Origin of the sequence: Paenibacillus marchantiophytorum, from assembly GCF_014640555.1 — a bacterium.
Lineage (GTDB): Bacteria > Bacillota > Bacilli > Paenibacillales > NBRC-103111 > Paenibacillus_E > Paenibacillus_E marchantiophytorum.
Map to the genome: position 1 here is coordinate 1 of NZ_BMHE01000019.1, position 57,671 is coordinate 57,671.

The 57,671-nt window shown below is 47.2% G+C and carries 53 protein-coding genes (1 of these 53 running past the window's edge); 17 read left to right on the top strand and 36 right to left on the bottom strand.

What is annotated here, in order from left to right; genetic code table 11:
* From IEY34_RS18245 to IEY34_RS18290, 10 genes are all read right to left on the bottom strand, one after another.
* A partial coding sequence (locus IEY34_RS18245; RefSeq protein ID WP_505816936.1) for an alpha-helical endospore appendage domain-containing protein occupies positions 1 to 867 on the bottom strand: 867 nt, incomplete at its 3' end.
* 119 nt (positions 868 to 986) lie between these two features.
* Complete coding sequence (locus IEY34_RS18250) at positions 987 to 2,393, bottom strand: exosporium glycoprotein BclB-related protein (protein ID WP_189013763.1); 1,407 nt, start codon at positions 2,391 to 2,393, stop codon at positions 987 to 989.
* Positions 2,394 to 2,519: 126 nt separating this feature from the next.
* Complete coding sequence (locus tag IEY34_RS18255; RefSeq protein WP_189013765.1) at positions 2,520 to 3,023, bottom strand: hypothetical protein; 504 nt, start codon at positions 3,021 to 3,023, stop codon at positions 2,520 to 2,522.
* The gene (locus tag IEY34_RS18260) at positions 3,004 to 3,381 is read right to left on the bottom strand and encodes an alpha-helical endospore appendage domain-containing protein (RefSeq protein ID WP_189013767.1); all 378 of its coding nucleotides are present in this window, start codon (positions 3,379 to 3,381) and stop codon (positions 3,004 to 3,006) included. The genes IEY34_RS18255 and IEY34_RS18260 overlap by 20 nt, the downstream gene beginning before the upstream one ends.
* Before the next feature lie 32 nt (positions 3,382 to 3,413).
* Positions 3,414 to 3,737, bottom strand: a complete 324-nt coding sequence (locus IEY34_RS18265) for an alpha-helical endospore appendage domain-containing protein (protein ID WP_189013768.1) — start codon at positions 3,735 to 3,737, stop codon at positions 3,414 to 3,416.
* 159 nt (positions 3,738 to 3,896) lie between these two features.
* Complete coding sequence (locus IEY34_RS18270) at positions 3,897 to 4,211, bottom strand: alpha-helical endospore appendage domain-containing protein (protein WP_189013770.1); 315 nt, start codon at positions 4,209 to 4,211, stop codon at positions 3,897 to 3,899.
* Positions 4,212 to 4,289: 78 nt separating this feature from the next.
* Positions 4,290 to 6,191 carry a glycosyltransferase gene (locus IEY34_RS18275; protein ID WP_189013772.1) on the bottom strand — a complete coding sequence of 634 codons (1,902 nt, stop codon included), beginning with the start codon at positions 6,189 to 6,191 and terminating at the stop codon, positions 4,290 to 4,292.
* Positions 6,188 to 7,273, bottom strand: a complete 1,086-nt coding sequence (locus IEY34_RS18280) for a glycosyltransferase family 2 protein (protein ID WP_189013774.1) — start codon at positions 7,271 to 7,273, stop codon at positions 6,188 to 6,190. Before IEY34_RS18280 ends, IEY34_RS18275 begins: the two co-directional genes overlap by 4 nt.
* Before the next feature lie 4 nt (positions 7,274 to 7,277).
* Positions 7,278 to 8,003, bottom strand: a complete 726-nt coding sequence (locus IEY34_RS18285) for a glycosyltransferase (protein ID WP_229757711.1) — start codon at positions 8,001 to 8,003, stop codon at positions 7,278 to 7,280.
* Positions 7,966 to 8,817, bottom strand: coding sequence for a class I SAM-dependent methyltransferase (locus IEY34_RS18290; protein ID WP_189013776.1), 852 nt, complete (start codon positions 8,815 to 8,817; stop codon positions 7,966 to 7,968). The genes IEY34_RS18285 and IEY34_RS18290 overlap by 38 nt, the downstream gene beginning before the upstream one ends.
* A gap of 103 nt (positions 8,818 to 8,920) precedes the next feature.
* On the opposite strand from IEY34_RS18290, the gene IEY34_RS18295 reads away from it, so the two are divergent.
* Positions 8,921 to 10,045, top strand: coding sequence for a glycosyltransferase (locus IEY34_RS18295; protein WP_229757712.1), 1,125 nt, complete (start codon positions 8,921 to 8,923; stop codon positions 10,043 to 10,045).
* A gap of 11 nt (positions 10,046 to 10,056) precedes the next feature.
* Here the strand turns inward: IEY34_RS18295 and IEY34_RS18300 are convergent, their stop codons facing one another.
* A complete protein-coding gene (locus IEY34_RS18300; RefSeq protein WP_189013778.1) occupies positions 10,057 to 10,554 on the bottom strand; it encodes a metallophosphoesterase family protein in 498 nt (165 codons plus the stop codon).
* Between the two features lie 114 nt (positions 10,555 to 10,668).
* On the opposite strand from IEY34_RS18300, the gene IEY34_RS18305 reads away from it, so the two are divergent.
* Both IEY34_RS18305 and IEY34_RS18310 read left to right on the top strand, forming a co-directional pair.
* Positions 10,669 to 11,970, top strand: coding sequence for an AAA family ATPase (locus tag IEY34_RS18305; protein WP_189013983.1), 1,302 nt, complete (start codon positions 10,669 to 10,671; stop codon positions 11,968 to 11,970).
* 12 nt (positions 11,971 to 11,982) lie between these two features.
* Positions 11,983 to 13,710 carry a vWA domain-containing protein gene (locus tag IEY34_RS18310; protein WP_189013780.1) on the top strand — a complete coding sequence of 576 codons (1,728 nt, stop codon included), beginning with the start codon at positions 11,983 to 11,985 and terminating at the stop codon, positions 13,708 to 13,710.
* 381 nt (positions 13,711 to 14,091) lie between these two features.
* On the opposite strand, the gene IEY34_RS18315 is transcribed toward IEY34_RS18310, so the two are convergent.
* The 3 genes from IEY34_RS18315 to IEY34_RS18325 all read right to left on the bottom strand — a co-directional run bounded on the left by IEY34_RS18315 (position 14,092) and on the right by IEY34_RS18325 (position 15,906).
* Complete coding sequence (locus IEY34_RS18315) at positions 14,092 to 14,763, bottom strand: PIG-L deacetylase family protein (RefSeq protein ID WP_189013782.1); 672 nt, start codon at positions 14,761 to 14,763, stop codon at positions 14,092 to 14,094.
* A gap of 42 nt (positions 14,764 to 14,805) precedes the next feature.
* Complete coding sequence (locus IEY34_RS18320; RefSeq protein ID WP_189013784.1) at positions 14,806 to 15,174, bottom strand: hypothetical protein; 369 nt, start codon at positions 15,172 to 15,174, stop codon at positions 14,806 to 14,808.
* Positions 15,175 to 15,426: 252 nt separating this feature from the next.
* On the bottom strand, positions 15,427 to 15,906 hold the full coding sequence (locus IEY34_RS18325; RefSeq protein ID WP_189013786.1) for a glutathione peroxidase: 480 nt from the start codon (positions 15,904 to 15,906) through the stop codon (positions 15,427 to 15,429).
* Positions 15,907 to 16,090: 184 nt separating this feature from the next.
* Between IEY34_RS18325 and IEY34_RS18330 the strand changes: the two genes are divergently transcribed.
* Positions 16,091 to 18,253, top strand: coding sequence for a HelD family protein (locus IEY34_RS18330; RefSeq protein WP_189013788.1), 2,163 nt, complete (start codon positions 16,091 to 16,093; stop codon positions 18,251 to 18,253).
* A 303-nt stretch (positions 18,254 to 18,556) separates the two neighbouring features.
* A complete protein-coding gene (locus tag IEY34_RS18335; RefSeq protein ID WP_189013789.1) occupies positions 18,557 to 21,889 on the top strand; it encodes a CARDB domain-containing protein in 3,333 nt (1,110 codons plus the stop codon).
* 59 nt (positions 21,890 to 21,948) lie between these two features.
* On the opposite strand, the gene IEY34_RS18340 is transcribed toward IEY34_RS18335, so the two are convergent.
* Both IEY34_RS18340 and IEY34_RS18345 read right to left on the bottom strand, forming a co-directional pair.
* Positions 21,949 to 22,791 carry a DegV family protein gene (locus IEY34_RS18340; RefSeq protein ID WP_189013791.1) on the bottom strand — a complete coding sequence of 281 codons (843 nt, stop codon included), beginning with the start codon at positions 22,789 to 22,791 and terminating at the stop codon, positions 21,949 to 21,951.
* A gap of 18 nt (positions 22,792 to 22,809) precedes the next feature.
* Positions 22,810 to 23,658: a DegV family protein gene (locus IEY34_RS18345; RefSeq protein ID WP_189013793.1), complete on the bottom strand. Its 849-nt coding sequence runs from the start codon at positions 23,656 to 23,658 to the stop codon at positions 22,810 to 22,812.
* Between the two features lie 134 nt (positions 23,659 to 23,792).
* On the opposite strand from IEY34_RS18345, the gene trhA reads away from it, so the two are divergent.
* The gene (gene trhA / locus IEY34_RS18350) at positions 23,793 to 24,425 is read left to right on the top strand and encodes a PAQR family membrane homeostasis protein TrhA (RefSeq protein ID WP_189013802.1); all 633 of its coding nucleotides are present in this window, start codon (positions 23,793 to 23,795) and stop codon (positions 24,423 to 24,425) included.
* Here the strand turns inward: trhA and IEY34_RS18355 are convergent, their stop codons facing one another.
* Complete coding sequence (locus IEY34_RS18355; RefSeq protein WP_189013804.1) at positions 24,426 to 25,082, bottom strand: GDSL-type esterase/lipase family protein; 657 nt, start codon at positions 25,080 to 25,082, stop codon at positions 24,426 to 24,428.
* Positions 25,083 to 25,175: 93 nt separating this feature from the next.
* Positions 25,176 to 25,460 (bottom strand): hypothetical protein, encoded by a 285-nt coding sequence (locus IEY34_RS18360; RefSeq protein ID WP_189013806.1) that lies wholly within the window; start codon positions 25,458 to 25,460, stop codon positions 25,176 to 25,178.
* 153 nt (positions 25,461 to 25,613) lie between these two features.
* On the opposite strand from IEY34_RS18360, the gene IEY34_RS18365 reads away from it, so the two are divergent.
* Positions 25,614 to 26,780: a M20 family metallopeptidase gene (locus tag IEY34_RS18365; protein WP_189013808.1), complete on the top strand. Its 1,167-nt coding sequence runs from the start codon at positions 25,614 to 25,616 to the stop codon at positions 26,778 to 26,780.
* Between the two features lie 62 nt (positions 26,781 to 26,842).
* Here IEY34_RS18365 and IEY34_RS18370 read toward each other — a convergent pair whose 3' ends face one another.
* Together IEY34_RS18370 and ytxJ are read right to left on the bottom strand one after the other, a co-directional pair.
* Positions 26,843 to 27,724, bottom strand: coding sequence for a DMT family transporter (locus IEY34_RS18370; RefSeq protein WP_189013810.1), 882 nt, complete (start codon positions 27,722 to 27,724; stop codon positions 26,843 to 26,845).
* A gap of 184 nt (positions 27,725 to 27,908) precedes the next feature.
* Positions 27,909 to 28,250 carry a bacillithiol system redox-active protein YtxJ gene (gene ytxJ, locus IEY34_RS18375; RefSeq protein ID WP_189013811.1) on the bottom strand — a complete coding sequence of 114 codons (342 nt, stop codon included), beginning with the start codon at positions 28,248 to 28,250 and terminating at the stop codon, positions 27,909 to 27,911.
* Between the two features lie 152 nt (positions 28,251 to 28,402).
* Here ytxJ and IEY34_RS18380 point away from each other — a divergent pair, with 152 nt between their 5' ends.
* Complete coding sequence (locus IEY34_RS18380; protein WP_189013814.1) at positions 28,403 to 29,272, top strand: metallophosphoesterase; 870 nt, start codon at positions 28,403 to 28,405, stop codon at positions 29,270 to 29,272.
* Between the two features lie 32 nt (positions 29,273 to 29,304).
* On the opposite strand, the gene IEY34_RS18385 is transcribed toward IEY34_RS18380, so the two are convergent.
* From IEY34_RS18385 to IEY34_RS18415, 7 genes are all read right to left on the bottom strand, one after another.
* Positions 29,305 to 30,903: a PucR family transcriptional regulator gene (locus tag IEY34_RS18385; protein ID WP_189013816.1), complete on the bottom strand. Its 1,599-nt coding sequence runs from the start codon at positions 30,901 to 30,903 to the stop codon at positions 29,305 to 29,307.
* An 851-nt stretch (positions 30,904 to 31,754) separates the two neighbouring features.
* Positions 31,755 to 32,171 (bottom strand): PaaI family thioesterase, encoded by a 417-nt coding sequence (locus tag IEY34_RS18390; RefSeq protein ID WP_229757714.1) that lies wholly within the window; start codon positions 32,169 to 32,171, stop codon positions 31,755 to 31,757.
* A 62-nt stretch (positions 32,172 to 32,233) separates the two neighbouring features.
* Positions 32,234 to 33,904, bottom strand: coding sequence for a long-chain-fatty-acid--CoA ligase (locus IEY34_RS18395; protein WP_189013817.1), 1,671 nt, complete (start codon positions 33,902 to 33,904; stop codon positions 32,234 to 32,236).
* 37 nt (positions 33,905 to 33,941) lie between these two features.
* Positions 33,942 to 35,714 carry an acyl-CoA dehydrogenase FadE gene (locus IEY34_RS18400; RefSeq protein ID WP_189013819.1) on the bottom strand — a complete coding sequence of 591 codons (1,773 nt, stop codon included), beginning with the start codon at positions 35,712 to 35,714 and terminating at the stop codon, positions 33,942 to 33,944.
* A gap of 132 nt (positions 35,715 to 35,846) precedes the next feature.
* Positions 35,847 to 37,031 carry an acetyl-CoA C-acyltransferase gene (locus IEY34_RS18405; protein ID WP_189013821.1) on the bottom strand — a complete coding sequence of 395 codons (1,185 nt, stop codon included), beginning with the start codon at positions 37,029 to 37,031 and terminating at the stop codon, positions 35,847 to 35,849.
* 35 nt (positions 37,032 to 37,066) lie between these two features.
* Entirely contained in the window at positions 37,067 to 39,460 is a 2,394-nt protein-coding gene (locus IEY34_RS18410; RefSeq protein WP_189013823.1) for a 3-hydroxyacyl-CoA dehydrogenase/enoyl-CoA hydratase family protein, read from the bottom strand.
* Between the two features lie 14 nt (positions 39,461 to 39,474).
* The gene (locus tag IEY34_RS18415) at positions 39,475 to 41,520 is read right to left on the bottom strand and encodes a (Fe-S)-binding protein (protein WP_189013825.1); all 2,046 of its coding nucleotides are present in this window, start codon (positions 41,518 to 41,520) and stop codon (positions 39,475 to 39,477) included.
* Positions 41,521 to 42,094: 574 nt separating this feature from the next.
* On the opposite strand from IEY34_RS18415, the gene fadR reads away from it, so the two are divergent.
* The 4 genes from fadR (at position 42,095) to IEY34_RS18435 (ending at position 45,047) form a co-directional block, all read left to right on the top strand.
* Positions 42,095 to 42,691, top strand: a complete 597-nt coding sequence (fadR, locus tag IEY34_RS18420; RefSeq protein ID WP_308423031.1) for a fatty acid metabolism transcriptional regulator FadR — start codon at positions 42,095 to 42,097, stop codon at positions 42,689 to 42,691.
* Positions 42,692 to 42,730: 39 nt separating this feature from the next.
* Entirely contained in the window at positions 42,731 to 43,495 is a 765-nt protein-coding gene (locus IEY34_RS18425; RefSeq protein ID WP_189013829.1) for an electron transfer flavoprotein subunit beta/FixA family protein, read from the top strand.
* Positions 43,496 to 43,513: 18 nt separating this feature from the next.
* Complete coding sequence (locus IEY34_RS18430) at positions 43,514 to 44,497, top strand: electron transfer flavoprotein subunit alpha/FixB family protein (protein ID WP_189013831.1); 984 nt, start codon at positions 43,514 to 43,516, stop codon at positions 44,495 to 44,497.
* Positions 44,498 to 44,630: 133 nt separating this feature from the next.
* Positions 44,631 to 45,047, top strand: a complete 417-nt coding sequence (locus IEY34_RS18435; RefSeq protein WP_189013833.1) for an ester cyclase — start codon at positions 44,631 to 44,633, stop codon at positions 45,045 to 45,047.
* A 334-nt stretch (positions 45,048 to 45,381) separates the two neighbouring features.
* Here the strand turns inward: IEY34_RS18435 and IEY34_RS18440 are convergent, their stop codons facing one another.
* Positions 45,382 to 45,567, bottom strand: a complete 186-nt coding sequence (locus IEY34_RS18440; RefSeq protein ID WP_189013835.1) for a DUF4177 domain-containing protein — start codon at positions 45,565 to 45,567, stop codon at positions 45,382 to 45,384.
* Between the two features lie 225 nt (positions 45,568 to 45,792).
* A complete protein-coding gene (locus tag IEY34_RS18445; RefSeq protein WP_229757715.1) occupies positions 45,793 to 46,824 on the bottom strand; it encodes a YheC/YheD family endospore coat-associated protein in 1,032 nt (343 codons plus the stop codon).
* Positions 46,825 to 47,105: 281 nt separating this feature from the next.
* Between IEY34_RS18445 and IEY34_RS18450 the strand changes: the two genes are divergently transcribed.
* Positions 47,106 to 48,137 carry a hypothetical protein gene (locus tag IEY34_RS18450; RefSeq protein WP_229757716.1) on the top strand — a complete coding sequence of 344 codons (1,032 nt, stop codon included), beginning with the start codon at positions 47,106 to 47,108 and terminating at the stop codon, positions 48,135 to 48,137.
* A 109-nt stretch (positions 48,138 to 48,246) separates the two neighbouring features.
* Here IEY34_RS18450 and IEY34_RS18455 read toward each other — a convergent pair whose 3' ends face one another.
* From IEY34_RS18455 to IEY34_RS18475, 5 genes are all read right to left on the bottom strand, one after another.
* The gene (locus IEY34_RS18455; protein WP_189013841.1) at positions 48,247 to 49,212 is read right to left on the bottom strand and encodes an alpha/beta fold hydrolase; all 966 of its coding nucleotides are present in this window, start codon (positions 49,210 to 49,212) and stop codon (positions 48,247 to 48,249) included.
* A gap of 147 nt (positions 49,213 to 49,359) precedes the next feature.
* On the bottom strand, positions 49,360 to 49,569 hold the full coding sequence (locus IEY34_RS18460; RefSeq protein ID WP_189013843.1) for a YezD family protein: 210 nt from the start codon (positions 49,567 to 49,569) through the stop codon (positions 49,360 to 49,362).
* Between the two features lie 19 nt (positions 49,570 to 49,588).
* Positions 49,589 to 50,419, bottom strand: coding sequence for an alpha/beta hydrolase family protein (locus IEY34_RS18465; RefSeq protein ID WP_189013845.1), 831 nt, complete (start codon positions 50,417 to 50,419; stop codon positions 49,589 to 49,591).
* A gap of 211 nt (positions 50,420 to 50,630) precedes the next feature.
* Complete coding sequence (locus IEY34_RS18470) at positions 50,631 to 51,029, bottom strand: DUF4395 domain-containing protein (protein ID WP_189013847.1); 399 nt, start codon at positions 51,027 to 51,029, stop codon at positions 50,631 to 50,633.
* A gap of 70 nt (positions 51,030 to 51,099) precedes the next feature.
* The gene (locus tag IEY34_RS18475; protein ID WP_189013849.1) at positions 51,100 to 51,873 is read right to left on the bottom strand and encodes an ATP-binding cassette domain-containing protein; all 774 of its coding nucleotides are present in this window, start codon (positions 51,871 to 51,873) and stop codon (positions 51,100 to 51,102) included.
* 363 nt (positions 51,874 to 52,236) lie between these two features.
* Here IEY34_RS18475 and cysT point away from each other — a divergent pair, with 363 nt between their 5' ends.
* From cysT to IEY34_RS18495, 4 genes are read left to right on the top strand one after another with little or no spacing between them, the layout of a single operon-like run.
* A complete protein-coding gene (gene cysT / locus IEY34_RS18480) occupies positions 52,237 to 53,043 on the top strand; it encodes a sulfate ABC transporter permease subunit CysT (protein WP_229757717.1) in 807 nt (268 codons plus the stop codon).
* Complete coding sequence (locus IEY34_RS18485) at positions 53,040 to 53,846, top strand: sulfate ABC transporter permease subunit (RefSeq protein WP_189013852.1); 807 nt, start codon at positions 53,040 to 53,042, stop codon at positions 53,844 to 53,846. The genes cysT and IEY34_RS18485 overlap by 4 nt, the downstream gene beginning before the upstream one ends.
* 14 nt (positions 53,847 to 53,860) lie before the next feature.
* Positions 53,861 to 54,946 (top strand): ABC transporter ATP-binding protein, encoded by a 1,086-nt coding sequence (locus IEY34_RS18490; RefSeq protein ID WP_189013854.1) that lies wholly within the window; start codon positions 53,861 to 53,863, stop codon positions 54,944 to 54,946.
* Positions 54,947 to 54,980: 34 nt separating this feature from the next.
* Entirely contained in the window at positions 54,981 to 56,075 is a 1,095-nt protein-coding gene (locus tag IEY34_RS18495) for a sulfate ABC transporter substrate-binding protein (protein WP_189013856.1), read from the top strand.
* A gap of 90 nt (positions 56,076 to 56,165) precedes the next feature.
* Here the strand turns inward: IEY34_RS18495 and IEY34_RS18500 are convergent, their stop codons facing one another.
* Both IEY34_RS18500 and purT read right to left on the bottom strand, forming a co-directional pair.
* Positions 56,166 to 56,648 carry an acyl-CoA thioesterase gene (locus IEY34_RS18500; protein WP_189013858.1) on the bottom strand — a complete coding sequence of 161 codons (483 nt, stop codon included), beginning with the start codon at positions 56,646 to 56,648 and terminating at the stop codon, positions 56,166 to 56,168.
* Positions 56,649 to 56,680: 32 nt separating this feature from the next.
* Positions 56,681 to 57,671, bottom strand: partial view of a formate-dependent phosphoribosylglycinamide formyltransferase gene (gene purT / locus IEY34_RS18505; RefSeq protein WP_189013987.1) — the 3' portion only. It continues 188 nt past the right edge of the window; only the last 991 of its 1,179 coding nucleotides appear in the window; the start codon falls outside the window, past its right edge; the stop codon is at positions 56,681 to 56,683.

Below are 57,671 nucleotides of genomic sequence, written 5' to 3' on the forward strand. Positions count from 1 at the left end.
CGTTACTCCCGTAGTTCCAGTCGCACCCGTTACTCCCGTGGCTCCCGTAGCCCCCGTCGCTCCCGCAACTCCCGTTGTTCCCGTAGTTCCCGTAGTTCCCATTGCTCCCGCTACTCCCGTGGCTCCCGTGACTCCCGTGACGCCCGTTGCCCCCGCAACGCCCGTTGCCCCCGTAGCCCCCGTCACTCCCGTGGCTCCCGTCGCACCCGTTACTCCCGTTGCCCCCGTAGCTCCCGTAGCCCCCGTCACTCCCGTGGCTCCCGTTGCCCCCGTCACTCCCGTGACTCCAGTTGCTCCCGTGACTCCCGTGACTCCAGTTGCTCCCGTCGCACCCGTGACTCCCGTTGCTCCCGTTGCTCCCGTCGCACTCGTGACTCCAGTTGCTCCCGTCGCTCCCGTCGCTCCCGTTACTCCTGGATCGCCCGTTACTCCCGTTACTCCCGTCGCACCCGTTACTCCCGTGGCTCCCGCTACTCCCGTTGCCCCCGTCACTCCCGTGACTCCTGTCGGACCAGAAGGTCCACCAAATGGTCCAGTCGGACCTGTAGGACCCGTTGGGCCAATTAAAGTAGGTGCCGACAAAACTGTTTCCAGTTTGGATTGCAAGAGATATTCTTCTTTACTAACAGCTGTAATCGTATCTCGTATGCTGTCATTTACTAATAAAAGATCACTTATCGTAGCAATCGGTGGTGATGTTACTCCCGGCAATGTTCCTAGTACGTATTGTAACTTCTCACCTTCAGCATTCAGAATATGACTTAAACCCAACTCTTCTAATGCAATAGATGTAAGTAATAAATTTATGGCCTCATCTCTAGTTACTGAGATTATCGGGGTGATATTAGGGATATCTGGTTGGGACATACAAAATAACCTCCAATTCACCATGAATTTGATTGACTACTGTTCCGATTAAAAATACGAAGAGAGCTGACTTTTTTTCAAGTCAACCCCCTTAATATTGGCAAGATTATGACGTTATCCTAAACCATTGCAACTCCAGCACTTGCATAGCCAGCAACCGTGTTAATGAGGGATAGACCAGTCGCGGTTGCAGAGAATACGAGGATAAGCCTTGTTTGTGCAGTTACTGGAATCGCCAATCCAGTTGCAATCCCATTACTAACCGTTCCAAGCGCAAGAATACCCGTCATTGGAGGTGCCAATGTAACAGTAGCTCCTGGTACAGCTGTAAACAAATTATTTGGCGTAGATGAACTAAATAATTGAGCTGTGATCGAAAGCGTCGAGCCCACTAAGGAAAGTCCAACTGTCGTACTAAAAAAGGCGCTAAGTGAGGTAATTGTGCCTGCACGAGGCATTGAAAATGCAAAGTTTAATAAGGTTCCTGCCGCACCGGTTAAATCAATAACGCCACCGACAATTGAAATGCCTGTTGCTGAACTCCCGAAACCAACCATACTGGTAGTTCCAACTAAACCGCCAACAATTGTCGTCAAAGCAACTGGCAGTCCAGATGCATAAGGAATTATGGGTCCAGATCCATCTAAGCCTGTTGTTCCTGTCGCTCCAGCTACCCCTGTTGCTCCTGTCGCTCCGGCAACCCCTGTTGCTCCTGTTGCTCCTGTAGCTCCAGCTACCCCTGTTGCCCCTGTAGCTCCAACTACTCCTGTTGCTCCTGTAGCTCCAGCTACCCCTGTTGCCCCTGTCGCTCCAACTACTCCTGTTGCTCCTGTTGCTCCTGTCGCTCCAACTACCCCTGTTGCCCCTGTCGCTCCAGCTACCCCTGCTGTTCCCGTTGCTCCGGTTGCTCCAGCAACCCCTGCTGTTCCCGCTGTTCCTGTTGCTCCGGTTGCTCCAGCAACTCCTGCTGTTCCCGCTGTTCCCGTTGCTCCGGTTGCTCCAGCAACCCCTGCTGTTCCCGCTGTTCCTGTTGCTCCCGTTGCTCCAGCAACCCCTGCTGTTCCCGCTGTTCCTGTTGCTCCAGTTGCTCCAGCAACCCCTGCTGTTCCCGCTGTTCCCGTTGCTCCGGTTGCTCCCGTTGCTCCTGGATCACCTGTCGCTCCCGTTGGCCCAAGTGCAGGCCCGCCAGTTGCACCAGTTGGTCCAACCGGTCCTTGCGGACCTACAGAAATAGGCAAAGTAAGGATACTATCCAATTTGGATTGAAGTAAAAACTCCTTTTTAGCTACCGTGTTAATCGTACTTTTTACACTATCGTTTATTAATAATAAATCACTGATCGTTGCCGGGGGGCCAGATAAACCAGGAAGTGTGCCTAAGACATATTGAATCTTTTCCCCTTCAGCATTGAGAATATGGCTTAAACCTAGTTCCTCCATCGCGATCGAAGATAGCAGCAAATTAATTGCTTGGTCTCGCGTAACCGAGATATTAGGTGATATATTTGGTATATTCGCTTGTGACATTACATCAGCCTCCATTCGATAGTTATAAAGTATTCGAGAAGGTTGTTTTGGTGAAAGTTTCCAGGCCTATTTTACAATCAACAAAAAGACCTTCAGGTTAGAAAATCTAACCAAAAGGTCTCTCTATTATGTCCGTTTATCTCGATTGGTTAACAATAAAGGCGGAGCAGCCTTGACGTTTGCTCTGCCTTTTTTCTTGCTTACGCTGGCATTTAAATTCGTATTCAATTCCTCAGCTGCTAATCGATTGTCGATAAACTGTAAATCATTAAGTACATTCACTTGAAATTGACGGAATGCTTCATCCAATGAGGCCCGAGCTATTAATGTAATCCGTTTGCTTATTATATCGCTATACATTTTAATTTCATTAAAATAAACGAATTCGACAATACCCTTTTTATCTATAAGCTGTGAGAGCTTCAGATACTTACGTTGATGAAATCGATGGACTTCTGACATTGAGCTGAACAATTCGCAAATACTCTGGGAGAGCAGGAATCGTTCCCTTTCATCAGCCTGAGGATACCTAAGCAATAAACCGTTAATTAACTGTAGAATCACAAGGATCATCTCGGAAACGGAAGCCGCCTGATCTAGCATGGCAAGCTCAATAGTCGAAGTTTTCATACTCCCAGTTATCCAGTTCTGAATTATTTTCTGAATCTGATTCCTCTGATAGCGGACGTTCGGTTTGAAACATTTGAATAGTTGACATGGCGCTTATTTTTTTAAGCATGAGCCACTGCGTCATAATCATGGAGTCAAGGAATCGAATCACGCCTTGATTGTACTTTACGATTTCTAGTGTAGTTGGATTCGAAGGGAAACTCTGATCAGTGCCAAGAAAGGCCGTAGTTTTGCTGGATTCCGCTCTTAGGAGTTTAGCAATAGATTCCTCTTCTGTAGCTATCGCATGTACGAATTGCTTCATCGTTGTTAAATAGGTTAGTTTTTGCTTAGATAGATGCAGATCATAGCTGCTCACCTCTAATTCTCCTTTCATACGAATCCATTTGTCTATTCTTCACAGTCTTCCATCATGCAATCGTCATGTTCCTCTTTTTCTTCCAAACGAATGATATCGGATAATTTAAAACTAAGCAGCATTTGATTACTAATCACATTGCGCATCATTCGATCTATACTGGAATTGATTTGCAAGGCTTCATGAAAGGTCAAACATTGATCTTTAAGTACATGTTGAAGCTTTTCCGCTTCGGCATTGATGATGTGAGAAAGACCGATTTCCTCCAAAGCAATAGAGGTCAGCAATAAGTTGATGACTTCTTTTCGTTTGAGAATAATCTCCGGCTTAATATCAGGTATGTTCGGCATGGACATATCTTTCAACTCCAGTGCTAATAAAATGGGAAATTCTCATGCAATTATCCGTACGCCGTTTAAATATGTATATGAAATTTGTAGTAAAACATGTTGCAAAACCTCTTTTTGGAAAATAAAAAAAGCCCGTCAGGGCTTTAATCATATTTTCAACTAATTTTAGCCAAGTGTATTAGGGAAATGCTCCATAATGGAATCCATCTTGAATTGTAAAAGCATTTCTTTCTTAATGACATCCTGCAATGTTTTTCTCACACTTTCATTTATTAACAATAAATTTGAGATTGTAGGCGCTACTGGCGGAGCTAATGGTGTTAACGTTCCCAAAACATATTGAATTTTCTCGGCTTCCGCATTGACAATATGTGCGAGAGCGAGCTCTTCCAAAGCAATAGATGCCAATAATAAATTAACAGCTCCACCAATTGTAATTGAAATGATGGGGGTAATATTGGGGATATTCGCTTGTGACAACTTCATTCCTCCTTACGCCAGATGATACTTGGAAGTATATGCAGGATGGCCTGTTTTTTCGAACTACTATTTTGAAAACTAGAACTTTCCGGTTTGTTCTAAATATCTTTTATTGTGGAGGATAGAAGGATGTGTGGGGTTATATGAAAAAGCAATATCATGATGGAATTTCGCTTTGTCCAGATTTCCGACACGGTCATAGCATAGGCACAGCTGTACGTGAGGCAGCCAGGTCCAAGAAGAATGATCAAAAATCCCCATCACTTCGGTTGGTTTCGTGGATTTCGTCGCTTGCTCATACCAATAAATCGCTTGATGATAATCAAGTTCATTTAGGTAAACCGCTCCAATTCGGCAGCAGCAATCCGCGCGTGGCAGGTCATATTCAAATGTTCCAAATAACGCGAGCAACTGCTCCTCTCTCTGGCCCAAATGACTGTAACACTCACCTAAATGTAAGGAAGCAGCTATTTTATCTTCTTGCCAACCTTCTCCCTCTAAAAAGAGTTCGTAGTACGTAATGGCTTCCTCAAAGCATCTATGTTCCCGCAATTCATTGGCGAAATAATAGTGATCGCGTGGCGTAAAGAGGTGGCCATCTTCTATTCGCTTCCTATAAATTCGCAAATTGCGGTCCGTATGCGCTTTGTCTTTGCGATGGGTGATAGCAACTTCACTATGATAAACGGAACCGCTAGCAGCCAAATATTCATGAACAGCACCGATCCACTGAAATTGGCATGCTCGACGCACCAATCGATTACGCCTCAAGCTGTGTGTCACATTGTGATTCTCATCGAAGTTTAAATGATACGCCATCGTGACACGATCAACCGCCGGTTCCAGACCGCCAATTAACGATAGAAAGAGCCCGCGATCTTTCTCAGTGAGTGTGTCATCTGCATCGAGCCACAAAACATACTGCTGCGTTGCTTTGGAGAAAGCAAAATTTCGAGCTGCAGCAAAATCGTCAACCCACGGAAAATCATAGACATGATCTGTGTATGAGGCGGCTATTTCTTTGGTGCGATCCGTTGACCCTGTATCCACAATGATAATTTCGTCGGGAATACCTCTTACGCTATGCAGACAAATGGGAAGGGCTTGCTGTTCATTTTTTACGATGATGCATAAGCTGATTGTGATTTTCCGGTCACTGGCCTTCAATTCCTGATAGCTTTGCCGAAATGCATCAACGCCGGCCAGATCTGCCGCACGATAGATATGATAAGCAGGGTAATGGGTGTCCACATGAAGCGTGAACCCTAATGCGCGTGCCCGGATACAGAAATGTCTGTCTTCTCCCCAGAAGGACAAATTGGGTATTTCAGCGAAACGAACGCCCGCTTGTAAGGCTTTGCTGCTAATTAGGGTACAAGCTCCCAGTCCTCCTACTTCGTAGATGCCCGGCACGCGCAATTGATGTAGAAACTCCCACATGCGGATAGCCGATTCTTGATCTGTTAATGCCTCTTTTCTTTCTTTGCGGTACAACGTATATTGGTCGCTTATCCACACCTGAGGCATCTCACAAGTATCCGGCTGCCACTTCGTCCAGTAAATATTTGCGATGATATCTTTATCCGCAAGCAAGATTTGCTCTAAGGTATGTGGATGCAAAACCAAATCAGAATCGATTAGAAACAAATAATCAAACTGATGTTCCAAGGCGTATTCGATGATCGTATCTTTCATTCGCGCTACTTTCCATATCGCATCTTCTTGCCAATAATGCGTGATTTCATCTTTCGCATACACATGGGCGTGGTCCGCTTCATGCTGGATCTCTGTACCGCCTTGCTCGATTTGAAATTGACATAGCAATTGGCTCGCAAGGTCATCCACATTATCATCAATGAACAAATAGCTTACCTCAACGGTCATTTTCTCCATGTCGGCGAGAGAACGTAAAAAAGGCGAAAGAATGTCCGCCGTTTGTCGGACAGGACTGCTGATCAATACTCGTTTAAGCGAACTCATATCAATCGCTCCTCTCGCCTGATCGTGGCAAAATAAGCTTGATTGTGCACAATACTCGGATGAGCAGGATTGTATACAGCCGCAATTTCATTGTGGAGTTGTGCCTTTGAGGTATCTCCCAGTCGGTCGTAGCACAAACAGAGCTGCAAATGCGGCAGCCATGTCCATGCCGAGTAATCAACAACGCCAGCGTATCCCTTGGGTTCTCCTAATGTTGTGGCTGAATGAAACCAATGCACCGCCAAATCCAGGCGCTGCTCTTCCAGGAACAAAGCACCTAACCGACAACACATTTCCGCTCTTGGTTTACCATACAGAAGCGTCCTTAGCAACGATCGAATTTGCAGCTTACGATTCTCCAATTTGGCGTAGCAGTCCCCCATTTTCAAACAAGCAGCGAAACAATCCTCACTCCACCCAAGCTTCGTAGCAAGAAAACGTTCATAATAGTCAATTGCTTCTTCCTTACAGTCATGATCTTTCAGTTCATTGGCGAAATAATATAAATCGCGTGGAGTGAAAGATTCATTAGCCGCCGCGCGCTGCCGATATATTCTCAGATTGCGGTCTGTATAAGGTTTATCTTTTTTATGCGTAATGGCGATGTCGGAATGAATGATGTTCCCGCTCACCAGCAAAACCTCATGCACAGGGCCTTCCCAACGAAAGCCGCAGGCACGCCGAACTAACCGGTTGCGCCTGAGACTGGTCGTCACCTGATTGTCAGCGTTAAACCCTAGATAATAGTGCATCATGACGCTGTCAACCGAACTTTCCAAGGTTCGCTTTAGTTCCACAAACTTCAAACGGTCCTCTTCCACGACCTCATCGTCCGCATCCAGCCAAAGAATATAATCCATGTTCGCTTTCGAGAAAGCGAAATTCCGGGCTTCTCCGAAATTATCATTCCATGCCAAATCAAAGATTAATGCACCGAATGCGGCGGCTGTCTCCTTGGTCCGATCTGTGGAACCGGTATCGACAATGATGATTTCATCAACAATATCTCGAATGGATTGCAAACAACGGGCAAGAGATTGCTCTTCATTCTTGACGATCATACAGAGGCTTATCGTTATCAACGGGCTATTCCTCCCATTTCACAAGTTGGGGATCGACATCGAGAATCGATTCATATTGTTCTTTCCATCCATACTGCGCGTTTGGATCAAGTTTCATATATCGTTCATACTTTGCTTTTCGGTCTTCCGGCTTCGCCCAACCGTAATGTTTGACTCTCGCCGCATGACATAGGTAAGTGAACATTTGGATCGTTGCTGGGAATCGTCCGCAATGCTGAGGCGTTTCCCGCCATAAATAACCGAAGTTCGGCTTATATCGCAGTAGGAAGGGCCGATACGTATGATGAGCACTCCAATAGGCATCTTCCCGGTAGCTGGTCTCATTCCACATATCGTACAGGCGAAAATAAATCGCATCCTGCTCACAATGATCGATTAAAGGCCTTACTTGATTAGCAAATTGATCGTCCATGATCTCATCTGCATCCAAGTTGAGAATCCATTCCGGATTGCTCTGAATCGTGGCCTCCCATTGCTGTTTGCGCAGCTGAACCTCATTAGAGAAGCGGGATTCGGTATTTTGTATCACATGCAGCGGAATCCCGGAGAGCAGTTCCTGACATATCGCTACCGTGTCGTCTGTACTGCCATCATCAATAATAACCGCCTCATCAATCCAGTCCCGATGTTTGCTCAGAGCATGGACGAGATAGCGTTGGCTTTCGTTTTTTACAATCATCGACAAGGTCAATTTACTCATGGCGATGCCCTGCAACGCCAAAAATTTCATGGCCATGCCACCCAGACTGAAGACTAATCATCATTTTAATTTTATTCATTTCCTTCATATTGGCGAGATGACTTTGAATCAGTGGATTTAGCTGCAAATCTCGTTCAAGCCGAGAAGGCTCTTCTCGGGAGAATAAAGAAACGAGCTCATAATCACACTGGCTCAGAAGCAGCTCCAGATGCTCTTTTCCATAGTGAAATAAATGATCAACTTCCATCAACAGCGGGGAAGAAGTCCCCAGCATCGCATTGGTTAGCGAATGCTGGTTAGGCACGCTAAATAGCACTTTTCCCTCAGGATTAAGCCTTTCTTTCACTTGTTTCAGAAAGCTTTTGGGGTCCGAGATGTGTTCAAGCACATGCCAGAAAACAATCGCGTCGAACGTTTCTCCCTGTTCAAGAAGGGATTCCGTCCAGAGCTCATTCCGCAGATTTAAATCATAACGTTCTTTGGCATATTCGCAGGCGACCGCAGATGGCTCGATGCCCGTCACCTGCCAGCCCGCATCGCGAGCCAACCATAGAAATTCACCAGTTCCTGAACCAATTTCGAGCAGTTTCCCCTTTTGACGTGAAAACATATCCAGCAGCAGTACACCGAAAGAAGCATGCTCTCGCAAGGTATCAATCGCATATCGATCCCTCATAGCTACCCACTCGGCATCATAGATCTCACGAATTAACTGCTCTGTCTGAATACTTGAAAGCTGCTTCCGGTAAATCAAATCACATTCGCTGCACCTAACAAGCGTAAAGTTGGGGTAACTATGATACGGCACACTTTTGGGGGCTTCGCATAAAGGACATGACTCCATCTACAATCCCTTCTTTCATGTTATTGCTCTTGGCTGCATATCTATGGCACTAAGTCCCTGCATCCAACCTGCACGAGCAAGGGATAACCGGAGGTGATCTCTAATGAACCAACCGACGATTTCACTTTGTATGATCGTGAAAGATGAAGAAGCGCAGCTTGCATCCTGTCTCCAAAGCGTGAAGGATTGGGTTACCGAAATGATCATTGTAGATACGGGTTCTACAGATCGCACCAAAGAAATATGCGAATCGTTTGGTGCCAAAGTATTTGACTATACATGGAACAACCATTTTGCTGAAGCTCGCAACTTCGGTCTAGCCCAAGCCAAAGGAGATTGGATACTCTATCTGGACGCAGATGAAGAGTTTGAACCTCTTCATGACTTTGCGCTGCTCACACAGCTCAACCAAGAACAAGCTGCTATTCTTACTGTGCATCTAATTAATTATATTGGCGATCATCCAAATGAAGACGAAGCATTTCATATTGCTCATCCACGTTTTTTCCGCAATCATCTTGGCCTGCGATTTCAATATCCCATTCATGAGACACTCAATGTGGAAGAAATCTTCCCCAAGGAGCAATTATCCGACCTCATGGGCCATATTCCCTTAAAGCTGCTCCATCGGGGCTACATGCCTGCCATAACTGCTCACAAGAAAAAATATCAACGCAACATGGCGCTGCTGAATCAAGAAGCGAATCAAGCATCTTCCAACCCCTGGGTTGAATATCACATCGCAAGTGAGTATTACAGAGTTCAGCAGTACGACAAAGCTTTCGAGTATGTGAATTTGTCTATCGTACGTTTCATTCAAAGCGGCTTGATGCCGCCTTCTCTCCTGTACAAATTAAAATATGCCATCCTCTTCAGCACTGGAAGCATAGATGGCGCGTGGCCGGGGATCGATAAAGCCATTGCGCTTTACCCTGATTATGTTGATCTTCATTTCTATAAAGGGGTCATTTTTTACTTGAAAAAGTGGACTTCTAGCGCATTGGATGTATTCTATCATTGTTTATCAATCGGGGAATCTACGGGACAACATTTGACCTTAAAAGGTGCCGGAAGTTTTCATGCTTGGTACTATATAGGTTTGTGCTGGGAGAGTCTGGAAAACAACCAAAAGGCTGTCCAGGCCTACCAAACTGCCTTGGAGCTGTCACCAACCTATACGTTGGCAGCAGAGGCTATCCAACTTATACAAAAAAAGCAAAGTTTATGAGGGTAGCCCCCTTAAACTTTGCTCTCATAATAGAAATGTTCGGCATGTATCGTCTCACTTAACTCGAGTATGCCGTACGAGTAATTCGGCTGTCTCCTTTTGTCCGTTGGAGAACCAGGATTAAACATCAATATGCCGTCGATGGTTTGCTTATAAGGAATATGGGAGTGCCCGAAAATAACGACATCCGGCCGCTCAGTTAGGAAGGCTTCTCGCGCTCGCTCTTCGGTCGTTTTGCGAAATCCATCTCCGTGAATGAGTCCTATTCGATATCCGCCAAGCGATAGTATCTTCCTCAACCCATATCGATCGATGATCTCTGGACCATCATTATTTCCTGCCACAGATTCACAAGGTGCTATCGCTTCAACTAAATCAATGACATGGTCACTAACCCAATCCCCTGCATGAATAATCAGATCTACACCCTGTAAACCGCGTATAAGTTCATCTGGCAGCTTGGGGACCCTCGCTGATAAATGGGTATCTGAAATAACGCCAATCCGCATGATCATCGCTCCTTTATATAAATTCTCGCCTCTATTGTAGCATATTCGAAGTTTACGCGGCAGTTTGGTACAATGAAACATACGGACTTGACTACGCCAAGGGGGACAACAATGATGAAAGAACCCATCGTTATACAGAACAAACTTAGGGAAGCTATGGGACATCTCGAAAAAAGGTTCATGGAACGCGAAGAGCTTATCCGTGTCTTGCTCCTGGCTATTATGAGCGGAGAACATCTTCTGTTGGTAGGACCTCCGGGCTCAGCCAAATCACAATTAGCACGCGCCGCGGCAGACCTATTTGGCCAAGAGCCCTATTTCGATTATTTGTTGACGCGCTTCACAACGCCGGATGAACTATTCGGTCCTGTTTCCTTGCAAAAGTTAAAAAACGACGAATATATTCGACTTACCGAAGGTTATTTGCCAAGTGCTCGATTCGCTTTCTTGGATGAAATATTCAAAGCCAACAGCGCCATCCTGAACTCGCTTCTGTCGGTCTTGAATGAACGGATCTTCTTCAATGGCCGTCACAAGCAGATCTCCCCGCTGCTCTTCTTAATGGCCGCCTCCAATGAATTGCCAGAAGATAACGAGCAATTAGCCGCTTTGTATGATCGCTTTCTGTTCCGCTTCGAAGTGGAGTACGTCAAGCAAATATCCAGTTTCGAGCTGATGTTTCAAGCTCCTACCACACCAGTACCGGCTTTGTTAGCGACCGACATGGTCAAGCAGGTAAATCAACAAGCGGCTGATGTCCAATTGCCGGAATCGCTCATCTATATGCTGTTCCAATTGAAAACGGCCCTTGAAGAACAAGAATACGTGCTTTCAGATCGTCGCTGGCATAAGATTGGCCACACCTGGAAAATTTCAGCGGCCATACACGGACGCTCTGCCGTCAACGTTTGGGATACGGTGCTGACCCCTCATCTGCTTTGGGATTTCCCAGAAGATTTGGTTGACATCAGAACGATCTTCGATACGTTGTTTCAGGACATGTTGAAACGAGAAATGGAGCAGGAACTCCCGCTTCTTACGTACAATTTAACTGTGAAAAAGTGGTTGGACAAAGAAGACGAGCTGCATGCCTTCCAATTCAAAAAAGAGATTGGCGGCGCTCTAAACAAAGATGCCGCAGAGCGTTTGAAGGCTACGACAGAGGAATGTCGAACAGAACTCGAAGAAACCGCACGGAGTCTTCGCGGCAGACTGGTTTCCTGGCAGGAAAAAGAGAAAAAATTGCCGGAATGGATAGCGTCGCAGTCCATTTTCCTGCAGCATCCTGATCAATATGCCGTGAAGTTCACTCATTTGCGGATTCAAGGCGAACGTATATTACAAACTATTCAAGGCTTATATCGCACCCTTTTTGACCGTGAGATACCAGGTATCGTTTACGACTATACGCTATAAGAGGTTACTCCTATGATCATTCGCTGTACACGAGTTGACAGATATGTGTTCGATGGCTATGTTCATTCATCGCGAGTTGCCCAAGAATGGATGCGTGAAGCCGTACGCCAAGCCCCCTGGTATACGTTGGAGTTGTTTGCCGACTTCTTTATGTGCTTTTATTTAACGAAGCCTGACATCGATGGCACCGCAGAGGAAACGTCCTTTCACCGCTGGATGATTCTGACGCTGCGCAAGCAGTATTTCTATGTATCCATCCATCCACGCACCATCGGACAGGTAAATGCTTCTTTCAAAACTGCGCTAAAGGCGCTGATGTGGCTGACGGAGTCCTACGAGAAAGAAGTGAAGAAACGCCAAAAAGAACAAAAAGAAAGCGGCATTGGCCTGGAGAAAAAGCAGCAGCAAAGCGGACAGGACGAAAACAACGTCAGCGAGCGGCTATCTGAGAAGCAGATCGAGAAGCTGCGTCTAGTCGGCTACACGCTGCAGCGAGGCAAACGTGCTGTCGAAGACAAGCAAGAAGCCGTTGATTCGCGCCCGCTGGTGGCGGAGGAGATTCGCGCGTTGAAGCAGCGGATTGCCGCGCTGCAAGACGAAATGCGCACCGAGTTCATGAAGCGCGACAAGCTGAAAGCCAAGCTGCGCAAGGCGGAAGAGGAACTCGACCGCCGACAGCGGCAGCTGGACCGCATGAGCGCGCGCGAGCTCGCCGCCATGAAGCAGATCGAGGACGAGCTCGGCGACTGGCTCGGTCGAGCTTTGAAGGAGACGCTGTCCCTCGAAGAGGCAGACAGCTTCAACGTCCACGAGCTCGTGCAAGCGAGTCAGCGGCTCGCGAACCGGCGCTGGGGCAGCGAGCTTGGCAAGCTGCGTCGACAGACGTTCGAGCAGTACGTGCAGTGGATCGAGAAGCTCAAGCGCAGCAAGGATTTGGTAGCCTTCCTGCAGGAAGTCGGACGCAATGTCCACCACCTGCGCGTACAGCGCAAGAAGATGCGCTCCCCCTTCGTGCCGGAATCATACGATGATCTGCGCCAATCTGGCGATATCGCGCATTTGCTTCCAAGTGAAGCGAGTTTGCTCGCGGACGATGATTTCGAGCCTTATTTTCTATTCAAATGGATGGAAAACAAGCTTATGACCTACAATTATACGGGCTCGATTACGGAACCGCAGAAAGGCCCGGTCATCTGCATGCTCGATACCTCGCATTCCATGCGCGGCAGCAAGCTGCGGCTGGCGCAGCTGTTCACGGCGACCTTCGCCTCCTTCGCGCTTCTTGAGCGGCGGGATTTCGTTCTGCTCCTATTCGGAGCGAAGGGCGAACTCATTGAGCATGTGCTGTCTTACAAACGTCCCGATTGGGACCGTTTCTATGGACTAGCACAGCTAGCCTTCGGTGGCGGCACGAATTTCGACGCCCCCTTAGACCGCGGCATGGACATCGTCCAGCACCAGCCGCAGTTTCAAGACGCCGACTTCGTGATGGTCACCGATGGTGTCGGCCAAATCTCCAAGCCGATTCAACATAGACTTGGTGATCTCGGCCAAAAGAAACAGCTTCGCCTGCATTCACTCATCATTGGATCTGCCAGGCAGCATCTGGTTCAGACCTATGAAATCGTTGGCGTTTCCCATCAAGTGCGCTTCGCAACAGCTTGGGATCTTCAAGATCCTGTGAAGGATGAACTTTTACTGGATGTTTTTGCAAATCGTTCCTTGAAGGTACGCCGCTAACGCAAAGAGGTCTATTTCCAAAGTAGATAAAACTACTTTCGAGACAGACCTCTTTGCCCATGCTATTCGTAGGCATACCCTTATGCCCTTATTAATTCTTTGATCGTCTTCAACGAGACGCCTGTTTGGTGATATACCTCAATCAAGGTAGCTCGTGGATGATTTCGCATGAAATCCTTCACTTTGTGCGATTCGGCTATTTGCAACTGAAAGCAATTGTTACAGCGTTTCTGGTAACTCGTTATGAAAACTTGACCGCATTGTTCGCAATTGCAAAGTGTCATTCGTCCACACCTTCCTAGGCACCTACCAGCTTGCTATATCTACAGATATAGCATTCGCAGCGCCTTCCTCACTTGTGGGGGTCGGATATATTAACTTTTAAATTTTGGGCTTAGGCCACATCACGCCATCCTGCCAACCGAGGACAAAGGCCTCCCAGCGATGATTTTCCGGGAAATTTGCCAGATCTCCGAACAATTTCTCGATCGCGATATACTGCGTCGCATGCGCTCTTAGCGCAGCTGCTTTCATCGTCCACCAACGCTCCGTATCTACGCGAATGGAGGGTGTATGACCGCTCGCTATCAGCGAAGCTGAAGCCGTATAGTAAAGTTTGCGCACGCTCGGACATTCGCCGCTCAGCACAGCCGCTGTCGTGGCTTTGGAAATCGTCACATGATCCGGATGACCATTCCCGCCATCCTCAGAGAATGTAAACAGATACGCCAGTTCATGCTTCTGAATAAAAGCAATAACACCAGCGACTAATGCAGGGAAATCAATCGTTGCCAATTGACCATCCGGCCAACCCAAATACTCAGTATGAGCAATGCCCAGTATCCCGGCTGCTACTTTCATTTCTTCTTCACGCAGCCGCGCTAATTCCGTGCGATTTTTGGCCCGCTCCAGGCCTTGTCGGCCTGCGTCGCCACGAGTTGCCAGCAATAAGGCAGGAGCTTCCCCCTGATCTGCAAGTTCGCGAATAACAGCAGCGCTAAGAAAAGTCTCATCATCCGGATGTGCATATATAAATCCATATCGAGTTCCCATATGTTCACTCTACTTTTCATTGAATTTGGTAAAATTATTGGTTTATGTAAAGTCAGCTGGCGGATATCTTTTTTCTATCCGATAAATGGCCTGATCCAGCGGTATAAGAGATTGTTCTTGCTCTTCACTGTCCCATACATGCACGAGGTTTGTCCACGGCTCGGCGCTGCCAACTTCCAGAACGAAACAAATCCCCTGTTGCTCAGCTGTTTGTTTCCAGTCCTCATCCCTGCCGTTAGCCGTTTGAAGTTGAATGTCTGCCAATCTCAGTTCTTCAATGATAGCAAGTAAGGCTTCGGACCTACCCGAAAAAGGAGTTACAAGGAGTACCACAGCCGATTCATTTCCCATGGAGCTAAAGTGTGTTAATTCCTCTTCCCAGCTTCTTTGGTTTTGACGTTCATTTTGCATCTTCGCACCTTCCCCTTCTCAACGAGATAAAAAAACGCGCCGGACCTATGGTCCTGCGCGAATTGCTATCCCGCAGGGAGGCCAACGCGAAATGCGTTAGCCCACCCTGATCTTTCCAGGTATGTGCTAACGCCTATCAAAATAATGAAATTGTACGAACCGATTACGAGTTGTCATATGATTCGACTCCTTCATGTCATAATTAACCTGATTATAACGAGCAACCTATCTAGATGCAACTATCTTTTTGGCCTAAGCCAACAAAGCCTCAATATCCGGGGTAATTTCAGACGGCTCTGTCCGTGCGCCGTACTGTTTAACAACGTTGCCATTCGCATCAATTAAGAATTTGACGAAATTCCACTCGATTTCCCCTGTACGATAAGGCTCTGGGGTATGGCGTAGCAAATAGGTGTACAAAGGATGTGCGTTTTCACCTTTGACATCCAATTTGGCAAACAGCGGAAAAGTTACGCTATAGTTGAGCTCGCAGAAGCTTTGAATTTCTTCATTCGTACCTGGCTCTTGACCAGCAAATTGATTGCAGGGGAATCCGAGTACAACCAAACCTTTATCTTCGAACTGCTCGTACAAACTTTGCAAGCCTTTGTAATGAGGAGTCAGTCCACAAGCACTCGCCGTATTCACAACCAGCAGCACCTTGCCTTTATATGCAGAAAGCGACTTCTTCTCACCGTTAATCGTTTCAACCTCGATATCATATAGGGACATATTCTCTTCTCCTTTATACATAATAACTACAAGTCCAAGTATACCATTGTTTGCCACTGACACCCAAATGTCGTGAGGATCGGTTTAGCTTCCCATATACTGACAGGTATGATATATTGTTTACCTGTTTATTTCGAAAATCATTCGTTCATAAACAACATCTGATCTTAGGAGGTAACTGATCTTGGACACAAAGACTCAAAGTGCCTATCAAGAAGAATTGCAGCGTCTTGAGCAAACGAATACCGAAATTGATAAACAACTTGCACGGCTTCGAAGCACGCCTGTTTATTATGGACCGGATTTAACGGAACAAGCTTTGGAGGTCGCTCGGGAGAATGGCCGCCACAATTTGACGAAGGCGATAGACGAACCGTATTTCGGCCGTCTTGATTTCCAGGAGAACGGCATGGCTGAGGCCAATCCACTCTACATTGGCAAATCCGGCGTCGAAGACGAACGCAATGGTCAACTGCTCGTCATCGATTGGCGTGCGCCCGTGGCAAGCCTATTCTATTCATTTACTGGCGGACTCGATGCCGCATCGTATGATTCCCCGGATGGCCTCATTGAAGGCCTCGTTTATTTGAAACGAAACCTCGTTGTTCGCAAACAAATTTTGCAGCGGGTCGTGGACACGTATGATCGCACAGAGGACTCTCTATCTGTTGGTGATGAGTTCCTGCTTTATCGATTGGGTGAAAATAAAGATAACAAGCTGCGTGATATCGTTTCCACGATTCAAGCAGAGCAAGATCGTATTATACGTGCCGCCAAAAATACGGCATTAATCATTCAAGGAGTTGCCGGAAGCGGTAAAACAACCGTTGCCCTTCATCGCCTTGCCTTCCTCCTTTATCAATACCGGGAACAAGTGCGCGCGGAGCGGATGATTATTTTTGCGCCAAACTCCATGTTTCTTGATTATATTTCCGGTGTACTGCCGGAATTGGGTGTGGGAAATATTCAACAAAGCACTTTCACGGATTGGGCGCTTGATGTGCTGGATCACGAAGTCACGATGGCTGATCAGGCATTAACCCTGCAAACTTGGTTCTCCTTAGGAAGCAAGAGGCCCCCAGTTGACGACCATGCGCCCGGCAGATTCAAAGGATCTATGGCATTCAAGATATACTTGGATGATTGTCTGACCAAATTCGAAGCTTCTTACGTGCCTACGGCGGATTTCAGCCCTTGGGACGGTGCCAAGCTGCCGATTGCCTCTATTCGCGAGTGGTTTTTTGTTGAAAACAAACACTATCCGCTTGTCAAACGACGTGAACGGGTCGTTGCCCGTATCAAACGGTGGATGGACATGCAGCTTGATAAGATTTGGGAGCAAAGCAAGAAGAAAGAACTCAAAAAGAAATCAAGTCAAAAGCTGCGTACCTATTTGACGAGTTGGCCTGAGCATTCTGCCTTTACCTTCTATAAAGTGTTGTTTTCAGACAAGGGCCGTCCAGATAGCCTTCCCGCTGATTTGCTAGCGCAGATACCAGCGTCGATTATCACCGCATCCCTCAAAAACTTCAAGAAAAAAGAAGTGCAGTTGGAAGATCTTGCTCCACTCCTTTATATCCATACACGCTTGTACGGCATCCCCTCTGATCGGTTATTTGACCATGTTGTCATTGACGAAGCACAGGACTTCTCACCTTTCCAGGTTGCCGTGCTTGATAGTTATACTAGAAATAGCTCCTTTACAATCCTTGGCGATTTATCACAAGGGATTCATGCCTATCAAGGCATTTCCGACTGGAAGGAGTTTGCCAGTTTATTTTCGGAAGATGCAACCGCATATTTCGAACTAGAACGCAGCTATCGTTCTACGATGGAAATTATCCAATTTGCCAATACTGTCCTGCAGCGCGGCGTTGAAAATCCGCTCCTTGCCGTACCGGTTTTCCGCAGCGGCAACAAGGTTCATGTCTTGCAGACGGATCTCAAAGGTCGACTACCGCTGCTTCAACGTGCGATTGCTACACTGAAACAAGGCAGCTCAAGTACCATAGCTGTTGTTGCCCGTACCGAGAAGCACGCGTTGGAGCTGCATGAGGCTTTGACCGAAGCCGGTATCGAAACGAATCTCATTACTTCCAAACAGCGTGTCTATCGCGGCGGCATATCCGTCCTCCCTATCTATCTCACCAAGGGATTGGAATTCGATGCCGTTCTGCTGATGGATGTTACGGCTGGGCACTACGAAACGACCTTGATGGATGCCAAGCTGCTATACGTCGGCTGTACGCGGGCCCTGCACGAACTTTGGTTGATGGCTCCAGGCGAGCTCTCCCCACTCGTATCTATTGAAGACCAGGAGATCGTTACGACGCAGGCTCCTGCCTAGTCTTCTGGTGTCTACGCTCAGACAAAGCAGATATGGATTCACCTCATTACTAATAACAAGCTGACGCCGGAACTTATCCGGCGTCAGCTTGTTTCGTTTTTCTGCACTTAATCTGGTTTCATATACCGTAATAAAACACACCGAATGCGTAGTACCGTGCATTGAGTTCATGATGTATGGCCCCTACAATTAAATAATTACTGGAATTAATCCCTTAGTTTTACTGATTGAGAGGAGGTGATTTGGCTGACTGGTTGGTTCTCGAGTTAAGAAGTTCGATATGGATAATTTGAGGAGGAATGAATGTTGAGTGGAAAACGTTTTATGAGTTCGAACAAAACAGCCAAATGGTTTTGTATGGTCATTCTAGTTCTAGCCATACTGCCGCTCTATGCGAGCTTCACTGCCGCTGCTACGAATCTGGCGGCGGGCAAGGTTATGAGTGCCAGCAGCTATAATCAAACGTATGCGGCAGGCAACACGAATGACGGAAATCCTTCAACGTATTGGGAAAGCGCCAATAATGCTTTCCCTCAGTGGCTTCGCGTTGATTTAGGCAGCGCAGCCTCGGTCAACCAAGTGACCCTCAGGCTGCCCGCAAGCTGGGGGAGTCGCAATCAAACGATCTCCCTCTTGGGAAGCGCCGATGATGTGACTTATTCCACATTAAAAGCATCGCAAACGTATACATTTGATGTCAGTAGTGCCAACACTGTGACAATCGTGTTTAACGCTGCGAGTGTTCGATATGTCAAACTCAATTTCACGGCCAATACCGCCTGGCCAGCCGCCCAACTCGCTGAATTTGAAGTGTACGGTGACGCGGTAACTCCTACGCCCACACCTACACCAACGCCATCTCCTGGCACATCAACCATTTATCAAGCAGAAAACGCAGTATTAAGCGGCAGCGCAGCCGTTACGACGAATCATACCGGTTACCTTGGGACAGGGTTTGTTGAGGGCTATTGGACACAAGGCGCAGCCACCACCTTCAACGTGAACGCAGCCTCAGCCGGCTATATGGATGTAGCCCTGCGTTACGGCAATGGATTTGCCGCCTCCAGCATATCGCTGTATGTCAATGGCACGAAGATTACACAGAGTACCCTGCCTACAACTAGCAGTTGGGATACTTGGCTGACCAAAACGGAAACCGTGTATGTAACGGCTGGCAGCAATACGATCGCCTACAAATATGATGCAGGAGACGGGGCCAATATTAACCTGGATCAAATTACCGTTAGCGCTTCCAGCGCTCAGAAACCGGATCTCACGGTAACGAATATAGGCTGGACGCCAAGCGGCACCCTTACAGAGGGGGCGAATGTGACTTTTCAAGCAGAAGTAACGAATTCGGGTACAGCCGCTACCGCCAACGTGCCACACAAAGTTTCATTCCGTATAAATGGCAATGAAATTGCCAGCGGCACAGCTTCGACGAGTATCGCCATCAATGGGAAAACGACAATAGCGGCATCAAGCCCTTGGCCATCCTCTTCGGGGTCGTACACCATCGTTGCTGTTGTCGATCCAGATAACACGATCAATGAATGGAATGAAAACAATAATTCCTATGCCAAATCTTTAACGATTGCCCCACTGCCAGGACCTGATCTAATTGTGCAAAATGTGAGCTGGTCGCCAAGCAATCCGCAGCCTGGCAATGCGGTAAGTTTCACAGTAACCGTGAAAAACCAAGGGGCCGATCCAGCGAATGGCGCTATTGCCGCTCGCGCAGTCATTGGTTCAACCACGCTGAACGGCAGCTTATCCGGCGGACTTGCAGCAGGAGCTGTGGGTACTGTCAGCTTATCAGGATCTTGGACGGCTGTGAATGGATCAACACCGGTCACAGCAACCGTCGACCCGGCTAATACCATAGCTGAGGTAAAAGAAACGAATAATACTTTCAATACTGCCATTGGAGTTTCCACCGCGGGGCCTGCGCTGCCATACGCAGAAGTTCAAGCCGAAGATGCAGTCACCAATGGCACCATCATCGGACCTGATCGCTCCTATCCTAGCTTGGCTGGCGAAGCATCGGGACGCAAAGCAGTAACGCTAAGCGCTCAAGGACAATATGTAGAATTCACAGTCCCCCAAAATGCGAATTCAATCGTGATGCGTTACAGCATCCCTGACAACGCAGCCGGCACGGGCATTACAGCACCACTTGCCTTATACATCAATGGCGTGAAACAATCCGATTTAACGCTTACGTCCAAATATGGCTGGATCTACGGCGGTTATCCGTTTAATAACAATCCTGTCGATGTACGCCCCCATCATTTCTATGATGAAGTGAACCGGTTGGTCAGCCAAATGACACCAGGAACCAAAGTCAAAGTTCAAGTGGACTCTGGCAACAATGCCGGATCGTATACGATTGACTTGATGGATTTCGAACAAGTTGCACCAGCAGCGACTCAACCAGCCGGCTCCTTATCCTTAACAGCAGATTTTGGCGCAGATCCTACAGGCGCTGTCGATGCAACGGCCGCAACACAAAATGCGGTAAACACCGCTTCCGCCCAAGGCAAGGTTCTATGGGTGCCGCCTGGCATCTATACCATCAACACGCAAATTCTTGTTAACAACGTAACGATTCGCGGGGCAGGTATCTGGTACACTAAATTCCATTTCACAAGTTCAACTGGGAATAGTGAAGGCTTCTATGGCAACTATGCGCCGAATCCGAGCACGAACGTCCATCTCTCCGATTTTGCTATTTTCGGTGAAGTCATGACGCGGATTGACAATGATCAAATTAATGGCATCGGCGGAGCTTTAACGAATTCCACGATCAGCAATCTTTGGATCGAGCATACCAAGTGCGGGATGTGGCTGGACGGACCGTTCGATAATTTGAAAATCAGCGGCGTACGCATTCGCAATCAGAATGCGGATGGAATTAATTTCCACAAAGGTGTGACGAACTCATCTGTTACCCAATCCATCTTCCGCAATACAGGCGATGACGCTCTGGCCATGTGGAGCGATTCAAGCGGCAACGCCATCCCTAATGCGAACAACGCTTTCACATTCAATCGTGTAGAGTTGCCCGTTCTCGCTAATGGCATCGCCTTATATGGCGGTACCAACAATGATGTCACCGACAATTATGTTGCTGATCAGCAGGCAGAAGGCGGCGGCATTCATGTCGGAAATCGCTTCTCTCCGGTTACGCCTGTCAGCGGCATCACCCACATATCGCGCAACACCATCATTCGGAGCGGTTCCAGAGACTACTACAATGGTTGGAATTTTGGCACAGGCGCGCTCTGGTTCTTCGCGCTGGATCAGCCTTTGAATGGAACCATTCTTGTGGAAGACAACAAAATCATCGACAGCAATTATGAAGCGATTCACTTTATTGGCTCAAACATTAGCAATATTACTTTCAATCGAGATCAAATTATCGGAACTGGCACTTACGCGATTGAGAATAGAGCTAACGGAGGCTCCGTCACCTTCAACAACGTGACAGCCACGGGCCTGGGCAGAGGCAGCTATTTTGGCAATGCCAATGGCTTTACCATTGTTCAAGGACCTGGCAATTCAGGATGGAGTGCAACTCCTGTCCTGATCGATCCTTATCCTACACCCGTCTATTCACCTGTTGTCTATCCATAACGCAAAAAGCAGCTGCCAAAGGATCTAATTCCTTTGAGCAGCTGCTCTTTTTGCTTCTTTTAATAAGCGATCAACACGCCACCTTCGCCCGCGTAGGTACCGATCACAGTTCCCATGTTTGAGAACAGCACCGTGCGGAACGGATATTTCTCTAGCAGTTGGCCTAACACTTCACGCGCCCGCTCCTCGCAATTGCTATGAGCAACAGCAATCACATCTTTCTCGAAATCGTGAACAGATTCGCCTACTTTGGAGATCATACGCTTCAGCGCCTGCTGGGTGCCACGAATCTTCTCGATGATTTCAACAGAGCCTTCCTCGCTAGCTTTCATGAGCAGTTTAATGTTCAAAACAGAGGCTACAGCCCCGCGAACACGATCTAGTCTTCCGCCTTTAATGACATTTTCCAATGTATCCAAAAAGAAATAAGTGCCGGATGTTGCAATAGAACATTTAATTTTTTCGACAATTTCTGCAAAAGGGACGTGCGCTTCTGCCATTTTAGCCGCTTTGTACACCAAGACACCTAAGCCCAGCGAAGCCGTTCTTGAATCGATCACTTCAATCTGGCCTTTATAGCCTGCTTCCAGCAAAAGCTCCTTGCCCATAAGCGCATGATGATACGTGCTGCTAAGCGCAGAAGAAAGACTAATAACAAGAATATCCTGACCAACATCGGCTGTCTCATAATTGGCAAAGAAATGAAGCGGAGATGGGCTTGATGTCTTAGGCAAGACACTCTCTACCTTCATTCTTGCATAAAAGTCGCAGAGTTCCATCTGCGGGGACATGCACTCCTCTCCAAAGTGCACAGATAGTGGAACGACATTAATCCCGTGCTCCTCTATGATCATTCTTGGGAGGTCGCAACTGCTGTCAGTGATAATCTTGATTGTCGTCATGATGTGTCCACTCATTTCTTAGTTTTTGGCGAATACAATGCCAACTGTACGCGGGCCGCAATGACTCGATACCACACAGCCTGTATCCGTAATAAATACTTGCTTCACCCTTGTATGTTGTTCAATCTGTTGTTTGACGTAAGCCGCTTCATCCGCTGCCGACGAATGTGTAACGAACAGGAAATCCGTGTTCATGTTGTCTTTGTGCTTCAATGCATTATTCAAAAGCTGATCTAGCGCTTTCTCTCGTTTGCCCCTTACTTTATCCGTCAAGGTCATGGCTCCGTCAATCACTTTCACGATAGGCCTGATTTTCAGCAGACTTCCCAAAAAATGCTGAACACTTGAACACCTTCCGCCTTTATGCAAATATTCTAACGTATCGATAATGAATTCCACTTCGATTTTGGCGGTTAAGGACATAACCATTTCCGTGATTTCCTTACTGCTTTGGCCATCTCTAGCGGCTTGAGCCGCTTTCAATGCTAGCAGACCGATTCCCGTTGATAGATTCCTAGAATCGATCACGGTTACTTTTCCATCGGGATAATTGGCAGCTGCAATAGCTGCATTTTGAACCGTGGAGGAAAGCTCCGAGGAAAGTCCGATATACACAATCTCATCACCGCTGCCAATAATTGGCGCAAAAGCTCGTACAAAATCAGCCGGTGAAGGCGCTGCCGTTTTGGGCAGCTTTCCCGTTTGGTCTACAAGTTTATACAATCTATCAGCTTTAATCGAAACCCCATCCTGATAGGATTGGTCACCAAAAATAACATAAAGAGGCACGCTCACAATTTCGTAGCTTTGCAGCAGTTCATCGCTTAAATCACATGTGCTATCTGTACATATACGTACTCGAGTCAATTAGGTTTCAACCACCTTATCTATTCATTACTTAATTACCGGAAAATTCAATCCTCCAAAATGAAGGATAAAGCATTGTTGCGACGTCCAATCTATAAGGTAATAAGAAATTGCTTGCAGAAAGAAGGAATAACATGGAATACTCCATCCAAGAAGAGCGCGCTAACGCCATCAGTCATGGTGTAGGGGTTTTGTTAAGCATCGTAGCCCTAGTCATGCTTATCCTACAAGCCTGTCTACATGGCAATGTATGGCATATTGTAAGCTTTAGCATTTTCGGAACAGCACTAGTCACCTTATACACATGCTCCACCTTGCTGCATAGCATTACGCAACCTCGATGGAAAGATCTTTTCGAGATATTTGACCATTCAGCCATTTATTTGCTAATCGCCGGCAGTTATACGCCCTATCTCCTCGTAACGCTGAGGGGCCCTCTTGGCTGGTCCTTTTTTGGCATCATTTGGGGCTTGGCGCTAGTTGGCATTGTGCTGAAAATTTTTTATGTGAAACGATTCATCCTCGTTTCAACGCTTTGCTACATTCTCATGGGATGGCTGATTGTGCTTGCCTTTAAGCCTTTATACGTCCATCTGCCGTTTGGCGGAATTGTATGGCTGGTCATCGGCGGACTGTTGTATACGTTTGGTTCAATCTTCTATGTATGGCGGCGCATCCCTTATCATCATGCAATCTGGCATGTGTTCGTGTTAGCTGGTAGCGCCTGTCACTTCTTCTCCGTCTTTGGGTATGTCATCGCATCGTAATTAGACGATTAGCTGCTGCAGTTGGTCTAGAGAAAAGGCTTTCTCAACCTGCTGCGCCAGCGCATCATACCCATGTTCATTAGGATGAATAGCATCCTCAGATAAATAGGTCCCGTCTTGCCCCACGAAGGCATCATACACTTGCACGATGCGAACATGCGGCTGCTCTAGTTTACGCAAAAATAAATTAAACCGCTGCACCCAATAAGCAGCATCAGGAATCTGAGGCAATGGGTTGTATAGCCCTATTAATGCGATATAGCAAGGTGTCACGATGCCTTGACGCAGTGCTTCGATTTGACCCAATAATTTCTTATAGTTGGCTTCATACGTTTGCAGAGCTGTCTTCAACAGCATGGGGTCGTTCTGATAAAAAAACGGAATAGCGGCTTGAATCAGATCATTCCCGCCTGCCGTAATCGTTATAATATCCGCTTCCTGAACGTCCTTCTGAATAGTTGGGTTGGACCCCAGTGCCTCAAGCAGCTCGGTGGTCGTGGCTCCGATCTTGCCAGCGTGATGCAAGTGAACAGGAACGTCCAGTAATCTCTCTACCTTCTGCCGATAGATTGATACGAACCCAAGACCTTCCGGTGCTCCGAATCCCACAGTTAGTGAATCGCCAAATGCCAAATAATTGATGATCGTCTTTACCATTCCTACCCTCTCCCTAAAGCCAGACGTACCATAGTATATGCGTCAGCGCCCAGTTTGGGAAGGGACACTCTCACTAGTCTTTGACAAGTTTTTTTAAACGGTTACATCCTGTTGGACATACGTTTCGATTTGTGCCTTTTCGGAGTAAGTGAATTGAAATTCACAGTCACAGCCTTCGTCATGAAGCACGATTTGCACAATTTCCCCTTGCAAATTACAAATAACGAGAACGGATGGATCGATCAGATCCTCTGGCCATGTCTCGCCCTCAAGCAAATGAATGCCCAGGAAAACGTCTTTCCACTGGCCTCTCAACTCCGACTCCGTAAAAGAAAGCGCAAAGCGGTGTTCTACATGTTCTTCTCCATATTTCATCATCTCTTATTCCCCCTGAATGGTTTCAAAGAAAACCAGCTGACTGCAAGTCCAAATTGGCTCACCCATTGTAACCCAGCCGGTGGCAAAGTGGTAGTTTATGCTTCTTTATACTACAATGGAGTTAAGTACCTTTCAATAAAGGAGCACATCTAGATGAAATCTGCTATTGCACAAACCATTGACCATAACGCTGATCGCTTCAAAGCTGTTTCCAGTTTTATTGGAGCAAATCCGGAACTCGGGCATGAAGAATTCCTAGCATCAGCCCGCTTAACGGAGGAACTTGACCATCATGGTTTTCACATCGAGCGAGGTATCCTGGATATTCCGACCTCCTTCCTAGCCACCTACGATTCAGGCAAAGCCGGCCCTGTCGTTGCCTTTTTAGCTGAATATGATGCCTTGCCTGACTTGGGTCATGCTTGCGGCCATCACTTGATCTGTATGATGAGTATCGGCGCAGCGATTGGACTCAAATCGGTCCTTGCCGAAACAGGAGGCAGTATCCGTGTCTATGGCACACCTGCCGAGGAGACCAAAGGAGCCAAAGTTCCGATGGCAGCTGCCGGGCTTTTCAAGGATGTCGACATTGCGCTTATGGCGCATCCTTATTATACGTATGAGAAATCGGGGGAATCCCTCGCCATGGATGCGATACAGTACGAATTCTTCGGACGTTCCGCGCATGCCGCCGCTCAGCCGTATGAGGGAATTAACGCGTTGGATGCGGTGTTGCAGCTATTCAATAGCGTTAACGCACTGCGTCAGCAAACCAAATCCGATGCTCGTATTCACGGCATTATCAGCGAGGGCGGCAAAGCTCCTAATATCATCCCGGACTATGCTGTTGCCCAATTCTACGTCCGTTCCGCCTCGCGTGCATACACGAACGAACTGGTGCAGAAAGTTCTGCATTGCGCAGAAGGCGCTGCATTGCAAACCGGCTGTACGCTCAAGAGCTCATTCTATGAATACTCGTATGATGAACTCCAAACCAATGAAACCTTATCCGAGGTGTTTAATGATCAATTGCTGGCGATGGGCATTGAACCGCAAGCTATCGAAGTCGGCAAGGATCACGGCTCCCTGGATCTCGGTAATGTATCCACCCAATGCCCGACCATCCACCCCTTTGTGAAAGTGGTCAATGAGAAGCACTTGCTCCACACGAAGGAGTTCCGTGATCTAGCGTTGCAAGAACCTGCGCTCAATGCGATGATTTTCGCGGCCAAAGCGCTGGCTAACACCGCTTATGAAGTGCTCAGCACCCCAGAGTTGCTGCAAAAAATCAAAGCGGAATTCGCTTCCGCGAACAAATAGCTTGGTGAAACAAAAGCCACATGAGCTTGAGTATTCTACTCAAGCCTATGTGGCTTAAACAATTACTTCTTTTCATTGCTGCGCAGAAACATCCCGACACCAACTAATAATAAACAGCCCGCAAGCAGTTGCACAGTAGTAATCGTTTCGCCAAGTATGAAATAAGCCAGGATGGACGCGCCAAGCGGCTCCCCCAAAACAGTCATTGAGACAGAAGATGCCTTCATATATTTCAGAAGCCAATTGAACACATAATGTCCGAATACAGTAGGAACAATGGCTAACAGCAGGAATATCCCCCATTCTTTGGGCGCATAGTCCGTGAAAGATACTCCGCTATACACATTGGTAACGGCAAGAACTAGCCCTGCGAATAAGAAAACGAAAAAGCTGTAAACAAACGCAGACATATGTTCTCTTATGCTTTTGCCTAATAGCATGTGCAGTGCTACCGCAAGCGTACCGATCAACGACAACATATCCCCTTTGAGCGCGATACCAGAAAACTGAAAGTCTCCCCATCCGATACAAACAGCGCCTACAATCGCAACGCACATCGCAATTAATGCATGACGGCTTGTCCGCTGCCCATACAGCAAAAAGGCCCCAAGCAGAACAAAAATGGGTTCTAACGTTAAAATAGCGGTCGAACTAGCGACCGTTGTGAAGCGCAGGGAATCCATCCAGAATAGAAAATGCAGCCCCAGCGCTATGCCGGATATTGCTGTTTTCAGCCAATCCCTCCAACGAACCTTGGCAATTTCTACACGGTAGTTCCATAGAAAAGGAAGCATCAGCACGTTCGTCATCAGCAGCCGATACATCGCGATAACAGCAGCTGGCGCTTCTGACCAGCGCACGAAAATGGCAGAAAACGAGATCGCAACAATACCGATAAACAAAAAAACGGGAATCGGCACTTTGGTTTTATTCATAGCATTCATGTTGTAGAGCTCCTTGAAGTTGATTACCTGCAGTTCATAACCCAGATAAGTATATAGGAGGATCCGCGGCTTGCCAATCCTTTTTAAACATTGTTCAATTCTTCCAACACACAAAAAAAAGCCCTGATATTCTACCTAGTCACGCCTAGGCAGTTTCCAGAGCTTCTCACCAACAGGAAGACGATTAGTCTAAAACAGCGGTAATATGTTTGTTCGTAACTGACCAATGGGATGTATTCCATACGGATTCTTTATCTTTGAAATAAAGAATTTGCGGAGAGGCATGCTTGATGCCAAGATCCTCAGCAATTTGGTTCGAGACGGGACGGGATTCAATCACTTTCACCAAATAGTAATCCACTTCGCCATTAGGTTTACCTGACAAATATTGCTCATACTCGTCGAGTGCGCTTGCGCTTACCGGGCATGTCGTGCTGTGTTTCAGGACTACAGCCGGTTTATCAGAGGAGCGTTCTAGAATATCCTGCCACTCTTCAACAGTCGTCAATTCTTTCCATGTAGACATATGAACAACTCCATTTCATTCGATAATTTTTTATAGATAATAATGATTATAAAGTAACACAGCCTGATATGCAAATCGCAGAACTCGCGTCAGCGGCTAGTGAACTGGTATAATCTTCATAAATGAACCTGCAATTCGGACAGGAGGAACTTATGCATTCACCACCCCCGATCTCAAGACGCTCTTTTCTCAAGAAAGGCGCTGTGTTTGCAGGCTCCCTGCTGGCATCCTGCGGTTTAGTCGGCAGTTACTCCGGTTATGTTGAACCCAAATGGTTGGAATTCAAACGGATGACGCTTACTTTTGATCGACTACCTAATGCCTTTCATGGGCTCAAACTCTTGCAATTCAGCGATTTACACATCGGCCATCACTTCGATCTCAACAATCTCAAACATATCGTTGCCCTTATCAACAAGGAAAAAGCGGATATTCTCTGTTTTACTGGCGATTTATTCGATACGCATGTCATTGAAGATGCTGCTTTAACCAGTGAAATTCTAACCAGCCTGCAAGCTCCGCTTGGCAAATGGTCCGTGCTCGGCAACCACGACAAATGGAAAGGCCCCAATCTAACCTTGCCAATTCTCCAGGACGGCGGGTTTCAATCGCTTGTAAATGCTTTTCAAACCCTCACCTACAAAGGACAATCCATTCAGATCGCTGGCGTAGAGGATATGCTGACAGGCAAGCCGGATATTAAGAAAACGTTAACCGGCTACAATGCCCAAATGTTTACCTTGCTGCTCTCCCATTGTCCGGATTTCGCAGATCAAGTCGGCAGCTATGCTATCGATCTGCAATTATCCGGTCATACGCACGGCGGCCAGATACGCTTGCCTTTCGTAGGTGCCGTCATTACTCCACCTCGTGGCAGAAACTATGTAATGGGGCTGCAAGAAGTCCCCAATTCATCTATGCGTGTATATACCAATCGCGGCATCGGTACAACGACCCTTCCATTTCGACTGCTGTGCCGCCCGGAAATCACCATCTTTACGTTAGAAAAAAGAAAACCCTGAGCGCTGCAAGAAAGCGGCTCAGGGTTTCTATTTTATTGTCTGACATGTAGGAATTGACGGAATAAGAAGACAGCTTTTAGTTTCAATAAGTCATTGACCTTTTTGAAATCTACTTGCAGTAGATCGCTGATTTTTTCTAACCGGTAGGTAACTGTATTGCGATGTATGAATAATTGCTTGGCTGCCTCGCTCACTTGACCATCATTCCGAATGAAAACTTCCAATGTGCGAATCATCTCTTGTGAGTACTCCGCATCTTTTTCCAACAAAGGTCGCAAGGTTTTGGCACAATAATCCTCCATCATACTGGCGGAAACATGCTGAAAAAGGTGGGCAAATTCAATGGTTTCATAATGCAGGATACGATCCGGCAAACCTAGCTTTGAGCCCATTCGTTCCGTCTCCATGCATTCGAGATAAGCCTCTCTGAGCGCTATCGGCTTCCCTTTCGTAGAGCTAGTGTAGAAGGACATTTCACCTGCTTCTTCCACGCATCCAGAATCGCCAGCATACTTGGTTAACAGTTGAGCCAGCTCTTCTTCGGGAAACCCTTCTGACTGGATACCCGAATAAATGGAAAACAGCCGATCCTTGAGTACAAAATGATTGCCTCGCAGATTGTTCGATTTGGGATGCGACTCCATGTACGTTTTCATTTTTTTCAATTTGCTTTGCAATTGATCTTCCGCGTGATCGGGTTTACTTTTGCTAATCACACATTGGTAAGGACCAGTAAAGAGCGTTAGCCCTCTAGCCTCTGCTTGCTCCATGAATTCCTCTAGCGGCGTCCCCTTATCCAAATAGCGCATCAGCATATTCTGCAAATCACGCTGTGCAGATGCTTCAACGTGTGAACGGAACGTATAGCTCATATGAAAGGTCAAAATATCAGCCGCTTGCTGAAACAGTCCCTCTTCTACATTGGCTAGAAGGACAGTGTCCGGCATAATCAATAAGTGCCCTAACAGCTCATCCTCCTGTTGATGGAGACCAACGCGATAAGCGCGGTCTTTGCCGGCGTACACCCAGCCTGACTTGCGCTTCAGCGGCCAGTTTTGCGCTAGATGTTCAGGGCTCCAACTGCTAGTATTATACAGAATTTGTCCTCTAGCCCCTACTACCGCCATTGGATAGCCTAGAATTCCACTGATTAACTGGAACATGGAGAGCATGTTATCCTGTTTCAAACCGAATTGCATCAGCTTGGTTTGTTTCTCAAGTACAGTTTGCAATAATTTCGTATTCCTTCTATATTCGGCATTGAACAGCGCGTTCATTTGATCTGAAAATGTAAATTGAAAGGGCATTTCAATAATAGGAAAGTGCAGCCGATCGGCTTCATCCACAACAACCTGCGGCAGTTCCGTCCAAAATCTGCCCAGTTTGATGCCTAAACCTGCTGCTCCCCGATCGTTCAATTTGCGTAGTAAGTTAACCGTTTCCTGCGGACTATCCTTCATAGCGAATGCCGTCGTGAAGAGCATCTCGCCAGATTTGGTCCAATCCGCGATATCTGGAGCGTCCATGACATTAACCGATTTCACGATTCGGGACTCTCCTTGCTTCCCTGCAACCAGCTTCGCTTCCGTTAATGGATATATAGCTAATGCCTCACGAATGGTAAGATGCATTGTAACTCCCCCTCATGCCTTTTTAACGATTATAGGATGACGACACCCGATCAGTCAATGGATTTATGTTAGTATATATGACATGAATAGTGTAAATATGAAAATTTTATGACCAACCGTCAATTAAATGTTATGTTATATGACATAAAGTTAGTTTGTCATAATGATTTTCTTATGGCAAGCCACCTTTTATAAGCTTGTCCCTACCGAACTACTTAACCCTTATTTGATCAAAGAGCATCAAATCGCAGCCGTAACGAATTCTAAAAGCGTTACTTCGATTAAAATCTCATCATTCCACCAATTTTCTAATCTATGACGCCGTTTTAGTTCGTTAGATCAATATCCATGCTGTATTCTCGTCCATAAGGACAGTACAGTTCATTAAATCCAAACCCACGCTGTATTTTCGTCCGTAAAGACGGTACAGATCGTTAGAAAGTGGTGGAGGTCGATAGGCGGTGTTCCCTCTGCCCAACAAGAAAAACAGCCTCGCTTCCCTGAGAAAAGGACCTCTTAAAAGCATCGAGTCCTATTAAAGGGAACTCAGGTACGCTTTATAGTGAAAAAGCAGGGCTGCTAGGGTAGTAGCGGAACTACAGGGTCTTATTTCCACGAAAAGCGCTGAATTTCCCATCATAATAGCGAAATAGCGCACTACAGTTCCTTCTGTCTCGCGATAATAACTGTTTTTTCCAAAATAGCGCACTGTAGTTCCCCCACCCTCTCTATATTGACAATTTTGGCTAGAATAGCGGCCGAGGTTCCCTTATCTCCGCACGTCAAAAAAACCATCAAGGAAAACGACCCTGACGGTCCTTTTGCGAATAATTCTCTGCATGGGTACGCTCTCAAATCACACGGAAAGTCCCCGTCCCCATCGTTCCCAAATTCCCCTGTTGGTCAACGACACGACCTTGCGTCGTCAGCATTTTGCGCGATTGATGAATAAGTTCTGCGGTCACGAATAACCGGCCTTCATACAGCGGAGAAACAAAGTGGACATTGAGATTAGTCGTTACTACCTTCTCTTCCGGTCTCGCCATCATGACAACAATCCCCATAGCATTATCTAGCAGAGAAGACAGCACACCACCGTGCACGATGCCAATCGGATTCAAGTGGTGCCTTTTGGCATCCAATGCAATCGTTACAACTTGATTTTCCAAACTCACGAACTCACAGCCAAGAAACCCCCAAAAGGTAGGCTCCGCTGCCGCCGCTAATTGCTGCAATCTTCGATTCATCTGCTCCTTGAACTCATCCATCGGATTTCCTCCATTCCTAGTATCGGTTTCCCATCTCATGTTCGCAAGTCAACCTCATGAAGTCAATCCTTCTTTTCTTCTTCCAAGAGCTGTCGCCGCAGCACTTTGCCAATCATCGTCTTGGGCAGCGATTGTCGGAACTCTACTTTGCGAGGAACTTTATAAGCGGCCAATCGTTCCCTGCACCACAACTCTAGTTCCTTGTCTGTTAACGACATCCCAGCTTTCAAAACGACAAAAGCTTTCACCGTTTCACCGCGATACTCATCAGGCACACCTGCTACCGCGGCTTCCTGGATAGCGGGGTGCTCAAACAGCACTTCCTCGATCTCGCGCGGATAAATATTGTAACCACCTGCAATAATCAGATCCTTCTTGCGATCTACAATGGAGAAGAAACCGTCTTCATCCATCCTCCCCATATCTCCTGTGTAGAGCCACCCGTCTTGAATCGTCAATGTTGTTTCTTGTTCTCTTTGCCAATAACCTTTCATGACCTGTGGGCCTTTGATGAGAATTTCTCCAATTTCACCTATAGGCATCTCCTCACCGCTATTCACATCAACAACCTTCGCCTCTGTATCCGGGAGTGGAATCCCTATGGAACCTATCTTCCGATATCCCCAAATAGGATTGGCATGCGTGACTGGGGACGATTCTGTGAGTCCGTAACCTTCAATTAATCTGCCGCCAGTAAGCTCCTCAAACTTCTCTTGAATTTCCAGAGGAAGTGGCGCTGAACCGCTTACACAAACATTGATGGAAGAAATATCGACCTCTTTCACCCGTTTATGGTTGATTAAAGCTATATACATCGTAGGAGCACCGGGGAAAATCGTCGGTTTCAACTTGTTTATCGTATCCAATATCAAATCGATATCGAATTTGGGGATAAGTATCAGCATCCCAGCACGCAGCATGGATTGATTCAGCAGCACCGTAAGCCCAAATACATGAAAACAAGGAATAGCACCGAGAAACCTTTCCTCCCCCATTCGAATGCGATAACACCAATGACACGTTTGATACGTATTGGCGATCAAGTTGGAATGCGTCAACATGACACCTTTGGACAGTCCGGTCGTGCCACCCGTATATTGCAGAAGAGCAATGTCCTGATCAGCATCCACATCCACGCAAACGGGAGCGGACGATGCTTTGCGAAGCAGGTTTTTAAAGTTGTAAACGCCTTCACTATAACTGACATCCAGCTTGGCGCCGTCTTTCTTCATTTTAATCGGATAGAGGAGATTTTTGGGGAAAGGCAAATAATCCTTGATCGACGTAACGAGCACGTGCCGAATCATCGTTTTCCCTTTCGCTTTCTGCACGCGTTCAAACAATAAATCGAGCGTAACGATGACCGTTGCCCCGGAATCGGAGAGCTGGTGAACCAGCTCTCTCTCTACATAAAGCGGATTCGTCATCACAACAATCCCGCCCATCATCAGCGTTCCGAAGTAGGCAATAATCGCCGAGGGACAATTCGGCAGCATAATCGACACGCGATCTCCCGCATTCACACCTAACCCTTTCAACACATTCGCAAAACGATAGGACGCTTCCAGAACTTCCCGGTAAATCAGTGTTTTCCCCATAAAATATAGGGCTGGCCGGTTCGGAAACAACTCCGCGGAATCCACTAACAACCTAGCCAAATTGTGTTTAGGATACTTGTAAGTCGGCGACACTTCTTCTGTGTAATGCTGCAGCCAAGGTTTTGCCCCACTCATACAACAACCATCCCCTTCAGGTTCTTGACATCGATGACTATACGATGAATTTCTCACCCTGAATAACACGTGCGGCGATGTCCCGTTTCAGACCAACCGTATTCACACTGCTGCGCCTGGAAAGCTTCTTCAGAATAGATAGCTGCGTCCTCAGCACATCCCCTTCTTCCATCGTACTAAGCGCTTCCTTCGCATATGCCTCGATTTTGTCGAATGCCTCATGAACGAATATCGTCGTCATCTGAATCGCATTCTTTGCTTTGTCTTCCCCTGACTTGGCAATCAGCTTCTGTGTACGCAGCAAACCGCTTTCTGCGGCAAATATTTGAATCATCATATCCGCAAGATTGCTCAGCACTTCCTGATTTTTCTCCAAAGCCATGCCGTACTTCTGCACAGCCAGCCCGCCAACCATCAGGAACACTTTCTTAGCCATCGCAACCAGATGAATTTCTTCTGCCAACGTCCCCTCGAAGGTTTGACCTGGTACAAGTGAAAGCAGTTCACCTTGGAGCTCTTGCGCCTTTTGCAGCAAAGGCAGCTCGCCTTTCATTGCTTTCTTCACTAGTGTGCCAGGAATCAGCAGTCGATTAATTTCATTCGTCCCTTCGAAAATCCGGTTTATGCGAGAATCACGATAAATCCGTTCTACTTTATATTCTTGGATAAACCCGTAACCGCCATGAATTTGAACCCCTTCATCCGCCACGAAATCCAATACCTCAGAAGCAAAAACCTTATTGATTGAACATTCCAACGCATATTCAGAAATTCCTTTGGCCGAAATTTTACCCGCTTCCAGACTCGTATAATCAATATCTTGAAGAATATGATCAAACAAACCGGAGGTTCGGTAAACCATACTTTCCAGCATATAGGTTTGAACGTTCATTTCAGCCAGCTTTTTACCGATTAGCGGAAATCGTGAGATCGGCGTGTTGAACTGTTGACGGGTATTGGCATACTTCACGGACAATTCCAGCGTTTCCTTGGCCGCTCCAACACAGCCGGTAGCAAGTTTGTATCGACCAATATTGAGAATGTTAAAAGCAATCAGATGCCCTTTGCCGATCTCGCCCAGCAAGTTCTCGACAGGCACAGGCACATCTTCAAAAAAGAGCGGACGTGTCGACGATCCCTTGATCCCCATCTTCTTCTCTTCAGGTCCCATCGTGAAGCCTGGATCGCCTTTTTCCACGATAAAAGCGGAGAAATCAGTGCCATTGATTTTGGCATAAACAATGAAAATGTCTGCAAAACCAGCATTGGTAATATACAATTTGGACCCATTCAGCATGTAGGATTTCCCGTCATCAGAGAGACGCGCCGTCGTTTTTGCACCCAAAGCATCTGAACCTGAGGTGGGTTCTGTTAAGCAATAAGCCGCAATTTTAGCGCCCGTCGCTAAATCCGGCAAATACTTCTTCTTCTGCTCCGGTGTGCCAAAAAAGACAATAGGCAGCGTTCCAATGCCAACATGCGCCCCAATGGACAAGGCAAAAGAGGACGCGCGAGCCAAGTTCTCACTGATCACCGTCGAACTCAGTTTATCAAGCCCAAGTCCCCCGTAGATTTCCGGCACGTCCGCACCTAATAATCCAAGCTCACCTGCGCTGCGCATCAGTTTCACCGTCAAGTCATAGTCAAGCTTCTCCAGATGCTCATCATTAGGCAATACCTCACCTGCAACAAAATCCCGTGTGGTCTCAGCAATCATCCGATGCTCTTCCGTAAAATCCTCGGGAGTTACAATCGACTGAAAATCGGCATCTGCAATCACGAAACTACCGCCTACAACTTTATCAGACATGCGTCATCTCTCCTTTGAAATAATTGTACAAGGGTAAATTTATAGCGACAGTTCGTTCTATTGCCGCTAATCAACATGGGTGGCTACCGCTGCCACGATAGAGGGAACGTGGTTCCTCTGTTTCGGCGAAAATCAAGCTGGATAAACCTCGAATACGCCAGCAGCCCCCATTCCGCCGCCAATGCACATGGAGACTACGCCGAATCCGCCACCCCGGCGCTGCAGTTCATAGATCAAACTAGTAGAAAGCTTAGCCCCTGTGCAACCTAACGGGTGCCCAAGCGCGATGGCGCCTCCGTTTACATTGACGATCTCTTCGTCGAGTCCTAACTCGCGAATAATATGCACGCATTGCGATGCGAATGCTTCGTTAATTTCAAATAGCTTCACTTGTTCCTGCGTGATGCCAGCCATGTGCAAGGCCTTCGGAATGGCCTTCACGGGGCCAACCCCCATAATTTCCGGCTCCACGCCGGAAAGCGCAAAAGCCCTGAACGCCGCGAGCGGCTTCAACCCGAGCGCTTCCGCGCGCTCGCGGCTCATCAGCACGGCTGCCGCTGCGCCGTCGGACGTCTGTGACGCGTTGCCCGCCGTCACGGAACCCCCCAAGCTGAACGCAGGCTTCAGCTTGCTCAGCCCTTCCACGGATGTATCGGGGCGAACGCCCTCATCCGTGGTGAACACGAACTTCCGCTCGAACGCTTTGCCGCGTTCGTCGATGCCCTTCACGCTCGTGCTGACCGGCACGATCTCATCCACGAACTTGCCAGCGGCGATCGCCGCCGCCGCTTTCTGATGGCTGCGCGCTGCGAAGCCATCCTGCGCTTCGCGCGAGATGCCGAAGCGCTGCGCGACTTCTTCGGCAGTGTGCCCCATGCCCATGTACACCTCGGGCATGCTCTCCACAAGCCCCGGATGCGGCGAGAGCTTGAAGCCCGTCATCGGGACGTGGCTCATGCTCTCTACGCCTCCGGCGACGATCACCTCCGCGTAGCCCAGCATAATGCGCTCCGCCGCATAAGCGATGGCCTGCAGCCCGGAGGAACAGAACCGATTGACCGTAATCGCCGGAACGGTCACGGGAAAGCCCGCATAGAGAGACATCGTGCGGGCGAAGTTCAGCCCTTGCTCGCCTTCGGGCATCGCGCACCCGATGATTATATCTTCGACATCCCCCTTGTCGAGACCGGGAACCCGCCGAACGGCTTCCTCCAGTACGGCTTTCCCTAGATCCTCCGCCCTCGTCTGAGCGAAGCTGCCTTTCTTCGCGCGTCCGACAGCGGTGCGCGTAATCGATACAATGACGGCTTCCTTCATCGCTTTCACCTCAAATTGGAATAGTGGTTGAGTGATCAGTTTCTAAGCGCTTTTCCTTTGGAGAGCATATATTGCATGCGCTGCTGTGTTTTTATTTCACCGCAAAGGCTTAAGAATGCCTCACGTTCTAGATCCAGCATATATTGCTCTGTAACCAACGTGCCTGCCGGTACATTGCCGCCAGCCAGAACATGAGCAAGCTTATTCGCGATCAATTGATCGTGCTCACTGATATATCCACCTTGCCGCATCGTGTACGCAGCTATTTGCAGCACCGCTTTGCCATTTTCACCCACGACGCGAATTTTCTCTTGGGCTTGCGGGATGTAACCAGCCGCATCAAGACGAAGTACAGCTTGCTTCGCTTCATAAATTCGGTGATCCGGATTCACAACAACGGTATCTGGAGCGCGCATATAGCCTAGCCGTTTGGTGTCATGCCCGCTTGTCGACACTTTCGCCATCGCCACCGTTTCAAAAATCGCATTGATCCAAGGCTGGAGATCAACCTCAGGATCACGAACCGCTTGGCTCGCTCTGAGAGCCAGTTCCTTGCAGCCGCCACCGGCTGGAATTAAGCCAACCCCTACCTCGACGAGCCCATAATACGTTTCCGCCGAGAACAAGATTTGATCCGCTGGCATACAAGCCTCTACACCTCCGCCGAGCGTCATTTTGTGAGGAGCCGCAACTACAGGTTTATCCAAGCTTTTCAGTTTCATCATGGAATTTTGGAACAGTCGAATGATGCCATCCACTTCATCCCATTCGCCATCCTGCGCTTCCATCAACAGCAGCATCACATTAGCCCCAACACAGAAATTCTTGCCTTCATTCGCTACAACGAGGCCGCGATAATTGCTGCGTACTTCCTCAACACTTTGCTGAATCATCGTCAGAATATCTGCGCCAATCGCATTATTGGGAGAATGAAACTCCAGACATGCGACCCCGTCGCCAATATCTATTAAGCTTGCGCCGCTGTTGGAGCGGATCACTTTATTTTGCTGCTTGAGCGCTGCCAAAGAAATAAGTTCAGGTCTGGCTTCAACACCCTGATACTCATTTTTCAAATAGTAAAAACTCTGCCCTCCCTTATGCTCATAGAAGCTGTCATGACCAGCCGCAATCCAAGCTTTAACCCACTCCGGAACCTCGCTGCCTTCGGCTTCCATTCGCTCTACAGAGCGTTTCAGTCCGATCGCATCCCAGGTCTCAAATGGTCCCAAATCCCAGTTAAAGCCCCATTTGAGCGCATTATCAATCTCCACGATGGAGTCCGCAATTTCTTCCAGTTTCTCAGCCGAATAGAGCAGCACGGGTTTCAAAATGTTCCACGCCAGCATCGAATAGCGATCCTTAGCCCCCAGCAAAGCCTTGAGCTTGCCGGCCGTCCCTTTGGCCTGCTTCGCAGCCTCCAAGGAACCGGAACTTATTTTCCGACTAGCCGAGTACGTCAACGTATTTAAATCTAAAGCTTGAATTTCTTTGCCTGTCTCAGATTTCACTTTTTTATAAAACCCTTGGCCCGTCTTCTCCCCAATCCAGCCATTCGCCACCATCGTTTTCAGAATAACCGGTGGATCAAAAATCGCCTTCTCTTCAGGGTCCGTAACCAAGTCAAACACATTGCCCGCCACGTGAACAAAAGTGTCCAGTCCCACCAGATCGAGTGTACGGAAAGTTGCACTTTTGGGCCGCCCCATTGCAGGACCTGTCACAGCGTCAACTTCTTCCACCGAATAACCACCTGCAAGCATCTCACGCAAAGTAACGAGCAGCCCATAAGTCCCTATCCGATTCCCAATAAAGTTAGGTGTATCCTTGGCTTTGACGACGCCTTTGCCCAAGTTCTTCTCACAAAAATCTGACATAAACGCCACAATAGCAGGATCGGTCTGCTGATTAGGTATAACCTCTAGCAATTTCATATAACGTGGCGGATTAAAAAAATGAGTGCCCAGGAAATGCTTTTTAAACTCCGTACTTGACTGTTCAACCATCGCATTGATCGATATTCCCGAGGTATTCGAGGAGACGATTGTGCCAGGCTTCCAGACCGCTTCTATCCGGCTTAACAGCTGCTGTTTGGCTTGCAAATTCTCAACAATCACTTCGATGATCCAGTCGACTCCGCTCAGCTTCGCTAAATCATCTTCCAGATTGCCTGGCGTAATGCGCTCAGCGAAATCTTCACGGTAAAGCGGTGCCGGATTCGTCTTTATGAGCTTATCTATCGCGCTCACTGCCAGTCGGTTGCGTACCCTCGGATGTTCTAAAGAAAGGCCAGCCGCCGCTTCCTGCGGCAATAGTTGAAGCGGAACCATATCCAGCAACAACACGGGAATGCCTACATTCGCCAAATGGGCAGCAATGCCGGAGCCCATCACACCGGAGCCGATAACGGCCGCTGTACGGATCTTTGTCATATGGAAATATCCTCCTACATGAGTTTTTCGGTTTTCCCAAACACCGATAAGGCAAGAATTTCAGCGATATCTCGCGCTTTAACTCGCTCCTCGACCTCCTTGAGCTTCGTTCCATCCTCCACCATTGTCAAACAATAAGGGCAGGCCGAGCTGATAACGGTCGGATTCACACTCAAAAGCTGCTCCGTCCGCGCCGCATTCACGCGTGTTCCTGCGGTTTCTTCCATCCACATCATCCCACCGCCTGCACCGCAGCACATGCTGTTCTCACGGGAACGCGCTTGTTCAACCAGTTGTACACCGGGGATCGCTTTAAGTACGCTGCGCGGTTCTTCATAAACCTCGTTATAGCGGCCCAAATAACATGAATCATGGTAAGTAATGCGCTCTCGAACTTCATGCAGCGGCTTCAGACGCCCCTCCTTCACCCACACATCCAACAGCTCCGTGTGATGGTAAACTTCAGCCTCGAGACCGAATTCGGGGTATTCATTTTTAAAAGTATGATACGTATGCGGGCACGTCGTTACGATTTTCTTCACCTTATACTTCTGAAAAGTCGCAATATTATCCGCACACAGCTGTTGGAAAAGGAATTCATTGCCCATACGTCTTGGGGTATCGCCGGAATTTTTCTCTTCATTGCCCAATACGGCAAATGAGATGCCAGCTTCTTTCATTAGTTTCACGAAAGCATGCGTAATTTTGCGACTGCGATTATCATAAGCTCCCATGGAGCCTAAGAAAAACAAATAGTCAAATTCCGGTTTCTCTTTGACCGTTCGGATGGCTAATTCATCCTCGGGATCTACCTCTTTGACCCATTTCACGCGATCATTGCGGCTGATTCCCCACGGGTTTCCTTGCCTTTCGATATTTTGCAGCGCACGCTGGCCGTCATGCGGCATGCTGCCTTGCGTTAAGACGAGATGTCGACGCAGATCGATAATTTTATCCACATGTTCATTGCCGACTGGACATTGATCCTCGCAATTGCGGCATGTCGTACAAGCCCACAATTCTTCTTCCGTAATAACACCTCCGATAAGCTCAACCTCCAGCGGATTGTGATCACTATGGCTGGCAAAAGCAATGGCCGGAACCCACGGAGATTTGGATGTAATGGCAGCGCCTTTTTCCGTCAAATGATCCCGCAGCTTCGTAATCAAATGCATCGGCGACAGCATTTTCCCCGTCGTATTGGCAGGACATACATTCGTGCAGCGCCCGCATTCCACACAGGAATAGAAATCGAGCATCTGCTTCTGCGTGAAGTCCTCTATTTTGCCGACCCCGAACGATTCCGCATCCTCATCTTCCAAATCCAGAGACGCCAGCTTGCCAGTTGGCTCCGTACGGCGAAGCAGGATATTAATCGGCGCTGTAATAATATGAAAATGCTTGGATTGCGGCACATAAATCAGAAAAGATAATAGAATTAATACATGCATCCACCAGCTGGCATAAAAGCCTATCGTTGCACCTGTATGGGACAGGCCTTGGAATATGGCGGCAAATAAAGATGAAATCGGAGCAAATCCCGAAGTTGCAAGCCCCTCGCGCACGCGTTCAAAACCTCCGCTTACAACAACCGAGAGCATCAAGAAGAAAATAAAGAACACAACGATGCTTGGTTTCCAACCGCGTTTTAATCGCTTCAGCTTCTCGACATACCGTCGATAAGTGGCGTAGCCCATAGCCAGGAGAATCAAAGCTACCGTGACTTCCTGCATCAATGTGAAGTAATCATAGCCGGGGATTGGTAACCCATGGCCAATTAATCCTTTCAGAATGAGATCAAGCGCACCTAATTGCAGAATAATGAACCCATAGAAGATGACAATATGCATGACACCGCTCTTCTTATCCTTGAGAAGCTTGGTTTGACCAAACACCTGAATAGCGAATTCCTTGAGCCGCGCCTTGGCTTCTTTCTTCAAAGGCACGGATTTCCCAAGCTTGATGTACAAATATCGGTGATACACAACCCGGCCGAACAAGTAAACCGCGCATCCTGTAACCACTAAAAACAAAAGGAATTGAATAATGCTACCTATCATGGAGCAGCCTCCTTGCCGTTGTGATAATTGGGGCGATAAGAGCCTTTTGAGACTTCTATTTCGCCTTTTAGCAGGTTTTTGGGGAAGATAAGAGTCTTTAAAGGCTGCTATCTGTGCAAAAATCCCTTCTGGAATCCCTTTTCCCATTGGATAAGAGCCTTTAAGGACCTCTAATTCAACTTTTAGTCCCGACATTTGTGTTTTAGAAGTCTTTAGAGACTTCTATCTCGTATAAAAGGCCCAAACGTTCAAATTTGCTTGCTCTCGTTCTTGTTCTTGCTCCTGCTCTTACTCTTGCTCTTGCTCTTGCTCTTGTAACACCCACACTTGCACTTCCGCATGCATCAATGCCCAATAAGTAACCGCTTACATTCAAGCATCGTAAAAAAGCAAATCCCCTATCCTCTTATTCACAGAGTCGAAAAATGCTTCAATGTTTGCTGTAGGCCCACTACAATTCTCACTTGCTTAGTTAAGCTGAAGAAGTCGTTGACAAGGCGTACTACGTATTTTATGATGAAATTACGAAAATGAATGAGTATTCATTCACCGATATTTGTATCTTAACACCGAGGTGATCTCCTTGACAAGTAGCAAAAAACCAGACAAGTATTACGCCATTCTCGAAGGTGCCCTGAAAGTATTTGCCGAGAACGGGTTCCACAAATCACAAGTTTCTCGCATCGCCAAAGAAGCTGGTGTCGCGGACGGAACGATCTATCTCTACTTCAAAAAGAAGGAGGATATTTTGACCAGCCTGTTTCAAGAGAAATTAGGCGAACTTGTAGAGAAGTTTAATCAAGGTGTGGGTGAGCATATGTCAGCCCGAGCAGCACTGATGAAAGTCTGCGAAATTCATTTCAGTGAGCTTGAAAACAACATTCATCTAGCCTATCTTACTCAAATCGAGCTTCGCCAGAGTGATATGCTCCTTCGCCAAGAGATTGGTCTGGCACTAAAGAGATATATTATCCTGATCGAAAATATATTAGAAAGAGGCAAGCGCGAAGGCAGCTTCCGCCCTGATTTTGATGTGAAGCTTGTGAGGCTGCTCATTTTTGGCGGTATGGACGAAGTGGTGACTTCTTGGCTCATTTCCGGTCAGAAATATTCCTTAACCGCTCAAGTCGGCCCCACGATTGATTTCTTCATGAAAGGCATTGAGCCATAAGGGACTCTATATCATGTATATTCAGGAAGGAGCTTGACTATGGACATTTTTGTATTAGTAAAGCAAACGTTTGATACCGAGGAGAAAATCGTCCTGCAGGGCGGCAGCGTGCAAGAGGATGGCGCTAAATTTGTAATCAATCCCTATGATGAATACGCGGTAGAGCAAGCTATCCAAATCCGTGATGAACTTGGCGGGAAAGTAACCCTGCTTTCGATTGGCCCAGATCGCACAGCGGAAGCACTCCGAACTGCGCTAGCAATGGGTGCCGACGAAGCTGTCCTGATTACTGACGAACGTATTCTAGGAGATGAGTATGAGGTTGCCGAAATTCTAGCCAGCTATTTGCGCACCCAGTCCTATGATCTTATCCTTGGCGGCAATTTCTCCGTGGATAACGGAGCAGGCCAAGTCGCCGTCCGCCTCGCCTCTTTACTCGGATTACCTCACGTTGGCTCTATTACGAAACTGGACATCGAAGCAAGCAAAGCGGTAACCCACCGCGATGCCGAAGGGGATGTTGAAATTATTGAAGTGCCGCTGCCCGCCTTATTCACAGCGCAGCAAGGTTTGAATGAACCGCGCTACCCTTCCCTTCCCGGCATCATGAAAGCCAAGAAGAAACCTTTTCAACATCTAACGTTGGATGATATGGAAGGCGCTGCTTCCGCAGTCGCCAAAACGACGCGAGTCGAACTTGCTCTGCCCCCGGAGCGCAAAGCGGGGCGTATTCTCAAAGGGGAAGTGAACGCGCAGGTATCCGAGCTTGTGCAAGCACTGCGCAACGAATCCAAAGTGATTTAAGAAGGGGAGGCTATTCCTATGGCGAAAACATTTCTCGTTGTTGCCGAAGCACGCGGAGGCAAACTGCGTCAAGTATCCTTTGAGGCTTTACGTGCGGCCCAGCTATCGGCTGCTGAAGGCGACAGCATCACCGCTGTTCTGATTGGCGGCAGCGGAAGCGGAACACTCGCTACTGAACTGGCCGCTTACGGCGCTTCCAGCATCTACGTGGTCGAAAACTCAGCGCTTGAGCACTACAACTCAGAAGCTTATGCCAGCGCCCTTCTTGCTGTTGCGGACACGGTCCAACCTGGCGCTATTTACTTAGGCCACACGGCCATTGGCCGAGATCTAGCCCCCCTCGTTGCGGCTCGACTCGCCGCTGGGCAAATCTCAGATGTCACCGCTATTGCGCGCAGCGGCGACACCGTGCAGTTCACTCGACCGCTCTATGCAGGCAAAGCCGTCGAAAAGAAAGCGTTTACCGACCCGAATGACATATGGGTCGTGACGATCAGACCCAACAACATCGCAGCTTCCGAGCCTGACGCTTCGCGTCTAGCCTCTGTGATCGATGTTGCTTATCCCGCTCCCTCCCTGCGCAGCATCGTCCGGGAGGTCGTGAAGAAAACGTCCGGCACCATCGACTTGGCAGAAGCCAAGATCGTTGTCTCCGGCGGACGGGGCGTGCGCAGCGCCGAGGGGTTCCAGCCGCTCGAAGAGCTGGCTGCCGTCTTGGGCGGCGCTGTCGGGGCTTCCCGCGGAGCCTGCGACGCGGGCTACTGCGAGTACGCGATGCAAATCGGCCAGACCGGCAAGGTGGTGACGCCGGAGATCTACATCGCGTGTGGGATTAGCGGCGCCATCCAGCATCTCGCGGGGATGAGCTCGTCGCGTGTGATCATCGCGATCAACAAGGACGTCGAGGCGCCGATCTTCAAAGTCGCCGATTACGGCATCGTCGGCGATCTCTTCGAGGTCGTGCCGCTGCTGACCGAGGAGTTCCGTCAGCTGCTGAAATAGCAGCTTCCATAACCCACCCCGATGGGATGATTTTGCTGTCGGAGGTGGGTTTTTATGTGATCCCCGCTTGATATCACCCCTTTCTTTCCAGTAAACTCAACATGCAAACAACGAAGAGGAGATCTTATAGCCAATGACACCTACAGAAATCGTTCAACTATTTTTCCGCGACGTACGATCCGGTCTGCTGCCAGATGCCGCCAATGCCTACATGTCTGAGCAGGTGCTGGCCCATCAAATAACGTCCGAAAACGAGACAACCGTCCACCGCACACCAGCCAATTATGCCGATCATGTAAGAGAAATGATCGCAGCTTATGGCGCGTTTAAGTTGGAAATCCAAGAATTGATTGCCCAAGATGAGCGTGTTTATGTCCGTTGGAAACAAACCGGAACCCATGCGGGAGAAGTTGATGGCTTCCGGCCGACAGGCCAAACCATCGTTGAGATCGCAAGCGCTGTGTATCGGGTCCATAACGAACGCATCGCCGAGTACTGGATACAAATTGATCGCGAAGGTCTTCGCTTGCAACTCCAAAATAACGCCTGATCCCGCCGGTTCACACTCATACCTGAGAAAAACGGCTACTTGGCTTGAGAGATGAGCTGAATGAGTTCCTTACAAGTGACAAATTCTGTTAAAGGAACTCCAATACGCTAGTTATGAAAATATATGGGATTTTTGGGTGATAACGGAACTACAGGGTCTTATTTTCACGAAAAACACTGAAAATCCCATCAAACAGCAAATTAACGGACTGTAGTTCCCTCAGCCTTGCTATAATGCCACTTTTGGCTGGAATAGCGCACCGTAGTTCCCTCTCATCTCCGCGCAAGGCAATTCGGGCAACTCCTCGATCACTCTTCAAAAAAAAGCAAACGACTCATCTTGAAATGAGTCGTTCAAAAATAATCTCATATGCCATAGGTTTACCATGACCATTATAGTTTGTTGGTAAAACCTGCACTAACCTCCATCCTTCTTTGGCGTTTTCGTCAATGGCTTCCCGATGCTTTGCGGAGGAGAAAAATCCACCTAACGATGTTTCTACATACTTGTATTCGTACATTTTGTTTACCACCCTTCTCCAAAATCAGGCCAAGTTATCGACACGCGAGCGCAACTCCGTCTGGCGGACGTTCACTTCATACCGTCTAAGGATGACGATACGATCTCCAAGCTAAATAGGCTACTGGCCGCAAGGTCTGGCGAACCATCACACGGTTATTAAGACGATCCGCGGGTTGATAATCGGCCGGTACGCCAGCAACGGATAACGCCGGTGGTCGATCGGTTATTGAGATAGATAATAAGCATAATCCAACGGTCTGCTATAAATTTTACGTCTGTAGCACTTGAGCTCTTTGTATATATTTTTTTGGGGTTTTCCGTTAAGCTCGATAATCCATAACTTGCTTTGTTCGTCTATTGCAAAATCTACACTCAATTCTCCCAATGACCCCATCAGAGTTTCTGTTTCTTGTGCGGCCTGTATACTAATCTCATGCAGGGATCGAAGGATCTCATTGATTTTATCTGGCGAACATATTTGCGGAAGAATTTCAACAACATCATAAATAGTTTCACACATACTCGTGTTAAAGTAGTGTTCATAAGCTAATCTAGATGTAATGGCGGAAACCGTCCATTCTCCAAGAATACCTTTTTGAACAAGGACGCGGATATCAAAATACTGATGATCAAATTGACTCATACGAATCCCTTGCTGCACCATGTATTTCTTCAGGTTGAGTACATCCAATTTTTCCTGAATGTCCTCATTTTTTCTGCAAATATATCTTGGAGCCAAGCTATGCAACGAGATGTGAGTATCTCCATTATCCGTTAGTTCAACCCGATACACAGACTTACCCTTAGCTCCGTACGAGGGTTTAATGAATATCAGTTTATATTTCTCTAATAGTTCTGATATATTCACTTCATTATATATAAATGTGTCTGGTACATAGGTTTTAAGATTTGACTGTTTTAACTGGTTATAGACATGCCATTTATTAAAAAAATTGATACTATTAAAACATTTGTTTCTACCAATCGCCTTCTCTAGACGTTGAATAGTTACAAGCTTTTTGTTAAAACATTGGTTATAAACGACATGAGGAAAAGGAAACGAACTTTGCTTCCAGATGCCATTCTTCAGGCTAAGTCCAATAATACGTCGTTCCTTCCAATGTATATCTGCAGGTGTAAAGACGTAAAGTTTCAGGTTTAGATTGTGATAACGTTGATAAATCCCCAAAATTCTTTTTCTGCTTTTTCTTTTAGTTACCATAATACCTACTAAAGGGTGCTTCTCCAATCTCATCACTCCCTTGCCTTTGCTCTCTTTTATTAGCTAATGCAGGAATTGACATAATGCTATGGACAAGAACATAGACGAGCAGAAAATCAGCTAATTTACTACTCTATCAGCCTAAATTTTAGTTTATAGGTACTAGCTGTGTTCATTCTAAATGTTTGAAATATGATACATTACGTTTGATAATAGGGAGTGAGACTATGGGAAGATGTAATTGTCCACCAGGGCCACCTGGACCCGAAGGTCCGCGAGGGCCCCAAGGGCCTCCTGGTCCAGCAGGAGCGCAGTTGTTACAAGAACTGGGAGGAGCAATCGCAGCGGTTGGACCTGCGGGAACTGCTGGAGCGCTTGGACCTGCGGGGCTGGCAGGACTTGTAGGAGCAATTGGTCAAGCGGGACCTGCGGGACTCGCAGGGGCACTTGGGCCTGCAGGGCTGGCAGGAATTGCAGGAGCAATTGGCGCAGCAGGGCTAGCAGGACCAACAGGACCTGCGGGACCAGTAGGTCCTGCGGGAGCAGTAGGACCTGCGGGAGCTGCGGGAGCAACAGGAGCAACAGGAGCAGCAGGAGCAGCAGGAGCAGCAGGAGCAACAGGAGAAACAGGAGCAGCGGGAACTGCGGGAACTGCGGGATCAGCAGGAGCAACAGGAGCAGCGGGAACTGCGGGAGCAACAGGAGCAGCGGGAACTGCGGGAGCAACAGGAGCAGCGGGACCCCAAGGTATACCAGGTCCTACTGGAGCTACAGGTCCGGCAGGACCATCAGCAGGAGGAATAATTCCATTTTCAACGGGGATCATCCTAAGTGGCGCTACAGTCGTATCAGCTGCTCCAATTTTAATGGGTTTTGGCAGCCACACGGTTGAAGTTATAGACGCTTTTGGAGAATCAACGATGCCACCAGAAGCAGGTGGTTTTGCTTTCCCAATTCCTTTTGCAGGTACCGTTCAAGATCTGCAAATAAGTGTAGATTTATTGGTTGCTTCTGTCGTTTCAATAAATACGCTCGGTCTTCAATATGATTTTACAGTATTCCTCGCATCTTCTGTTCCTAATAATGGGATTGATCACAGTTCTTCGCCCTACGTAACAACGCTACTGACTAGCTCGGTTAGATTCGGATTTCCGAATACGGTTATTACACCTGGTAACCCCTCCGGTTTCCGTACCGCCACGAATAGAAATGTCGGGGGCTCATTAGTCGTAGCTGAAGGTGATCGTATTGGTATTCGGGTAAGGACGCTAGCGGAGACAGATCCATCAGCAGCCGACATTACTCAACTCTCGTTTAGTGCCAGTCTCTCTTATACTCCTTCTTAATCCACAATGCGCAGGCATTTATCACCGTACTTCAAAAGGGAACCCTATCAAAGGGCTCCCTTTTGAACGTAAATTTACACAATCCTTAGGCTACCGTTGTTTCATTATACTATCGTTTCCCACTCCGAAGAGAAGCTACCTGCCTATTCAGCCACTCACTAATATCCGTCATCACTTCTTCCCGATTCACTTCATTCAACATTTCATGTCTGCCGCCTGGATACAGCTTGCTGCTGACCTTCTGTAGTCCAATGGCCTGGTACATGGCAAGCAATCTACGAACCCCTTTTCCATGGCCGCCAACCGGGTCTTCTTCACCGGAGAAAACGAAAATCGGCAAATCTTTACGAATTCGGCTTACATGAGAGGACTGATGAATCTCTTTCAATCCTTTAAAGAAGTCACGGAAATAACCAGACGTGAAGATCACCCCACAATAAGGATCTTCCACATACCTATCTACTTCCTCTGCATCACGGCTAAGCCAGTCAGACTCCGTTCGGTTCGGAGCGAATCTTTTATTGAAAGCTCCGAAGGATAAATTAGTCAGCAGCTTGCTGCGATGATGATCGCCGCGAATAGCCGCTTCTAGGCTTGCCACAAGTATGCCGACTTGCAGAACAGGCCCTTCCTTGCCGTTAGTCCCAGACAAAAGGATGCCTTGAACGTGCTCCGGATTCTCATTTACATAAGTAACCATGTAAGACTGCGTCAGAAAAGAACCCATGCTGTGCCCCAATACATACAATGGAATATCCTTAGCATGGCGAAGCCGGATTTGTTCCGTGATTCCCCCCATATTGGCTGCCATGCTGTGAAAGCAATCCTTGCCAAATTTGCCGACGTTCCCGGGTACTCCAGCCGTTAATCCGTGACCGAGATGATCATTCGCATAAACGGCATAACCTTGCTCTGTCAATGTTTCTGCTAATCTTTCATACCTGGCAGCAGTCTCTGACATCCCATGTGCAATTTGCACAATTGCTTTTATAGCATTCGCCTCATCCGGCAACCATTCATAGACATAGTGTTTGTTCATCTGTGTATCGTTCCAATGGAAATATTGCTTCTGCATGCTTGATCCAACTCCTATCATCGTACACGCACACGATGTTTGTTTGCGCTTTCCCTTTCAGTATACCGTTTCTTTTTCATGAAAACAGCCCCCTTTCCGAAGAAAGAGGGCTGTTCCTATAATTTATTATAATTGCTTTCGCGAGGTCTATCCTTTACTTGTTTGCTTGACTGCCTTCACTGCCTGGAGCTGTGATGACTGTTGAGATGACGCATCAAATCGCTTTCTTTCTGTCTTATCAATTTGGGCAATCTTCCCATCATGAACCACAATTTGAACGGAGCCATATTCTAACCCATTTAACATTTGCTTTATTCTGTCCACCCAAACATCATCTAACTCCAATGGTTTCGCCATCTCAATTCCTCCGCTTCTTTTATATCGTCCAGTCGTTCCAATCATTTTTTTGTTTGTGAAGGAAGGTTAACCAATTCCCTGTTTTTTCAAATAGCTCCTTGGTTGAACCGTTCGTTGAGTACGTATGATCCGCTTGAAAAATCAAATCAATTTCGCATTGACCTTCATTTCTCAGCCAGAACATTTTCTGATATAACGGCGCGTAATCGACGGGGACCGTATCATCCGCTGTTCCATGCATGACCAGAACATCACCATTAAATTTGCGCAGCTGCTCGAAGGGTTGATGCTGCGACAACGAATCAAAGAATCGACTTGTCAGCAAGTAGCCATGATGATCAATTGCTCCTCCAAGCGGCAGTTTCTCGTAGTCACTTTTGCCTACGATTCTTACAATATCGTTGTGTGGGTGAGCTACAGCTGACCAGAGGACAAGCGTTTTGATTCGGCTATCCTTAGCTGCAGTCAGCACGGCAGTTGCACCGCCTAAGCTGTGACCGACCAGAATAACCCGGCTTAGATCCACACAATCAATGGTCAGTGCATAATCAATGACACTTCGTGTTTGCTCGATAAGCACATCAAGTCCGCCCGCGCCATAATCGCCTGTGCTTTCCCCGCATCCGCCATAATCAAAACGCAGGACCAAATATCCTTGCGAGCTAAACTCACGAGCAGCTTTCACAAACAGCCGATCCACCCCTATCCGGCTCCCAATAAAACCGTGACAGATGATGATAAGCGGCCAACGTTGACAGTCTGCTTTGGCAGGGACTGTTTGATTCGTCGGGTAATGCAGCGTTGCGGCCAATTCGACGTCTTCGCTTTTAATTGTGATTGCGTGCTCCATGATGTTAACTCCCTTTCGTGATTGCATATAATTCCGATAAATTTAGTATGAATTAATTGTTATACCCATATTAGCATCCCCAAGGCAGAGGTGTCAATCCTATTTTTAACATATTCCCGGCAAAAAATTCTGTACGTGAAAAGACTCCCAACTTGCTTCTGCACAAGTGAGAGCCTTGCAAGATCATCTTCCGGCTGACTTATGAAAATGATTATCGGAATCTAATTTTGTACTGGTAATAAATCGTGCAGCCAATGCAGTAGCCCAGAAGCGCAGCTCCCGCGGCTAAAAGGAGGAAACCTGTGAAGATATACCCTGCAATATTCCACCCTAGCGCAAATGCTGCCAATGAGACGGTAAGGAAGATAACTGCCAAGGCATTGTTAAACTTCGTTAACTCCGCTGCTTGTGTTTCCTTGCCCTTCGTCAATAGAAATGGATTCGAAATCGTGACAAACAGATTCCACTTCCCACCCCCAATCAGTCCCGCAACCTGAACTGCCCACAGCAAGGCCACCAACCAAGGCAGTTGAAAAGCAAATGCGAGCAATACACCAACCACAATACCGGTTTGATTCGCTTTTACGTAAGCCATTGGGATTTCTTTCATCTAATATCCTCCTTATTTCAGCAACAGTGTACCCACGGAAAGACCATGAATTCTACTTGGCTGTGAAACTTTAAATTGAAAATGCTTCTACAGCTGATATTCTCGCTTGTTCATACGGTTTCTTAACTAACAAGCGGTCCAAGATCGTTTTCTCAAAATAAGCGAAACCGCTATCATGTTCTCTTGGCCTAGCCAGTGATATTTTCAAATCCAACCCTATTTTCCCTTCTTCAATAATGATTACGCGATCCGCCAGTGCAACGGCCTCACTCACATCATGTGTGACTAACAAAACAGTAAATTGCTGATCTAGCCAGAGTTGTTCGATGAGCTGCTGCATTTCGATCCGTGTCAAGGCATCTAACGCGCCTAACGGTTCATCCAGCAGCAATAGCCTTGGATTGCCAGCCAATGCGCGAGCTAGGGCTACTCTCTGTCTTTGACCGCCAGACAGCACGGAAGGCCAATCATCTTGCTTATGTTCAAGGCCAACCTGCTGCAAAGCACGATAAGCAATTTCCTTATCACCAGACTTAACACCAATCCGGACGTTATCGATATTCTTTTTCCATGGGAGCAATCGATGTTCCTGAAATAACACCCTGGTGTCTTCATGAACACCCTGAAGCGATTGGGCATCGAGCAGAATAGCACCACTTGAAGCTTCGTCTAGTCCTGCGATCAAACGAAGCAGCGTGCTCTTCCCGCAGCCGCTGCGGCCGACAATAGCAACAAACTCTCCTTGTCTGATGTTCAAATCAATGCCGGACAATACATGAGTAGATCCAAATGCTTTATTGACATTGCGTATATTGAGATGAATTCCTCCAAGTTTACTGCTCATGACCGCACCCCTTATTTGGATTATTGACTATTCGTTAATTAACGAGAAGACTCCCAGTCCGTGCCCAACATCGCTGGCAAGACGGGAATTTCCAGTCATCTGGTCGATTCTTTCACTAAATAATAATTCATACCCGTTTACTTGGATATAGGTTGAGTCTTATACTATCATCGTGAATTCCACTCGTCAACGATAATTTTCCAAAACCGAATCACTTCATCTTATAGAATGAAAATGGATTGAAAATTTTAATTTCTTGAATAAAAAGTCGGTTGATGTATTGACAAATAAGTCCAACGACTGGTATATTCAATTTACTATTCCGAGTAAAAAGGTATGATTAATGACAATAGGTGGTGTAACGTGGGAAATAAGGTATTTAAAGCTACGGTTCGATCTGTGCTTATTGGCTATCTGATTGCACTTCTGCTTATCCCGATTGGATCCATTTATATGAAAGGATTTTCATTAGGATGGGATCCATTTTGGAAAGAAGTTACAGGACCGTTAGCCTGGAAATCGATTTTGCTTACAGTTAAGCTCAGTATTATCTCTACTATTATTGAAGCGATTATTGGAACCATCATTGCTTATGTCCTTGTCAGATATACATTCCGAGGCAAAAGCATTCTGAACAGCATGGTTGATCTTCCCTTCTCGCTGCCAACTTCCGTCGCTGGGTTAATGTTCCTTACCCTACTAGGACCTTCAAGTCCACTAGGTGTTTGGCTGGATCATTTTGGCATCAAGCTGCTTTATAATCAGACAGCTGTTGTCATCGGACTTGTCTTCGTGACATTCCCATTCGTTATCCGAACCGTTCAGCCGCTATTGGAACAGCTCGATCCTGCTGAAGAACAAGCAAGCTTTACGCTGGGTGCAGGTAAGTTCTACACGTTCCTGCGAATTGTATTCCCTGCCATTTTCCCCGGTATTATCGCCGGCAGTATGCTCGCATTTTCACGATCGTTAGCCGAGTTTGGGGCCATTTCCTTAATTTCCGGTAATTTACCGGGTAAAACAATGGTCGCCTCGGTCTATATATACGGTGAAACACAGAACTTCAATCCCGAAGGCGCAGCCGCCATTTCGATCGTACTCCTTACATTGTCTGTCCTGATTCTATGGCTGATCAATGTATTGACACGCGGAAAGGGGCGACTGGCATGAGAAAAGTTTTAATCACCATCTCATTTCTCGTTATTTTACTACTCATTATACTTCCGTTTCTGGGAATTACCTTTGGCGCATTTGAAGATGGCTTTCAAGCCTTTTTTGATTCGCTCAAGCGGCCAGAAGCTTTGCACGCTTTGAAAATCTCAGCTATTATCGTCGTCATCGTCACCATTCTTAATACCATAGTAGGCGTATACGTTTCCTTAGCCATCGTTCGCGGCTCTTGGATTGCCCGATGGTTAAAGCCCATCATTAACGCAATCATAGATTTACCTTTTGCCGTCTCACCTATCATTGTCGGTTTAATGGTTATTTTAATCTTCGGACCGAATACGGCATTAGGCGCTTTTATGGAAGATCATCATATGAAAATAGTATATGCCATTCCCGGCATGGTTCTGGCCACGATGTTTATCACTTTCCCTTTAATGGTTCGAGAAGTTGTGCCTTTACTTGAAGAAATCGGTACCCAATCCGAAGAAGCTTCTGCCACATTAGGCGCTGGTCCTTGGCGTACATTCATTCAAATCACATGGCCAGGTATCCGCTGGGGCGTTCTCTACGGGCTCATTCTTACCGTCGCAAGATCGCTGGGCGAGTTCGGTTCCATACTGGTCGTATCCGGCAACATTATCAATCAAACGCAAACTGCTACAACGCTCGTCTATCAAGATGCTGAACAATTTCAGCTCGTTGCAGCCAACAGCTTGGCATTCGTTCTGGGACTCATCTCCATTTCAATTCTACTGACACTTGAATGGTTAAAAAGAAGAAGCGAGCACTTGCGGAATCAATAAGGAGGAGCATTCCTATGCACATCGAGGTCAAAAACTTAAACAAACATTTCGGACAATTTCATGCGATCAAAGATGTTAATTTCAGCGTTACCAAAGGCCATCTTGTCGGCTTGATCGGGCCAAGCGGCGGCGGTAAAACGTCCATTCTTCGCATGTTATCCGGTCTTGAGGCTCCTACCGCTGGCGATATCTATTTCGATGGCAAACTTGCCACTCATCTTCCCGTTCAAGAACGAGGTATTGGTTTTGTTTTTCAGAGCTATGCGCTTTTCAAGCATATGACCGTCTTTGATAATGTAGCGTATGGGCTTAAAGTTCTGAAAAAACCAAAAGATTTCATCCAAGATCGGGTCACTTATTTGCTAAAACTTATGGGTCTTGCTGGCAGTGAGCGCAAATATCCGCATCAGCTTTCCGGTGGACAGCGTCAACGCGTTGCTTTTGCCAGAGCGCTTGCGCCTGAACCTCAACTGCTCCTGCTCGATGAACCGTTCGCCGCGATTGATGCCAAAATCCGCAAAGAGCTGCGCGTCTGGCTGCGCAATCTTATCGATGAATTTAAAGTAACGACGTTGTTCGTTACCCATGATCAGGATGAAGCGATCGAAGTTGCTGACGAGATCATTCTCGTTCAGGGCGGCAAAATCGAACAACAAGGCAGCCCATGGGAAATCTACACGAAGCCTGCTTCTTCCTTCGTAGCTTCCTTTATCGGTGAATCCAACATTATCTCGCAATATACCCCTCTCATTGGCTTCCCTTATTTGCAAGAAGTACAGCAAGATGGCCATTGGCTGCCTGATGTTAATGTCATGATTCGTCCCGAATCCATCGAAGTCCGCTCCGGTGACGTAAGCCATTTGGCAACTGCCGGAGAAAAAGGAACAGTAACTCATATTCATTTCCGCGGAGATTCATGGTATTTGGAGATTGATACCGGTTCCCTCAAACTATTTGCTTATCAATCTGTGAAAGAAAAGATTTATCAACCTGGCGATGAAGTCAATATTCTTATCCATCAGATTTCTGTCTTCACCAAAACGGAGAACAAAGTCATTGAAAATCAGGCGAAACAAGATCCGCTGCCTGTTTTTATATAATCAAATCATATAAATTAGAAGGGGAGTTATCACGATGAAAAATTTCAAATCTTTAGGTTTAATCACAGCAACATTATTTACAGCGAGCATTGCCCTTACAGCTTGCGGCTCAGGCACAAGCACCAAAACAGGAAGTACCCCATCTCCATCAGCAGCAGCAAGCACGACACCCAAAGCAGATGGCGGTAAAGTCACCATCACACTAGGTGCTTATTCCATTGTGAAAGATTCATTCGATCAAATCATTCCTAAATTTAAAGAAGAGTGGAAAAAGAAAACCGGCCAAACCGTAGAATTCCAAGAATCCTATGTCGCATCAGGTTCGCAAGCAACCGCGATTATCCAAGGTTTTGAAGCCGACATTGCCCCTCTCTCTCTAGAAGGCGACATCCAAAAAATCGTGGAAAAAGGCTTAATCACCCACGATTGGAAAAACAATAAATACAAAGGCTTCATCACTGGCTCGATCGCTGCAATTGGCGTACGTGAAGGAAATCCGAAAGGCATTAAAGACTGGGCTGATTTAACAAAACCAGGCGTTGAAGTGCTGATTCCAAACCCAAGCACATCCGGCGGAGCCAAATGGGATATCAATGCCGTGTATGGCGCAGGTTTGAAAGCTTCCGAAGCCGCTGGAAAACAAGACCCTGCCGCAGCCAAGGATCTGCTAGCTAAAATTTATAAAAACATTAAAGTATTGGATAAAAGCGGTGCTGACTCTCTTACAACCTTCGATAAAGGTGTAGGCGATGCCATCATCACTTATGAAAATGAACTAGTCGCTCGTATTCAATCCGGTAAAAAATATGTAGAAATCATCCCGCAGTACACGACATCCATTGAAAATCCAGTAGCTCTTATTGATAAATATGTAGATAAACACGGAAATCGTGAAGTCGTTCAAGCATTCCTAGATTACCTGTATACACCTGATGCTCAAAAAGTATTCGCAGACAAAGGCTTCCGTTCCGTACTTCCAGAGGTAGCTAAGCTATATGAGAAAAACTATACGAAACCTGCCGGTTTGTTCAACATTGAATACCTTGGCGGTTGGGATAAAGTGAACAAAGAGCTTTATGGCAAAGGCGCTATCTGGGAAACCATCCTAGCTGAAGGCGGCGCGAAGTAATAACTGCAAGAAAGCCCGGAACGAAGGGAATCCTTCGCTTCCGGGCTTTTTGATGTCAAGGATCTACGATCCCTCTTGGTATGGCAGTCCTTACAAATTCGCATTCCGTTCCTCTTTGCGAAGCTTACGAGCAGCAAACCTTGTTTCCGCTGTCTCAAACAGACGTTTTTCTTCATCCGTCTCAGGGATGATCTCAGGCACTGGACAAGGCTGTCCATGCTCATCCAAGGCGACGAAGGTCAAATAGGAAGTCGCCGTGCGCTTTTTCTCACCTGTCAGCAAATTCTCCGATTCCACTTTCACGAATACTTCCATAGAGCTGCGATGTGTCCACGTAACGAAGGCCTCAAGCTGAATCGCTTCCCCCAGTTTAACCGGGGCAAAGAAATCCAAGCTGTCACTGGAGGCTGTAACGACAGCTCTGCGACAGTGGCGCATGGAAGCAATCGTGGCAACCTTATCGATATATTGCATCACACGGCCGCCAAATACAGTATTATGATAATTCGTATCTGCCGGTAAAATAATTTCCGTCAATATTGTTCTGGAGAGTCTTGCTGGTTTGGCTTCCACAGTATGTTCCTCCTGATGTTACTAGGGTGCTACTATTCGTAGTTCAAAGTCAACTTCCCAGCTGCTTGCTTAGCAAGGCTGCGCGCTTCTTCCACTGTACTGCCACTGCTCAGTGCAACGGCCATTCGACGGCCCACTTTCGTTTCCGGCTTGCCAAATACACGAACTTGCGTATTCGGAACGGATAACGCTTCTTCGAGTCCGCTGATCGTATAGGCCACCTGCTCACGATCTGCTTTGAGCGTATAGCTGGCTCCTGGTGTCAACAAGCGAATTCCTGTAATAGGCAAACCAAGAATCGCTCTGGCATGCAGCGCAAATTCACTCAAATCCTGCGTTGCCATTGTGACCATCCCCGTATCATGCGGTCGAGGCGAAACTTCGCTGAAATAAACACCATCTTGGGTTAAAAATAATTCAACCCCATAAATGCCATAACCACCGAGGGCATCGGTAATGGTTTTAGCCATATGCTGAGCATCTAGAATTTGTTGCTCGGTCATGGCATGAGGCTGCCAAGACTCAATGTAATCTCCCTCTTTTTGGATATGGCCAATAGGTTCACAATAGGTTGTTCCTGAAACAGAACGAACGGTCAGCAGTGTAATTTCCGATTCGAAATGAATGAATTCTTCCACAATCACGCGAGCGCTCTTGGCACGTCCGCCTTCCATGGCGATGTTCCACGATTGCTCAATCTGTTCGGGAGTTCGACAGACGCTTTGTCCTTTGCCGGAAGAGCTCATGATTGGTTTGATCACACAAGGTGTGCCGATTTCTGCAACAGCCGCATGGAGTTCTTCCAAACTGTTGGCGAAAGCATATTTGGCTGTTCGCAGTTCCAGCGTTTCGGAAGCTAGACGACGAATCCCTTCACGGTCCATGGTCAAGCGGGATGCCGTTGCCGTGGGGATAACACGATAGCCTTCCTTCTCAAGTTCAACAAGAATAGGTGTTGCGATCGCTTCAATTTCCGGGACGATAAGATCAGGTCGTTCTTGCTCGATTAATGCTCTCAACTGC

Coding starts and splice junctions, on each gene's coding strand:
- IEY34_RS18250 (WP_189013763.1), bottom strand. CDS start 2,393: ATGTCACAAGCGAATATACCAAATATATCACCTAATATCTCGGTTACG.
- IEY34_RS18255 (WP_189013765.1), bottom strand. CDS start 3,023: ATGAAAACTTCGACTATTGAGCTTGCCATGCTAGATCAGGCGGCTTCC.
- IEY34_RS18265 (WP_189013768.1), bottom strand. CDS start 3,737: ATGTCCATGCCGAACATACCTGATATTAAGCCGGAGATTATTCTCAAA.
- IEY34_RS18275 (WP_189013772.1), bottom strand. CDS start 6,191: ATGAGTTCGCTTAAACGAGTATTGATCAGCAGTCCTGTCCGACAAACG.
- IEY34_RS18285 (WP_229757711.1), bottom strand. CDS start 8,003: ATGAAATTTTTGGCGTTGCAGGGCATCGCCATGAGTAAATTGACCTTG.
- IEY34_RS18290 (WP_189013776.1), bottom strand. CDS start 8,817: ATGGAGTCATGTCCTTTATGCGAAGCCCCCAAAAGTGTGCCGTATCAT.
- IEY34_RS18295 (WP_229757712.1), top strand. CDS start 8,921: ATGAACCAACCGACGATTTCACTTTGTATGATCGTGAAAGATGAAGAA.
- IEY34_RS18300 (WP_189013778.1), bottom strand. CDS start 10,554: ATGCGGATTGGCGTTATTTCAGATACCCATTTATCAGCGAGGGTCCCC.
- IEY34_RS18305 (WP_189013983.1), top strand. CDS start 10,669: ATGAAAGAACCCATCGTTATACAGAACAAACTTAGGGAAGCTATGGGA.
- IEY34_RS18310 (WP_189013780.1), top strand. CDS start 11,983: ATGATCATTCGCTGTACACGAGTTGACAGATATGTGTTCGATGGCTAT.
- IEY34_RS18315 (WP_189013782.1), bottom strand. CDS start 14,763: ATGGGAACTCGATATGGATTTATATATGCACATCCGGATGATGAGACT.
- IEY34_RS18320 (WP_189013784.1), bottom strand. CDS start 15,174: ATGCAAAATGAACGTCAAAACCAAAGAAGCTGGGAAGAGGAATTAACA.
- IEY34_RS18325 (WP_189013786.1), bottom strand. CDS start 15,906: ATGTCCCTATATGATATCGAGGTTGAAACGATTAACGGTGAGAAGAAG.
- IEY34_RS18335 (WP_189013789.1), top strand. CDS start 18,557: ATGTTGAGTGGAAAACGTTTTATGAGTTCGAACAAAACAGCCAAATGG.
- IEY34_RS18340 (WP_189013791.1), bottom strand. CDS start 22,791: ATGACGACAATCAAGATTATCACTGACAGCAGTTGCGACCTCCCAAGA.
- trhA (WP_189013802.1), top strand. CDS start 23,793: ATGGAATACTCCATCCAAGAAGAGCGCGCTAACGCCATCAGTCATGGT.
- IEY34_RS18355 (WP_189013804.1), bottom strand. CDS start 25,082: ATGGTAAAGACGATCATCAATTATTTGGCATTTGGCGATTCACTAACT.
- IEY34_RS18360 (WP_189013806.1), bottom strand. CDS start 25,460: ATGATGAAATATGGAGAAGAACATGTAGAACACCGCTTTGCGCTTTCT.
- IEY34_RS18365 (WP_189013808.1), top strand. CDS start 25,614: ATGAAATCTGCTATTGCACAAACCATTGACCATAACGCTGATCGCTTC.
- IEY34_RS18370 (WP_189013810.1), bottom strand. CDS start 27,724: ATGAATGCTATGAATAAAACCAAAGTGCCGATTCCCGTTTTTTTGTTT.
- ytxJ (WP_189013811.1), bottom strand. CDS start 28,250: ATGTCTACATGGAAAGAATTGACGACTGTTGAAGAGTGGCAGGATATT.
- IEY34_RS18380 (WP_189013814.1), top strand. CDS start 28,403: ATGCATTCACCACCCCCGATCTCAAGACGCTCTTTTCTCAAGAAAGGC.
- IEY34_RS18385 (WP_189013816.1), bottom strand. CDS start 30,903: ATGCATCTTACCATTCGTGAGGCATTAGCTATATATCCATTAACGGAA.
- IEY34_RS18390 (WP_229757714.1), bottom strand. CDS start 32,171: ATGGATGAGTTCAAGGAGCAGATGAATCGAAGATTGCAGCAATTAGCG.
- IEY34_RS18395 (WP_189013817.1), bottom strand. CDS start 33,904: ATGAGTGGGGCAAAACCTTGGCTGCAGCATTACACAGAAGAAGTGTCG.
- IEY34_RS18400 (WP_189013819.1), bottom strand. CDS start 35,714: ATGTCTGATAAAGTTGTAGGCGGTAGTTTCGTGATTGCAGATGCCGAT.
- IEY34_RS18405 (WP_189013821.1), bottom strand. CDS start 37,031: ATGAAGGAAGCCGTCATTGTATCGATTACGCGCACCGCTGTCGGACGC.
- IEY34_RS18410 (WP_189013823.1), bottom strand. CDS start 39,460: ATGACAAAGATCCGTACAGCGGCCGTTATCGGCTCCGGTGTGATGGGC.
- IEY34_RS18415 (WP_189013825.1), bottom strand. CDS start 41,520: ATGATAGGTAGCATTATTCAATTCCTTTTGTTTTTAGTGGTTACAGGA.
- IEY34_RS18425 (WP_189013829.1), top strand. CDS start 42,731: ATGGACATTTTTGTATTAGTAAAGCAAACGTTTGATACCGAGGAGAAA.
- IEY34_RS18430 (WP_189013831.1), top strand. CDS start 43,514: ATGGCGAAAACATTTCTCGTTGTTGCCGAAGCACGCGGAGGCAAACTG.
- IEY34_RS18435 (WP_189013833.1), top strand. CDS start 44,631: ATGACACCTACAGAAATCGTTCAACTATTTTTCCGCGACGTACGATCC.
- IEY34_RS18440 (WP_189013835.1), bottom strand. CDS start 45,567: ATGTACGAATACAAGTATGTAGAAACATCGTTAGGTGGATTTTTCTCC.
- IEY34_RS18445 (WP_229757715.1), bottom strand. CDS start 46,824: ATGAGATTGGAGAAGCACCCTTTAGTAGGTATTATGGTAACTAAAAGA.
- IEY34_RS18455 (WP_189013841.1), bottom strand. CDS start 49,212: ATGCAGAAGCAATATTTCCATTGGAACGATACACAGATGAACAAACAC.
- IEY34_RS18460 (WP_189013843.1), bottom strand. CDS start 49,569: ATGGCGAAACCATTGGAGTTAGATGATGTTTGGGTGGACAGAATAAAG.
- IEY34_RS18465 (WP_189013845.1), bottom strand. CDS start 50,419: ATGGAGCACGCAATCACAATTAAAAGCGAAGACGTCGAATTGGCCGCA.
- IEY34_RS18470 (WP_189013847.1), bottom strand. CDS start 51,029: ATGAAAGAAATCCCAATGGCTTACGTAAAAGCGAATCAAACCGGTATT.
- IEY34_RS18475 (WP_189013849.1), bottom strand. CDS start 51,873: ATGAGCAGTAAACTTGGAGGAATTCATCTCAATATACGCAATGTCAAT.
- IEY34_RS18485 (WP_189013852.1), top strand. CDS start 53,040: ATGAGAAAAGTTTTAATCACCATCTCATTTCTCGTTATTTTACTACTC.
- IEY34_RS18490 (WP_189013854.1), top strand. CDS start 53,861: ATGCACATCGAGGTCAAAAACTTAAACAAACATTTCGGACAATTTCAT.
- IEY34_RS18495 (WP_189013856.1), top strand. CDS start 54,981: ATGAAAAATTTCAAATCTTTAGGTTTAATCACAGCAACATTATTTACA.